Source organism: Streptomyces sp. NPDC047017 (genome assembly GCF_040644175.1).
Lineage (GTDB): Bacteria > Actinomycetota > Actinomycetes > Streptomycetales > Streptomycetaceae > Streptomyces.
Genome location: NZ_JBEYVW010000016.1, coordinates 114,557 through 170,089 on the forward strand (window position 1 = coordinate 114,557; position 55,533 = coordinate 170,089).

Annotated in this window: 53 protein-coding genes and 7 tRNA genes (1 of these 60 running past the window's edge); 16 read left to right on the forward strand and 44 right to left on the reverse strand. The window is 72.3% G+C overall.

The window, feature by feature from the left end; all coding sequences use genetic code 11:
- Window positions 1–502: the 5' portion of an AAA family ATPase gene (locus ABZ858_RS25735; protein ID WP_361383307.1), read on the reverse strand. 317 nt of this gene lie to the left of the window's left edge; 502 of the gene's 819 nt are visible here — the first part of the coding sequence; its start codon is at window positions 500–502; the stop codon falls past the left edge of the window.
- Window positions 503–559: 57 nt separating this feature from the next.
- Between ABZ858_RS25735 and ABZ858_RS25740 the strand changes: the two genes are divergently transcribed.
- Complete coding sequence (locus ABZ858_RS25740; RefSeq protein WP_361383322.1) at window positions 560–1,288, forward strand: hypothetical protein; 729 nt, start codon at window positions 560–562, stop codon at window positions 1,286–1,288.
- 55 nt (window positions 1,289–1,343) lie between these two features.
- Here the strand turns inward: ABZ858_RS25740 and aroB are convergent, their stop codons facing one another.
- From aroB to ABZ858_RS25785, 9 genes are all read right to left on the reverse strand, one after another.
- Complete coding sequence (gene aroB, locus ABZ858_RS25745) at window positions 1,344–2,435, reverse strand: 3-dehydroquinate synthase (RefSeq protein WP_361383073.1); 1,092 nt, start codon at window positions 2,433–2,435, stop codon at window positions 1,344–1,346.
- Window positions 2,432–2,914 carry a shikimate kinase gene (locus tag ABZ858_RS25750; RefSeq protein ID WP_361383309.1) on the reverse strand — a complete coding sequence of 161 codons (483 nt, stop codon included), beginning with the start codon at window positions 2,912–2,914 and terminating at the stop codon, window positions 2,432–2,434. Before ABZ858_RS25750 ends, aroB begins: the two co-directional genes overlap by 4 nt.
- Before the next feature lie 32 nt (window positions 2,915–2,946).
- A complete protein-coding gene (aroC, locus tag ABZ858_RS25755; protein ID WP_361383076.1) occupies window positions 2,947–4,131 on the reverse strand; it encodes a chorismate synthase in 1,185 nt (394 codons plus the stop codon).
- A gap of 225 nt (window positions 4,132–4,356) precedes the next feature.
- Complete coding sequence (locus ABZ858_RS25760) at window positions 4,357–5,196, reverse strand: shikimate dehydrogenase (RefSeq protein ID WP_361383079.1); 840 nt, start codon at window positions 5,194–5,196, stop codon at window positions 4,357–4,359.
- The gene (gene mltG / locus ABZ858_RS25765) at window positions 5,177–6,958 is read right to left on the reverse strand and encodes an endolytic transglycosylase MltG (RefSeq protein ID WP_361383082.1); all 1,782 of its coding nucleotides are present in this window, start codon (window positions 6,956–6,958) and stop codon (window positions 5,177–5,179) included. The genes ABZ858_RS25760 and mltG overlap by 20 nt, the downstream gene beginning before the upstream one ends.
- Before the next feature lie 120 nt (window positions 6,959–7,078).
- The gene (gene ruvX, locus ABZ858_RS25770; RefSeq protein WP_361383085.1) at window positions 7,079–7,543 is read right to left on the reverse strand and encodes a Holliday junction resolvase RuvX; all 465 of its coding nucleotides are present in this window, start codon (window positions 7,541–7,543) and stop codon (window positions 7,079–7,081) included.
- Window positions 7,543–10,215, reverse strand: a complete 2,673-nt coding sequence (gene alaS, locus ABZ858_RS25775; protein ID WP_361383088.1) for an alanine--tRNA ligase — start codon at window positions 10,213–10,215, stop codon at window positions 7,543–7,545. Before alaS ends, ruvX begins: the two co-directional genes overlap by 1 nt.
- Entirely contained in the window at window positions 10,215–10,574 is a 360-nt protein-coding gene (locus tag ABZ858_RS25780; RefSeq protein ID WP_361383091.1) for a hypothetical protein, read from the reverse strand. Before ABZ858_RS25780 ends, alaS begins: the two co-directional genes overlap by 1 nt.
- Before the next feature lie 9 nt (window positions 10,575–10,583).
- Complete coding sequence (locus tag ABZ858_RS25785) at window positions 10,584–11,033, reverse strand: DUF948 domain-containing protein (RefSeq protein WP_361383094.1); 450 nt, start codon at window positions 11,031–11,033, stop codon at window positions 10,584–10,586.
- A 162-nt stretch (window positions 11,034–11,195) separates the two neighbouring features.
- Between ABZ858_RS25785 and ABZ858_RS25790 the strand changes: the two genes are divergently transcribed.
- Window positions 11,196–13,433 carry an AAA family ATPase gene (locus tag ABZ858_RS25790; protein ID WP_361383097.1) on the forward strand — a complete coding sequence of 746 codons (2,238 nt, stop codon included), beginning with the start codon at window positions 11,196–11,198 and terminating at the stop codon, window positions 13,431–13,433.
- Between the two features lie 22 nt (window positions 13,434–13,455).
- Here the strand turns inward: ABZ858_RS25790 and rpsD are convergent, their stop codons facing one another.
- The 5 genes from rpsD to ABZ858_RS25815 form a co-directional block, all read right to left on the reverse strand.
- Complete coding sequence (rpsD, locus tag ABZ858_RS25795; RefSeq protein WP_361383100.1) at window positions 13,456–14,070, reverse strand: 30S ribosomal protein S4; 615 nt, start codon at window positions 14,068–14,070, stop codon at window positions 13,456–13,458.
- 304 nt (window positions 14,071–14,374) lie between these two features.
- Window positions 14,375–15,730, reverse strand: a complete 1,356-nt coding sequence (locus ABZ858_RS25800) for a replication-associated recombination protein A (RefSeq protein WP_361383103.1) — start codon at window positions 15,728–15,730, stop codon at window positions 14,375–14,377.
- A gap of 57 nt (window positions 15,731–15,787) precedes the next feature.
- Window positions 15,788–16,444 carry a vitamin K epoxide reductase family protein gene (locus ABZ858_RS25805; protein ID WP_361383106.1) on the reverse strand — a complete coding sequence of 219 codons (657 nt, stop codon included), beginning with the start codon at window positions 16,442–16,444 and terminating at the stop codon, window positions 15,788–15,790.
- A 253-nt stretch (window positions 16,445–16,697) separates the two neighbouring features.
- On the reverse strand, window positions 16,698–17,960 hold the full coding sequence (gene hisS, locus ABZ858_RS25810; RefSeq protein ID WP_361383109.1) for a histidine--tRNA ligase: 1,263 nt from the start codon (window positions 17,958–17,960) through the stop codon (window positions 16,698–16,700).
- 11 nt (window positions 17,961–17,971) lie between these two features.
- Window positions 17,972–18,679, reverse strand: coding sequence for an MBL fold metallo-hydrolase (locus ABZ858_RS25815; protein WP_361383112.1), 708 nt, complete (start codon window positions 18,677–18,679; stop codon window positions 17,972–17,974).
- Window positions 18,680–18,859: 180 nt separating this feature from the next.
- On the opposite strand from ABZ858_RS25815, the gene ABZ858_RS25820 reads away from it, so the two are divergent.
- Entirely contained in the window at window positions 18,860–19,675 is an 816-nt protein-coding gene (locus ABZ858_RS25820) for a peptidylprolyl isomerase (protein ID WP_361383115.1), read from the forward strand.
- A gap of 138 nt (window positions 19,676–19,813) precedes the next feature.
- Window positions 19,814–21,043, forward strand: a complete 1,230-nt coding sequence (locus tag ABZ858_RS25825; RefSeq protein ID WP_361383118.1) for a DUF349 domain-containing protein — start codon at window positions 19,814–19,816, stop codon at window positions 21,041–21,043.
- A 113-nt stretch (window positions 21,044–21,156) separates the two neighbouring features.
- On the opposite strand, the gene relA is transcribed toward ABZ858_RS25825, so the two are convergent.
- The 15 genes from relA to pgsA all read right to left on the reverse strand — a co-directional run bounded on the left by relA (window position 21,157) and on the right by pgsA (window position 36,644).
- On the reverse strand, window positions 21,157–23,667 hold the full coding sequence (gene relA, locus ABZ858_RS25830; RefSeq protein WP_361383121.1) for a GTP pyrophosphokinase: 2,511 nt from the start codon (window positions 23,665–23,667) through the stop codon (window positions 21,157–21,159).
- 198 nt (window positions 23,668–23,865) lie between these two features.
- Window positions 23,866–24,405 (reverse strand): adenine phosphoribosyltransferase, encoded by a 540-nt coding sequence (locus tag ABZ858_RS25835; RefSeq protein WP_361383124.1) that lies wholly within the window; start codon window positions 24,403–24,405, stop codon window positions 23,866–23,868.
- Window positions 24,402–25,511: a protein translocase subunit SecF gene (secF, locus tag ABZ858_RS25840; protein ID WP_361383127.1), complete on the reverse strand. Its 1,110-nt coding sequence runs from the start codon at window positions 25,509–25,511 to the stop codon at window positions 24,402–24,404. Before secF ends, ABZ858_RS25835 begins: the two co-directional genes overlap by 4 nt.
- Before the next feature lie 3 nt (window positions 25,512–25,514).
- Complete coding sequence (secD, locus tag ABZ858_RS25845; RefSeq protein ID WP_361383130.1) at window positions 25,515–27,290, reverse strand: protein translocase subunit SecD; 1,776 nt, start codon at window positions 27,288–27,290, stop codon at window positions 25,515–25,517.
- Window positions 27,291–27,423: 133 nt separating this feature from the next.
- A complete protein-coding gene (gene yajC / locus ABZ858_RS25850) occupies window positions 27,424–27,909 on the reverse strand; it encodes a preprotein translocase subunit YajC (RefSeq protein WP_361383133.1) in 486 nt (161 codons plus the stop codon).
- A 164-nt stretch (window positions 27,910–28,073) separates the two neighbouring features.
- Window positions 28,074–29,144, reverse strand: coding sequence for a Holliday junction branch migration DNA helicase RuvB (gene ruvB / locus ABZ858_RS25855; protein WP_361383136.1), 1,071 nt, complete (start codon window positions 29,142–29,144; stop codon window positions 28,074–28,076).
- 33 nt (window positions 29,145–29,177) lie between these two features.
- Window positions 29,178–29,783 carry a Holliday junction branch migration protein RuvA gene (ruvA, locus tag ABZ858_RS25860; RefSeq protein ID WP_361383139.1) on the reverse strand — a complete coding sequence of 202 codons (606 nt, stop codon included), beginning with the start codon at window positions 29,781–29,783 and terminating at the stop codon, window positions 29,178–29,180.
- Window positions 29,780–30,349 carry a crossover junction endodeoxyribonuclease RuvC gene (gene ruvC, locus ABZ858_RS25865; RefSeq protein ID WP_361383142.1) on the reverse strand — a complete coding sequence of 190 codons (570 nt, stop codon included), beginning with the start codon at window positions 30,347–30,349 and terminating at the stop codon, window positions 29,780–29,782. The genes ruvA and ruvC overlap by 4 nt, the downstream gene beginning before the upstream one ends.
- Before the next feature lie 112 nt (window positions 30,350–30,461).
- Entirely contained in the window at window positions 30,462–31,214 is a 753-nt protein-coding gene (locus tag ABZ858_RS25870) for a YebC/PmpR family DNA-binding transcriptional regulator (RefSeq protein ID WP_361383145.1), read from the reverse strand.
- A 78-nt stretch (window positions 31,215–31,292) separates the two neighbouring features.
- Window positions 31,293–31,904 (reverse strand): pyridoxal 5'-phosphate synthase glutaminase subunit PdxT, encoded by a 612-nt coding sequence (gene pdxT / locus ABZ858_RS25875; RefSeq protein WP_361383148.1) that lies wholly within the window; start codon window positions 31,902–31,904, stop codon window positions 31,293–31,295.
- 7 nt (window positions 31,905–31,911) lie between these two features.
- Window positions 31,912–32,760 carry a pyridoxal 5'-phosphate synthase lyase subunit PdxS gene (gene pdxS, locus ABZ858_RS25880; protein WP_244204326.1) on the reverse strand — a complete coding sequence of 283 codons (849 nt, stop codon included), beginning with the start codon at window positions 32,758–32,760 and terminating at the stop codon, window positions 31,912–31,914.
- A 260-nt stretch (window positions 32,761–33,020) separates the two neighbouring features.
- A complete protein-coding gene (locus ABZ858_RS25885) occupies window positions 33,021–33,563 on the reverse strand; it encodes a hypothetical protein (protein WP_361383150.1) in 543 nt (180 codons plus the stop codon).
- Between the two features lie 272 nt (window positions 33,564–33,835).
- A complete protein-coding gene (locus tag ABZ858_RS25890) occupies window positions 33,836–34,999 on the reverse strand; it encodes a glycosyltransferase family 4 protein (RefSeq protein ID WP_361383153.1) in 1,164 nt (387 codons plus the stop codon).
- Window positions 34,996–35,916 carry a phosphatidylinositol mannoside acyltransferase gene (locus ABZ858_RS25895; protein WP_361383156.1) on the reverse strand — a complete coding sequence of 307 codons (921 nt, stop codon included), beginning with the start codon at window positions 35,914–35,916 and terminating at the stop codon, window positions 34,996–34,998. Before ABZ858_RS25895 ends, ABZ858_RS25890 begins: the two co-directional genes overlap by 4 nt.
- Window positions 35,913–36,644, reverse strand: coding sequence for a phosphatidylinositol phosphate synthase (gene pgsA, locus ABZ858_RS25900; RefSeq protein WP_361383311.1), 732 nt, complete (start codon window positions 36,642–36,644; stop codon window positions 35,913–35,915). Before pgsA ends, ABZ858_RS25895 begins: the two co-directional genes overlap by 4 nt.
- Before the next feature lie 228 nt (window positions 36,645–36,872).
- Between pgsA and ABZ858_RS25905 the strand changes: the two genes are divergently transcribed.
- Window positions 36,873–39,071, forward strand: coding sequence for an elongation factor G-like protein EF-G2 (locus ABZ858_RS25905; protein ID WP_361383159.1), 2,199 nt, complete (start codon window positions 36,873–36,875; stop codon window positions 39,069–39,071).
- 196 nt (window positions 39,072–39,267) lie between these two features.
- On the forward strand, window positions 39,268–40,926 hold the full coding sequence (locus ABZ858_RS25910) for a hypothetical protein (protein WP_361383162.1): 1,659 nt from the start codon (window positions 39,268–39,270) through the stop codon (window positions 40,924–40,926).
- Window positions 40,927–40,947: 21 nt separating this feature from the next.
- On the opposite strand, the gene ABZ858_RS25915 is transcribed toward ABZ858_RS25910, so the two are convergent.
- Window positions 40,948–41,505 carry an HIT domain-containing protein gene (locus tag ABZ858_RS25915; protein ID WP_361383165.1) on the reverse strand — a complete coding sequence of 186 codons (558 nt, stop codon included), beginning with the start codon at window positions 41,503–41,505 and terminating at the stop codon, window positions 40,948–40,950.
- A 67-nt stretch (window positions 41,506–41,572) separates the two neighbouring features.
- Here ABZ858_RS25915 and ABZ858_RS25920 point away from each other — a divergent pair, with 67 nt between their 5' ends.
- A complete protein-coding gene (locus ABZ858_RS25920; protein ID WP_361383168.1) occupies window positions 41,573–42,232 on the forward strand; it encodes an ion channel in 660 nt (219 codons plus the stop codon).
- Window positions 42,233–42,336: 104 nt separating this feature from the next.
- On the opposite strand, the gene thrS is transcribed toward ABZ858_RS25920, so the two are convergent.
- The 3 genes from thrS to ABZ858_RS25935 all read right to left on the reverse strand — a co-directional run bounded on the left by thrS (window position 42,337) and on the right by ABZ858_RS25935 (window position 46,231).
- Window positions 42,337–44,313: a threonine--tRNA ligase gene (thrS, locus tag ABZ858_RS25925; RefSeq protein WP_361383171.1), complete on the reverse strand. Its 1,977-nt coding sequence runs from the start codon at window positions 44,311–44,313 to the stop codon at window positions 42,337–42,339.
- Between the two features lie 110 nt (window positions 44,314–44,423).
- A complete protein-coding gene (locus ABZ858_RS25930) occupies window positions 44,424–45,668 on the reverse strand; it encodes a hypothetical protein (protein WP_361383174.1) in 1,245 nt (414 codons plus the stop codon).
- Window positions 45,665–46,231 (reverse strand): DUF4365 domain-containing protein, encoded by a 567-nt coding sequence (locus tag ABZ858_RS25935; RefSeq protein ID WP_361383177.1) that lies wholly within the window; start codon window positions 46,229–46,231, stop codon window positions 45,665–45,667. The genes ABZ858_RS25930 and ABZ858_RS25935 overlap by 4 nt, the downstream gene beginning before the upstream one ends.
- Before the next feature lie 202 nt (window positions 46,232–46,433).
- Between ABZ858_RS25935 and ABZ858_RS25940 the strand changes: the two genes are divergently transcribed.
- Window positions 46,434–47,162 (forward strand): 3'-5' exonuclease, encoded by a 729-nt coding sequence (locus ABZ858_RS25940; protein ID WP_361383313.1) that lies wholly within the window; start codon window positions 46,434–46,436, stop codon window positions 47,160–47,162.
- 70 nt (window positions 47,163–47,232) lie between these two features.
- Here the strand turns inward: ABZ858_RS25940 and ABZ858_RS25945 are convergent.
- The 4 genes from ABZ858_RS25945 to ABZ858_RS25960 all read right to left on the reverse strand — a co-directional run bounded on the left by ABZ858_RS25945 (window position 47,233) and on the right by ABZ858_RS25960 (window position 48,712).
- Window positions 47,233–47,304: transfer RNA gene (locus ABZ858_RS25945), tRNA-Val, on the reverse strand.
- Between the two features lie 39 nt (window positions 47,305–47,343).
- Window positions 47,344–47,790, reverse strand: coding sequence for an SRPBCC family protein (locus tag ABZ858_RS25950; RefSeq protein WP_361383180.1), 447 nt, complete (start codon window positions 47,788–47,790; stop codon window positions 47,344–47,346).
- Between the two features lie 291 nt (window positions 47,791–48,081).
- Window positions 48,082–48,153 (reverse strand) — tRNA-Val (locus tag ABZ858_RS25955).
- Between the two features lie 85 nt (window positions 48,154–48,238).
- Window positions 48,239–48,712, reverse strand: coding sequence for a TIGR02611 family protein (locus tag ABZ858_RS25960; protein ID WP_361383183.1), 474 nt, complete (start codon window positions 48,710–48,712; stop codon window positions 48,239–48,241).
- Window positions 48,713–48,903: 191 nt separating this feature from the next.
- Between ABZ858_RS25960 and ABZ858_RS25965 the strand changes: the two genes are divergently transcribed.
- A complete protein-coding gene (locus ABZ858_RS25965) occupies window positions 48,904–49,317 on the forward strand; it encodes an SsgA family sporulation/cell division regulator (RefSeq protein ID WP_004002642.1) in 414 nt (137 codons plus the stop codon).
- A gap of 254 nt (window positions 49,318–49,571) precedes the next feature.
- Window positions 49,572–50,132 carry a CGNR zinc finger domain-containing protein gene (locus ABZ858_RS25970; protein ID WP_361383186.1) on the forward strand — a complete coding sequence of 187 codons (561 nt, stop codon included), beginning with the start codon at window positions 49,572–49,574 and terminating at the stop codon, window positions 50,130–50,132.
- A gap of 70 nt (window positions 50,133–50,202) precedes the next feature.
- Here the strand turns inward: ABZ858_RS25970 and ABZ858_RS25975 are convergent, their stop codons facing one another.
- Both ABZ858_RS25975 and ABZ858_RS25980 read right to left on the reverse strand, forming a co-directional pair.
- Complete coding sequence (locus ABZ858_RS25975; RefSeq protein WP_361383189.1) at window positions 50,203–50,355, reverse strand: hypothetical protein; 153 nt, start codon at window positions 50,353–50,355, stop codon at window positions 50,203–50,205.
- Between the two features lie 163 nt (window positions 50,356–50,518).
- Window positions 50,519–50,974, reverse strand: coding sequence for a hypothetical protein (locus tag ABZ858_RS25980; protein ID WP_361383191.1), 456 nt, complete (start codon window positions 50,972–50,974; stop codon window positions 50,519–50,521).
- Between the two features lie 175 nt (window positions 50,975–51,149).
- Between ABZ858_RS25980 and ABZ858_RS25985 the strand changes: the two genes are divergently transcribed.
- Window positions 51,150–51,671 (forward strand): DsbA family protein, encoded by a 522-nt coding sequence (locus tag ABZ858_RS25985; protein ID WP_361383194.1) that lies wholly within the window; start codon window positions 51,150–51,152, stop codon window positions 51,669–51,671.
- 55 nt (window positions 51,672–51,726) lie between these two features.
- On the opposite strand, the gene ABZ858_RS25990 is transcribed toward ABZ858_RS25985, so the two are convergent.
- From ABZ858_RS25990 to ABZ858_RS26000, 3 genes are read right to left on the reverse strand one after another with little or no spacing between them, the layout of a single operon-like run.
- A complete protein-coding gene (locus ABZ858_RS25990) occupies window positions 51,727–52,551 on the reverse strand; it encodes a GNAT family N-acetyltransferase (protein WP_361383197.1) in 825 nt (274 codons plus the stop codon).
- Window positions 52,552–52,602: 51 nt separating this feature from the next.
- Entirely contained in the window at window positions 52,603–53,424 is an 822-nt protein-coding gene (locus ABZ858_RS25995; RefSeq protein ID WP_361383200.1) for an aminodeoxychorismate lyase, read from the reverse strand.
- The gene (locus tag ABZ858_RS26000; RefSeq protein ID WP_361383203.1) at window positions 53,421–54,476 is read right to left on the reverse strand and encodes a chorismate-binding protein; all 1,056 of its coding nucleotides are present in this window, start codon (window positions 54,474–54,476) and stop codon (window positions 53,421–53,423) included. The genes ABZ858_RS25995 and ABZ858_RS26000 overlap by 4 nt, the downstream gene beginning before the upstream one ends.
- Window positions 54,477–54,653: 177 nt before the next feature.
- On the opposite strand from ABZ858_RS26000, the gene ABZ858_RS26005 reads away from it, so the two are divergent.
- From ABZ858_RS26005 to ABZ858_RS26025, 5 genes are all read left to right on the forward strand, one after another.
- Window positions 54,654–54,726, forward strand: a tRNA-Gly gene (locus ABZ858_RS26005).
- A 36-nt stretch (window positions 54,727–54,762) separates the two neighbouring features.
- A tRNA-Cys gene (locus ABZ858_RS26010) sits at window positions 54,763–54,836 on the forward strand.
- A 1-nt stretch (window position 54,837) separates the two neighbouring features.
- Window positions 54,838–54,909: transfer RNA gene (locus ABZ858_RS26015), tRNA-Val, on the forward strand.
- A gap of 23 nt (window positions 54,910–54,932) precedes the next feature.
- Window positions 54,933–55,004, forward strand: a tRNA-Val gene (locus ABZ858_RS26020).
- Between the two features lie 65 nt (window positions 55,005–55,069).
- Window positions 55,070–55,141: transfer RNA gene (locus ABZ858_RS26025), tRNA-Val, on the forward strand.
- Between the two features lie 88 nt (window positions 55,142–55,229).
- Here the strand turns inward: ABZ858_RS26025 and ABZ858_RS26030 are convergent.
- Entirely contained in the window at window positions 55,230–55,514 is a 285-nt protein-coding gene (locus ABZ858_RS26030) for a zf-TFIIB domain-containing protein (RefSeq protein ID WP_361383206.1), read from the reverse strand.
- Window positions 55,515–55,533 lie beyond the last annotated feature (19 nt).

The following is a 55,533-nucleotide window of genomic DNA, read 5'->3' on the forward strand; positions in this document are numbered from 1 at the left end:
TGCCGTTGGCGAGGAAGTTGCGCGCGGCGAAGCCGCAGGTGCGGCGGGCGAGGCGGTACTGCGCCTCGGAGTTGTCGTTCCACCCCGTCTGCGGGTCGGCGAAGCCGGAGCGGACCCATTCGCGGACGTCGTCCAGGCTGATGTGCGCGGTGGGCACGCGGCGCTGCTCGGCCCAGTACTTGGCGACGCTGGTCTTGCCCGCCCCCGCGGGGCCGATCAGCAGCACCGCCAGGAGGGTCGTGGTCGGGTCGGGCACGGCCTGCGCGGGCGGCGCACTGGGCATGGCGACCGGGCCGCCGGGCGGCAGCTGCACATGCCCGGTGGTGTCCCGGAGAGGCGCCGCGGACACCCCGCCCTGCGGAACGCCCCGCACCGGGGGGTGCGGCGCCCCCGGCGCCCCGGGGAAGCCGGGTGCGGGCGGCGGCGGGGGGACGGGGCCGACGGGGCCCGGGTGGGCGCCGGGGTGCGGGGGACCGCCACCCTGGTGGGGGCCCGGGGGCAGGGCACTCGGGTGCGGCTGCGCGGGGGGCTGTTGGGCCGGAGCCGGGGGGACTGTGGGGTGTGGGCCGGGGTGCTGCGGGCCTCGGGCATGCGGGCCGGGGTGCGACTGGCCGGACGGCTGCGGGCCGGAGTGCGGCTGGCCGGGATGCTGCGCGCCCGCGTGCGGCTGACCGGACGGCTGCGGGCCGGACCCCTGCGGGCCGGGATGCTGCGCGCCCGCGTGCGGCTGACCGGACGGCTGCGGGCCGGACCCCTGCGGGCCGAGGTGCTGCGCGCCCATGTGCTGCTGAGCGGACGGCTGCGGGCCCCCATGCCGGGTGGCCGAGGGCTGCTGACCGGACGGCTGCGGGCCGGAGTGCGGCGGGCCGGACGGCTGCGGGCCGAGGTGCTGCGCGCCCCCCTGCTGCTGGCCGGACCCCTGCGGGCCGGAGTGCTGCGCCCCCATGTGCTGCGGACCGGGGGGCTGCTGGCCCCCCTGCTGAGTGGCCAAGAGCTGGCCGCCCGGAAGCTGTGGTGCCGGGCCCGCGGGGCGGGCCGGAAGCTGTGGTGCCGGGCCCGCGGGGCGGGCCGGGAGCTGGGGTGCCGGGCCGCCGGGGGCCGGGTGGTGTGCGGCCGGTGGCCGGCCGGTGGCCGGTCCGTGCCCCGGCTGGTGGGGCGGCGGCAGCGGAGAACCCATTGCGTGCTGCATCCGGTGCCACTCCGTCTCGTACAAGGCAATGGGTGCTGGCAGCGGTTCCGAATCCCGCTCCCCCACCGAACGGTACCGTCCCCGGCCGTCCTGCGGTGAACGGCCGGGGACGGCCCGAAGTGCCCGCCGCCGCGGGGCAGGCCGGGCGCCGGGGCTACTGGCCCACCTCGCCGTACGCGGCGAGCAGTACGGCCGGGTCCGGGCCCTCCAGGACGGTGGGCTTGGCGAGGCCGTCGAGCACGATGAAGCGCAGCAGGTCACCGCGGGACTTCTTGTCGACCCGCATGTTCTCCAGCAGCTTGGGCCACTGGTCGTGCCGGTAGTACAGCGGCAGCCCGACCGCTTCGAGGACCGTGCGGTGGCGGTCGGCCGTGGCGTCGTCCAACCGGCCCGCCAGGCGGCCCAGTTCGGCGGCGAAGTGCATGCCGACCGAGACGGCCGCGCCGTGCCGCCACTTGTACCGCTCGTTCTTCTCGATGGCGTGCCCGAGCGTGTGGCCGTAGTTGAGGATCTCCCGCAGGCCCGACTCCTTCAGGTCCGCGGAGACGACCTCGGCCTTGACCCGGATGGACCGCTCGATCAGCTCGGCGGTGTGCGGACCGGCCGGGGTGCGGGCGGCCTCGGGGTCGGACTCGACGAGGTCGAGGATGACCGGGTCGGCGATGAAGCCGGCCTTGATGACCTCGGCCAGCCCGGAGACGTAGTCGTTGACCGGCAGCGAGTCCAGTGCGGCCAGGTCGCACAGCACGCCCGCGGGCGGGTGGAAGGCGCCCACGAGGTTCTTGCCCTCGGCGGTGTTGATGCCGGTCTTGCCGCCGACGGCCGCGTCCACCATGGCCAGCACGGTGGTCGGCACGGCCACCCAGCGCACCCCGCGCAGCCAGGTGGCGGCCACGAAACCGGCGAGGTCGGTGGTGGCGCCGCCGCCCACGCCGACGATGACGTCGGTGCGGGTGAACCCGGACTGGCCCAGCGCCTTCCAGCAGTAGGCGGCGACCTCGGCGGTCTTGGCCTCCTCCGCGTTCGGCACCTGGATGGCGACGGCCTCGTAGCCCTGTCCGGCCAGGTCGGCCCGGAGGGCGTCCCCGGTCTCGGCCAGCGCCTCGGGGTGGATCACCGCGACCCGCTTGGCCTTCGGGCCGATCAACCCGGCGAGTTCGCCGAGGAGTCGGCGGCCGACGAGCACGTCGTAGGGATCGGTGCCCGCGGTGCCGCCCACGGAGATCCGCGTCACTGCCTCGCTCATGCTTCCTTCAACTCCACAGCGTCCAGGACGGACCGGACGACCTCTTCGGGTGTCCGGCCGTCGGTGGCCACCACCGCCGTGGCGACCTCCTCGTACAAATGGCGGCGGGCCTCCATCAGCTCGCGCCACTGCTTGCGCGGGTTGACGGCGAGCAGCGGGCGGGCCACGTTCAGGCCGGTGCGCCGCACGGCCTCCTCGACGTCCATCGAGAGGTAGACCACGCGCGCGCCGGCGAGCAGCGCGCGGGTGTCCTCGTCGAGGATCGCGCCGCCGCCCAGCGCCAGCACGCCCTCGTGCTCGGTGAGCGCCCGGCGCACCGCCTGCTTCTCGACGGCGCGGAAGGCGCTCTCGCCGTCGTCGACGAAGATCTCCGCGATGGTGCGGCCCTGCCCGGCCACGATGTCGTCGTCGGTGTCCCGGTAGGTCACCTGGAGGCGCTCGGCCAGCAGTTGCCCGACGGTGGACTTGCCCACGCCCATCGGTCCGACCAGTACGACGGCCGGCACGCCGGTCACCGGATCGCCAGGTTGTCGAGGTAGGAGCGGACGTTGCGGCGGGTCTCGGGCACGCTGTCGCCGCCGAACTTCTCCGCGACGGCGTCCGCGAGGACGAGGGCGACCATGGCCTCCGCCACGATCCCGGCCGCGGGCACCGCGCACACGTCGGAGCGCTGGTGGTGGGCCTGCGCCGCCTCGCCGGTGACGACGTCGACCGTCCGCAGGGCCCGCGGCACGGTCGCGATCGGCTTCATCGCGGCCCGCACCCGCAGCAGCTCGCCGGTGGTCAGGCCGCCCTCGGTGCCGCCGGAGCGCGCGGTGGCCCGCCGGATGCCCTCGGGTGTGGTGAGGATCTCGTCGTGGGCCTGGGAGCCCGGCACCCGGGCGAGGTCGAAGCCGTCACCGACCTCGACGCCCTTGATCGCCTGGATGCCCATGAGGGCGGCGGCCAGCCGGGCGTCCAGGCGGCGGTCCCAGTGCACGTGCGAGCCGAGGCCCACCGGCACGTCGTAGGCGAGCACCTCGACCACACCGCCGAGGGTGTCGCCGTCCTTGTGGGCCTGGTCGATCTCCTCGACCATCGCCTTGGACGCGTCGGCGTCCAGGCAGCGCACCGGGTCCGCGTCCAGCCGCTCCACGTCGGCCGGGGTCGGGTAGAGGCCGTAGGGTGCCCTGGCCGCGGCCAGCTCGACCACGTGCGAGACGATCTCGATGCCGGCGGTCTCCTTCAGGTACGACCGCGCCACCGCGCCGAGCGCCACACGGGCCGCCGTCTCCCGGGCGGAGGCCCGCTCCAGGATCGGCCGGGCCTCGTCGAAGCCGTACTTCTGCATGCCGGCCAGGTCGGCGTGGCCGGGGCGGGGCCGGGTCAGCGGGGCGTTGCGCGCCATCGTGGCCAGTTCGTCCGGGTCGACCGGGTCGGCGGCCATGACCTGCTCCCACTTGGGCCACTCGGTGTTGCCCACCATGACGGCCACCGGGGAGCCCAGGGTCAGGCCGTGCCGGACGCCGCCGAGGAAGGTGACCTCGTCCCGCTCGAACTTCATCCGGGCGCCGCGGCCGTAGCCCAGGCGCCGCCGCGCGAGGTGGTCGGCCACCATCTCCGTGGTGATGGGCACGCCGGCGGGAAGGCCCTCCAGCGTCGCGACAAGTGCGGGTCCGTGGGACTCCCCCGCGGTCAGCCAACGCAACCTGCTCAACGATGCTCCTCATGCTCGCGCCTCGAACTGCGGCGGCGCGACCGGGTGCGCGGCCCTGGCCCGCCACCTCCGATCCTCCCACGTCCGGGGCCCTGAACCGGCCGCCGGTCCAGCAGGCGGACGTACGCGGACCCCTCGCGGGGGGTGCGGAACCCCCGGTGAGAGGGCCGCGCACCTCTCGCACCGCCCGGGAGGCTGGAGCGCGTACGCCCCGTGGCCCGGCCGTCAGCGGTCGGCCAGGGCCTTCTCGCCGGCCCGGCGCATGGCGCCCAGCGGCGCCGGGGCGCGGCCGGTCATCTGCTCGACCTGGAGGACCGCCTGGTGCACGAGCAGGTCCAGGCCGCTGACGACGGCGCCGCCGGCCATGGACCAGCGGGCGGCGAGCGCGGTGGGCCAGGGGTCGTAGAGCACGTCGAAGAGGGTGGCGGGCCGCTCGGGCACGGCCGTGGCGAGCGCGTCCGTGGTGCCGGCCGGGGTGGTGGCGATCACGAGGGGGGCGGCCAGCGCCCGCGCGGCGTCCGACCAGGGCGCCGTACGGACCTCGACGCCCAGCCGCTCGCCCCAGCCGCGCATCTCGGCCGCGCGGGTCTCGCCGCGTACGTAGGCGACGACCTCACCGGTGCAGACACGGGCCAGCGCGGCCAGCGCGGAGGAGGCGGTCGCGCCGGCGCCGAGGATCGCCGCCGAGCCGACCTGCTCGATCCCGTGCTCCCGCAGGGCGGCGACGATGCCGGGGATGTCGGTGTTGTCGCCGGTGCGGCGGCCGTCCTCGGTGAGGACGACGGTGTTGACCGCCTCCACGGCGGCCGCCGTGTCGCTGATGGTGTCGAGCAGTGGGATGACGGCCCGCTTGAGCGGCATGGTCAGCGACAGCCCCGCCCACTCGGGCCCGAGTCCGTCCAGGAAGCCGGGCAGGCCGGACTCGTCGACCTCGAACCGGTCGTAGGACCAGTCGGTGAGCCCCAGTTCCGCGTAGGCCGCGCGGTGCAGCACCGGGGAGAGCGAGTGGGCGATGGGCGAACCGAGCACGGCGGCCCGGCGGGCGTCAGTGGCCCGAGCTGGCATTGAACTTTTCCTTGAGCTTGTTGAATTCGGCCAAGGTCTTGGCGAACTCGGTCTTGTTCATACCGTCGGTCGCCACGAAGTACATCCAGCCGTCGTCGGTCGGGTTCAGTGCCGCTTTCAGGGCGTCGTCGCCGGGGTTTCCGATCGGTCCGGGCGGCAGTCCCTGGTGGGTGTAGGTGTTGTACGGGTTCTGGTTGCTGTTGATTTCCTTCTCGCTGATGTCGATCTTGCTCTCGCCCTTCAGGTAGTTGAAGGTCGAGTCGAACTGGAGCTTCTGGTTGGTCTCGCTGTTCGTCGGCTTGAGGCGGTTGTAGATCACCTCGGCCATCATGCGGAAGTCGTCGTGCGTCTTGCCCTCGGCCTGCACGAGGCTGGCGACCGTGACCATCTGCAACGGGTTCGCCAGGCCGAAGTCCTTGGCCTTCGCGTCGAGCCCGTAGCGGGAATAGGCCTGGTTGGCCTGGCGGACCATGTCCTTGAGGATCGCCTCGGGTTTCATGCCCTTGGCCGCGGGATAGGTGCCCGGGTAGAGGAAGCCCTCCAGCGGGTCCATGATCTCGCTGTTGCTGTTGGCCCAGCCGGGCAGCCCGAGGGTCCTGTAGTCCTTCTCGGCGGCTTTCTGCGTGGTGCCGGAGGCCAGTTCCAGCTGCTTGTCGATCGCCTGGTAGACGCCGTTGTTGCCCTTGTTGCGCTCGCCCGGTTTGACGATCACATTGCTCTGGCTCTTGGGGTCGAGCATCAAGGTGACGGCGCTCGCCGCGGACATTTCCTTCTTCAGCAGATAGGCGCCCGCCTGGATCTGCTTTCCCTGGGGATTCTGGGACTGCGCGGCGACGAAAGCGTCGACGCTCTTGACGACCCCCGCCTTTTTCAGGGCGCGGCCGATGTCGTAGCCGCCGGCGCCCTGCGGGATCTCGACCGTGACGGCCTCGCTGGTGCCGTTGCCCGCGTAGTCCGGGGCGGCGCCGAAACGATTTTGGTAGAACTGGTAGCCGTAATAGCCGACTCCGGCGATACCGCCGCCGAAGACCACGGCCACGACCAGGCAGGCGCAGCCGTTGCGGCGTTTGCGGCCGCTCCTGCCCTTGCCGCCCCGCCCTTTGCGGTCGGCGCGGCCCCGGCCCGCGCCCGGGTCGGCGGCGTCGGGCGCGTCGTCCTTGTCCTCGCCGTCACCGGCGAAGAACGCGTGGTCCTCCTGGCCGTCCTCGGGGTCCGGGTCCCAGTCGGGCCGCGCCTCCGGTTCGGTGTTCCGCCGGCCCGGGGGCTCCGGGGGCGGATAGGCGTCGGGGGTGCCGTAGAGGTCGGGCTGCTCCGTGCCGTAGGCCATGGCGTGGGTCTGCTGGCCGTAGGGATCCACCGGGTCGGCGGCGGTGTACGGCACCTGGGGCTGGGGCTGTCCCTGGCCGCCGTCCCAGCCGCCGCCCTGCTGGTAGCCGTCCTGGAGATGGGCCGCGTACTGCTGGTCGTACTGGTGACCGCCCTGCTGCGGGCCGCCGTGGTGCGGCTGCCCGCCGTAGTGCGGGGACTGCGTCAGGTCCTGGCCGTCGTAGTGCTGCGGGTACTGGTCGCCGTGGCCGGGCTGCTGTTCGTGACTCCAGTCGCCGTACTGCTGCTGCGGCTCCTGCGGGTGGTGCTGCGGCAGGCCGCCGTAGGGGGACTGCGGGCCCGCGGGGGCCTGCTGTCCTCCCCATCCGCGGTCCCCGTACAACGGGTCCTCCGGATGCCACGGTTCGGGGCCTGGGCCCCGGCCATACTCAGTCATCGATCCCCTAGCGCCGCGAGGCGGGTGGTCACGCAGCGTGTCGCCCGGCTCCTGTTCCGCCTCTTCCGTGCGGCGGCTGTTCGAGGACGCCGCATCGCGCGGAACGTTACCGTATCGCGATCAGATGACCACTTCGACGCCCTCTCCGGGTGCTGTACCTGACACCCGTTCGGATTCCAGGGCCTGCTGGAGAATGATGACGGCGGCTGCCTGGTCGATCACGGAGCGTCCCTTCTTGGACTTCACCCCGGAGGCCCGCAGCCCCTGGCTCGCCGTGACCGTGGTCATCCGCTCGTCCACCAGCCGGACCGGCACCGGGGCGATGCCCCGGGCCAGTTCCCCGGCGAAGGCGCGGACCTTGACCGCGGCCGGGCCCTCGCTCCCCTTGAGGGAGCGGGGCAGCCCGACGACGACCTCGATCGGCTCGTATTCCTCGACGAGCTGCCGCAGCCGGCGGTGGGCCGCCGGGACGTCCCGGCCGGGGACGGTCTCCACCGGTGTGGCGAGGATCCCGTCGGGGTCGCACGAGGCGACCCCGATCCGGGCGTCCCCGACGTCGACGGCGAGCCGGCGGCCTCTTCGCATCACTTGGCCGTTTCCGCCACGAGGCGCTCGACGGCGTCCACCGCGTCGGCGACCGCGGCCGGGTTCTGGCCGCCGCCCTGGGCGACGTCCGGCTTGCCGCCACCGCCGCCGCCGAGCGTCTTGGCGGCGGCGCGGACCAGCTCACCGGCCTTCAGGCCGCGCTCGCGGGCGGCCTCGTTGGTGGCGATGACCGTGAGCGGCTTGCCGTTGTTCACGGTGAACAGGGCGACCACGGCGGCCCGGCCGCCCTGGATGCGGCCGCGCACGTCCAGCACCAGCTTGCGCAGGTCGTCGGGGGTGGTGCCGTCTGGGACCCGGCCGGTGACCACGGCCACGCCGCGGACGTCCCTGGCGGACTCGGCCAGCCCCGCGGCGGCCTGGAGCACCTTCTCCGCGCGGAACTTCTCGATCTCCTTCTCGGCGTCCTTGAGCTTGCCGAGCATGGCGGAGACCTTCTCCGGAAGCTCCTCCGGGCGGCCCTTGACCAGCTCCTGGAGCTGGGCGACGACAGTGTGCTCACGGGCGAGGAAGTGGTAGGCGTCCACACCGACCAGGGCCTCGATACGGCGCACGCCCGAGCCGATGGAGGACTCGCCGAGCAGCTTCACCAGGCCGAGTTGGGCGGTGTTGTGCACATGTGTGCCGCCGCACAGCTCCTTGGAGAAGTCCCCGATGGTGACGACCCGGACCCGCTCGCCGTACTTCTCGCCGAACTCGGCGATGGCGCCCTGCTTCTTGGCGTCGTCGATGCCCATGACCTCGGCGTGCACGTCGAGGTCGCGGGCGAGCACCTCGTTGATCTTCTGCTCGACGTCGGTCATCACGGCCGTCGGGACGGCGGACGGGGAGCCGAAGTCGAAGCGGAAGCGGCCGGGCTGGTTCTCGGAACCGGCCTGGGCGGCCGTCGGGCCGAGCGCGTCACGCAGCGCCTGGTGGGTGAGGTGGGTGGCCGAGTGGGCGCGGGCGACGGCCTTGCGGCGCAGATTGTCGATGGAGGCGTGGGCCCTGGCGCCGACGGTGACCTCACCGACCTGGACGACACCCTTGTGCACGTAGACGCCCGGGACCGGCTTCTGGCAGTCGCGGATCTCGATCACGGCACCGGTGTCGACCTTGATGCGGCCGGTGTCACCGATCTGGCCACCGCCCTCGGCGTAGAACGGGGTGCGGTCCAGGACGACCTCGACCTCGTCGCCCTCGGTGGCGGCCGGGGAGGAGACGCCGTCGACGAGGAGGCCGACGATCGTGGACTCGCCCTCGGTGTCGGTGTAGCCGATGAAGTCGGTCTCGCCGGCGCCGTCCGCGATCTCGCGGTAGGCACCGAGGTCGGCGTGGCCGGTCTTCTTGGCCTGGGCGTCGGCCTTGGCGCGCTCGCGCTGCTCCTTCATCAGGCGCCGGAAGCCGTCCTCGTCCACCGAGAGGCCCTGCTCGGCGGCCATCTCCAGGGTGAGGTCGATCGGGAAGCCCCAGGTGTCGTGGAGCAGGAACGCCTTGTCGCCGGGGAGGACGCGGCCGCCGGACTGCTTGGTCTCGGTGACGGCGGTGTCGAGGATGTTGGTGCCGGCCTTGAGCGTCTTGAGGAAGGCGTTCTCCTCGGCGACGGCGACCTTCTCGATGCGCTCGCGGTCGGTGACCAGCTCCGGGTACTGCTGCCCCATCATGCCGATGACGACGTCGATGAGGTCCTTGACGACCGGGCCGGTGGCGCCGAGCAGCCGCATGTTGCGGATGGCGCGGCGCATGATGCGGCGCAGCACGTAACCGCGGCCCTCGTTGCCGGGGGTGACGCCGTCGCCGATGAGCATCACGGAGGTACGCATGTGGTCGGTGACCACGCGCAGCGAGACGTCCGAGGCGTGGGCGTCGCCGTAGGCCACGCCGGTCAGCTCGGTGGCCTTCTTGATCACGGCCATGGAGGTGTCGATCTCGTACATGTTCTGCACGCCCTGCAGAATCATGGCGAGCCGCTCCAGGCCGAGGCCGGTGTCGATGTTCTTGCTCGGCAGGTCCCCGAGGATCTCGAAGTTGTCCTTGCCGATGCCCTCGCCGCGCTCGGACTGCATGAAGACGAGGTTCCAGATCTCCACGTACCGCTCGTCGTTGACGGCGGGGCCCCCCTCGGCGCCGAACTCGGGGCCGCGGTCGTAGTTGATCTCGGAGCAGGGGCCGCAGGGTCCGGGCACGCCCATGGACCAGAAGTTGTCCTTCATGCCCAGGCGCTGGATGCGCTCCTTGGGCACGCCGACGACCTCGTGCCAGATCTGCTCGGCCTCGTCGTCGTCCTGGTAGACGGTGATCCACAGACGCTCGGGGTCGAGGCCGTAACCGCCCTTGTCCTGGGGGCTGGTGAGCAGCTCCCAGGCGTACTTGATGGCGCCTTCCTTGAAGTAGTCGCCGAAGGAGAAGTTGCCGCACATCTGGAAGAACGTGCCGTGCCGGGTGGTCTTGCCGACCTCTTCGATGTCGGGGGTGCGCACGCACTTCTGCACGCTGGTGGCGCGCGGGTAGGGCGGCTTGACCTCGCCCAGGAAGTAGGGCTTGAAGGGCACCATGCCGGCCGGGACGAGGAGCAGAGTCGGGTCGTCCGCGATGAGCGACGCCGAAGGGACGACGGTGTGCCCGCGCTCCTCGAAGAAGCTCAGCCAGCGGCGGCGGATCTCGGCCGACTCCATCAGTGGTCCTCATTCCGGTTGTACGAGTACGTCGGGTACGTCGAGCCGTCGACGTACTTCGGGTGGTTGTGGTTCTCGATGGCGGCGAGCCGCCGGGGCGGGGGCAGTTCCCGGTCGGCGCCGGCGTCGATGCCGAGCGCCTCGCCGAGTTCGGCCTCGCGCCGGGCCATGTTGTCGCGCACGTCGAGCGCGAAGCCGACCGCGCGGTCCTTGAGCCGGTGACCGGTCTCCAGGGCCTTGTTCGCCGCGCTCACGGCGAGGGACTCGGGCGTCAACTGGCGCAGCTTGCGGTTGACCTTGGTGGTGGCCCACACACCGGCGGCGACGCCGGTGCTGAACCAGAACGTACGGCGGAACATCGCTAGTCCTTACTTCTCCCGGTTGTTCCGCTTCCCCCGCCGCGCGGCCGGGACGGTGCGGCCCACGATCACCGTACGCCTCGACGTCCTGGCGGGCACGTCCTCCTTGCGGCCGCCCAGGGCCCGGCGCACGCCGTAGCCGAAGGCGGCGACCTTGACCAGGGGGCCGCCGAAGGTGGAGGCGACGGTGGTGGACAGCGCGGACGCGTTGGACGTGACCTCCTGGACGTCGGAGGCGATGGCGTCGACGCGGTCGATCTGGGTCTGCGCCGAGCGCACCGCCTGCGACGCGTCGGCCAGCAGCGGAACGGCCTGGTCGGTCACGTCCGACACGAGCTTGGTGGTCGCCCTGAGCGTCTGGGCCAGCCTCGCCAGCGCGACGGCGAGGAAGGAGACCAGGATCGCCCAGAACACGGCCACCAGGATCCCGGCCACCTCTCCACCGGACACTGTGCGCACCCGCTCCCTGAAACGTGCCTGAACATCGAGAACATCGAGAAAGTCGTGCACCGAGCCTATCGCGACGCGGGCGCGGCTCCGTACCGGATCCCCCCGCGCCGCGCACGCGGTCGCGACCTGCGGTTGTACGGACCGATTACGTTTCAGTACCCTCCGTGTTCCATGCGAGACGCCATGGATGATGCCACGCCGGACTCTCCGCCTCCGGGGTGCGGCGCGGTGGGCTCCACCCCCGCCGAACTCGACGCGTTCGTGGGGCGCTCGGCCGAACTGGACGCCCTGGTACGGGCCCTCGACACCGCCCGGCTGGTGACCGTGACCGGGATGGGCGGGGTCGGCAAGTCGCGCCTGGCGGCGCGCGCGGCGGCGCGGTGGACGGCCATGGCCGCTCGGGCGGTGCCCCGGACCTGGGGGCGGGTGGAGCTGGCGGCGGTGCGGGACGCGGAGTTCGTCGACCACGCCGTCGTGGAGGCGCTCGGTCTGACCGACCACACGACGCGCCCGCCGCGCGAGACGCTGCTCGACCTGCCGCAGGCGCTCGGTTTCGCGCCGGCCGCGGGGGCCGCCGGGTGCCGGCTGCTGCTGGTGCTGGACGGCTTCGAGCATCTGGCTCCGGCGTGCGCGTCACTGGTGGCCGAGCTGCTGCGGCGGGCGCCGGAGCTGTCGGTGCTGGCCGTGGGGCGCCGGCCGCTGGGCGTGGCGGGCGAGCGGCTGTTCCCGCTGGCGCCGCTGGCCGAGCCGGAGGCGGCCCGGCTGCTGGGCGAGCGGGCCGCGCAGCTGGGGGTGGCGGTCGGCGAGGACGATCCGGCGGTGCGGGAGGTGTGCCGGCGCCTGGACGGGATCCCGCTGGCGATCGAGCTGGCGGCGGGGCGGCTGCGGGCGCTGTCGCCCGAGCGGCTCCTCGAACGGCTCGACGACCGGTTCCGGCTGCTGACCGGGGGGCTGCGCGACGCCCTCCCCCGGCACCGGGCGCTGCGCACGACCATCGGCTGGAGCCATGAGCTGTGCACGCCGCGGGAGCGGCTGCTGTGGGCGCGGCTGTCGGTGTTCACCGGGCCGTTCGACCTGGAGGCCGCCGAGTACGTGTGCAGCGGCGGCGGGCTGCCCGCCGACGACGTCCTGGACGTGCTCGGCGAGTTGCTCGCGCAGTCGGTGGTGGCCCGCGAGGAGACGGCGGCGGGGACCCGCTACCGGATGCTGGACACGGTCCGCGCCTACGGCGCCGGCTGGCTGTCGGCGGCCGGGGACGCGGACCGGCTGCGGCGCCGGCACCGCGACTGGTACGTCGGCCTGGCCACCTGGTGCGAGCTGGAGTGGTTCTCGCCCCGGCAGACGGAGGTGGCCGCGCGCATCGAGGTGGAGCTGCCGAATCTGCGCAGCGCCCTGGAGTACTGCATGAGCGGCCCGCGGGAGGCGCATCTGGGCCAGTACCTCGCGGGCTGCCTGTGGTTCTGCTGGGCGGGGTGCGGGCGTCTCTCGGAGGGCCGGCACTGGCTGCGGCGCGCCGTCGAGCTGGACGGCGGCCACGAGCAGTCCCGGCTGAAGGCGCTGTGGGTGCTGGCCCATGTGGCGATCCTGCAGGGCGACACCGTGGCGGCGCCGGCCGCGCTCCAGGAGTGCCGCACGGTCGCGGAGCGGTCCGCGAGCGCGACGGCGCTGGCGTACGCGGAGCACCGGTCGGGCTGTCTGGCGCTGGTCACCGACGACATGGAGGGCGCGGAGAGGCTGCTGCGCTCGGCCCTGGCTCGCTACCGGGCGATCGGCGAGCTGAACAGCAACGTGCTGATGGGCCAGGTCGAGCTGGCGATGGCGCGGGCCTTCCGGGGCGATCTGCCGGAGGCGGTGCGGCTGTGCGAGGACGTCCGCCGGATCTGCGACGACCACGGGGAGCGCTGGGCGCGGGCGTACGCGCTGTACGTCCTGGCGTACGCGGCCCGGCAGGAGGAGGACCTGGGGCGTGCCCGGGATCTGCTCGTCGACTGCCTGAGCAGCGCGCACGGCTTCCGCGACCTGCTGGGGTCGGTGCTGGCGGTGGAGCTGCTGGCGCTGGTGACGGTGGGCGAGGGGGACGCGGCGGAGGCGGCGGTGCTGCAGGGCGCGGCGGGCGCCATGTGGCCCTCGGTGGGGCTGCGGCTGTTCGGTTCGGCGCACTACAACGCCCCGCACGAGCTGTGCGCGTCGACGGCCCGGGAGCGGCTGGGCGAGGCGCGGTACGAGGAGTGTGTGCGCGAGGGTGCCCGGCTCGGCCGGGAGGCGGCTGTGGCGCGGGCGCTCGGCCGGGCGCGGGCCCGGCCGCTGCCGGGGCTGCCGGCGCCGCGCGGGCGGGCCCGCCGGGGCGGCCCGGAACAGCGCGAACCCGCCGCCTCGCCCACCCGGAAGGGCGGGGAGACGGCGGGCTGAGGCGTGGTACGGCCTGCTGGGATCAGCGAGCGTAGTACTCGACGACGAGCTGCTCGTCGCAGATCACCGGGATCTCCTTGCGGTTCGGCTCACGGTCCAGGCGGAACGCCAGGGCCTTGAGGTTCACCTGGAGGTAGCGCGGGGTCTCGCCCTCGGGGGCGAAGCCACCCTCACGGGCGACCGTGAAGAGCGTCTTCTCCTTGGAGCGGTCGCGGACCTGCACGACGTCGTCCGGGCGGACGCGGAAGGACGGCTTGTCGACCTTCTGGCCGTTGACCTGGATGTGGCCGTGGACGACCATCTGGCGGGCCTGGTAGATCGTGCGGGCGATGCCCGAACGCAGGACCAGCGCGTCGAGGCGGCGCTCCAGCTCGATGATCAGGGCCTCACCGGTCTTGCCCTGGACCTTGGAGGCACGCTCGTAGGCGCGGACGAGCTGGCGCTCGGACACGTCGTACTGCGCGCGCAGACGCTGCTTCTCCAGCAGACGGACCTTGTAGTCCGAGTTCTGCTTGCGGCCGCGGCCGTGCTCGCCCGGCGGGTAGGGGCGGGCCTCGAAGTACTTGACGGCCTTCGGGGTCAGCGCGATGCCGAGGGCACGCGACTTCTTGACCTTGGGGCGGGACTGGTTCGCCACTGTCTCAATCTCGTTTCGTAGTGTTCGGCTCGTCAGGGTTACGGAGGTCGCATCCGCAGCCGGGAAAACCCGCCGGGTCCGCGAGGGACCCGCTGGGCAGCCGCTTCCCTGGTCTGGGCACATACGTGCAGCACGCGAGTGGCCCACCGACCGTCCCGGGGGCTCCCGGTGGGTGGTGGGCTGCCCGCGACACCGTTCGACGGTGCGCGACGCTCCTGGAGCCGGTCCGCGAGGACCGGGGCTCCGGCCGGCTGTCCCGCTCTGACGGCACGGGACTCGGCACTGTGCAGCAGTCTACAGGCTGCTACGAGCGCTTCCGGCCGAGGTGCTTGCGGGTCCACTCCACCGCGTCCGCGTACCGGGCCTCGGCGCCGTGCCGGCCCGGGGTGTAGTACTCGCGGTCCTTGAGGGCGTCCGGCGCGTACTGCTGGGCGGCGATGCCCTCGGGCAGGTCGTGCGGGTAGACGTACCCCTGGGCGTGGCCGAGCTTGGCCGCGCCCTGGTAGTGCCCGTCGCGCAGGTGCGCAGGAACCGAGCCGGCCAGGCCCTTGCGCACGTCCTCCAGGGCGGCGCCGATCGCCGTGGTCGCGGAGTTGGACTTGGGGGCGAGGGCGAGCGCGATGGTGGCGTGGCTGAGGGTGAGGGCGGCCTCGGGGAAGCCGATCATGGCGACGGCCTGGGCGGCGGCGACGGCCGTGGGCAGCGCGTGGGGGTCGGCGAGGCCGATGTCCTCGCTGGCCGAGATCATCAGCCGGCGGGCGATGAACCGGGGGTCCTCGCCGGCCTCGATCATCCGGGCCAGGTAGTGCAGGGCGGCGTCCACGTCGGAGCCGCGGATGGACTTGATCAGGGCGCTGGCCACGTCGTAGTGCTGGTCGCCGTCGCGGTCGTAGGTGACCGCGGCCCGGTCGACGGTCTCCTCCAGCGTGGTCAGGGAGATCTCGTCCTCGCCCTTGTCGAGGGCGGCCCCGGCGGCGGCCTCCAGGGCGGTCAGCGCGCGCCGGGCGTCACCGCCGGCGATGCGCAGCAGGTGGTCCTCGGTGTCCTCGGGGAGGGTGACAGCGGCTCTCAGGCCGCGCTCGTCGGTGAGTGCGCGGCGCAGCAGGCCGCGCACGTCGTCGTCGGTCAGCGGTTCGAGGGTGAGCAGCAGGGAGCGGGAGAGCAGCGGGGAGATCACCGAGAAGTACGGGTTCTCGGTGGTGGCGGCGATCAGGGTGACCCAGCGGTTCTCCACGGCGGGCAGCAGGGAGTCCTGCTGGGCCTTGCTGAAGCGGTGGATCTCGTCGAGGAAGAGGACGGTCTCCTGGCCGTACCCGCCGGAGGCGCGGCGGGCGCCGTCGATGACCGCGCGGACCTCCTTGACGCCCGCGGTGATCGCCGACAGCTCGACGAAGCGCTTGTTGGTGGCCTTGGAGACGACGTACGCCAGGGTGGTCTTGCCGGTGCCGGGCGGGCCCCACAGGATCACCGAGGAGGGCCCCGCCGGGCCGCCGGCGCCCTCGCCGACGAGCCGGCGCAGCGGCGATCCCGGCTTGAGCAGGTGCTGCTGGCCCACCACCTCGTCGAGGGTGCGCGGGCGCATCCGGACCGCCAGGGGGCTGGCGGCCGGGTCCTTCTCCTGGCGTTCTTCTGCTGCGGCGGTGAACAGGTCGGGCTCCACGCTGAAACCCTATGGCACACCACTGACAACGCCGCCAGGACCGGACCCGGGGGCGGCTCAGGCCCAGAGGCTGCTGCCCCAGCGGGTCAGGATCAGCATGGCGATGACACCGCAGTGCGTGACCGGGAGCACCCAGGTGAACTCGGCCAGGAAGTTCTTCACCGGGCGTGGGGCGGGCAGGAAGTCGTTGCGGACGTTGACCGAGGTGACGTACCAGAACGCGGTGATCGTGGCGACCCAGGCCAGCGAGCACCACAGGCACAGCGCGTTGATCCGGTACAGCGACTGGAACTGCAGCCAGGTGACGAAGCAGACGCCGAAGAGAGTGCCGGCGTTGAAGGTCAGCCAGTACCAGCGCGGGAAGCGGGCGCGGGCGAGCAGGCTCATGCCGACGCAGATGACGATGCCGTAGGCGACCAGGCCGAGCATGGGGTTGGGGAACCCGAAGACGGCGGCCTGCTTGCTCTCCATGACGTTGCCGCAGGACACGATCGGGTTGAGGCTGCAGTTCGGCGTGTAGGTCTTGCCGGCCAGCTTGGCTTCGAGGATCTTCTGCTTGTCGATCGTGATGACCCAGGCGGCGAGCAGCCCGGCCGCACCGGTGATCACCAGCAGCAGGGCGAGGGCGCGGCTGCCGCCCACCGTGCGCGGCCCGCCGGCCGTGCGGTCCGGACCGTGCTCCGTGGAGACGTCCTTGACTGTCGTCTTGCTCATCACGCCGATTCCGTCACTTGAGAGTTGGACCTTCTTCGGGCAGGGCCATTGTGCCGCACGCGCGCGTGTGTCCACCGTTCGATGCGCATAAGGAGGCCGCCCGGCCGGTGGGATCGCGTGCGATCGCGCGTGAAGATCGTCCGGCAGGGGGAATCCGCGCCCGCGGAGTTGACGCCCCGCCCTCGCCGCGACCCCTCGGGCATGAGAAAGGCGCCGGGCACCCGTCGGGCATCCGGCGCCTTCCGTCGCGGGCTCAGCCGAGCCGCGACTCCAGTTCCGCCACGATCTCGTTCACGCCGATCGCCGTCTGCTCGCCGGACTCCATGTCCTTGAGCTGGACGACGCCCTCGGCCAGGTCGCGCTCGCCGAGGACGAGCGCGTAGGCGGCGCCCGAGCGGTTGGCCGCCTTCATCGCCGCCTTGAGGCCCTTGTCGCCGTAGGAGAAGTCCGCCGCGATGCCCACCTTGCGCAGTTCGGTGACCTTGGCGAACAGCACCCGGCGCGCCTCGCCGCCGAGCGGGACGGCGAACACGCTGGTGGCGGCGGGCAGTCGCAGTTCGACGCCCTCCGCCTCCAGGGCCAGGACCGTGCGGTCCACGCCGAGGGCCCAGCCCACCGAGGGCAGCGCGGGGCCGCCGATCATCTCCGACAGGCCGTCGTAGCGGCCGCCGCCGCCCACCGCGGACTGCGAGCCGAGGCCGTCGTGGACGAACTCGAAGGTGGTGCGCGTGTAGTAGTCCAGGCCGCGCACCAGCCTGGGGTCGTCCTCGAAGCGGACGCCCTGCGCCTCCAGCAGGGAGCGGACCTCCTCGTGGTACGCCTTGCACGCGTCGCACAGGTAGTCGCGCAGCAGCGGGGCGCCGGTCAGCTGCTTCTGCACGTCGGGGCGCTTGTCGTCGAGCACGCGCAGCGGGTTGATCTCCGCCCGGCGCAGGGTGTCCTCGTCCAGGTCGAGGCCGCGCAGGAAATCCTGCAGGGCGGCCCGGTAGACGGGACGGCACTCCTTGTCGCCGAGGCTGTTGAGCAGGATGCGGAAGTCGCTCAGGCCCAGCGAGCGGTACGCCTGGTCGGCGAGGATGACCAGCTCGGCGTCCAGGGCCGGGTCCTCGGCGCCGATGGCCTCCGCGCCGACCTGGGAGAAGTGGCGGTAACGGCCCTTCTGCGGGCGCTCGTAGCGGTAGTAGGAGCCGGAGTACCAGAGCTTGACCGGGAGGTTGCCCGCCTTGTGCAGGCCGGCCTCCAGGGCGGCGCGCAGCACGGAGGCGGTGCCCTCGGGGCGCAGGGCGAGCCGGTCGCCGCCCTTGGTCTCGAAGGCGTACATCTCCTTGGTCACGATGTCGGTGGACTCGCCGACACCGCGGGCGAACAGCTCGACGTTCTCGAAGCCGGGGGTCTCCACGTAGCCGTAACCGGAGTTGCGCAGCGGGGCGGCGATGGCCTCGCGGACCGCCAGGAACTTCGCGGAGTCCGGCGGGATCAGGTCGTACGTGCCCTTGGGGGCCTTGAAGGTGCTCACGGAGTCTCTCGTCACATTCCTCGTCGGGGAGCCGGCGAGGCTCCCTGGCCGGCGGCCACCTGCCGCAGATAGGGGTTGGTGGCGCGCTCCTGGCCGATGGTCGTCTGGGGGCCGTGGCCGGACAGCACCACGGTCGAGTCGTCGAGCGGCAGGCACACGCGGGCCAGCGAGTCGAGCATGTCGGCCATGTCGCCGCCGGGCAGGTCGGTGCGTCCGATGGAGCCGGCGAACAGCAGATCCCCGGAGAAGAAGACCTGCGGGATGTCCGCGGCCGCGGGCATCCGGAACGTCACCGACCCCTTGGTATGGCCGGGCGCGTGCGCGACGGAGAACTCCAGGCCGGCCAGTTCCAGGCGCGCGCCGTCGGTCAGTTCCCTGACGTCGTCGGGCTCCCCCACGGTCAGCTCGCCCAGCAGCGGCATCCCGACGGACCGGCCGAGGGCCTTCTCGGGGTCGCTCATCATGTACCGGTCGGCGGGGTGGATCCAGGCGGGCACGTCGTGCGCGCCGCACACCGGGACCACGGAGGCCACATGGTCGATGTGGCCGTGGGTGAGGACGACGGCGACGGGCTTGAGCCGATGCTTCCTGAGCGCTTCCTCGACACCCGCGGCTGCCTGGTGGCCGGGGTCGATGATCACGCACTCCTCACCGGCGGCGGGGGCGACGAGGTAGCAGTTCGTCCCCCAGGCCCCGGCGGGGAACCCGGCAATGAGCACGATCGTCCTTCGTTTGTGTCGGTACGGGAGGGCATCGGGCGACTGCGCCCACGGTCAGAGCCTACCGGCGCTGCCGGATCCTCAGCGAACCCATATACGGTACGGGTCACACGCGGGCGGCCGGTTCATCGGGCACGCGCGTGCCGGACGGCATTTCCAGACGCATGAGGAGAGAACCCGGTGGTCAGCCAGGAGCAGCGGCGGCGTCAGCTCGCCCGGGAGAAGTTCTTGCGGCAGCAGCAGCGGCGCACCGCAGCACGGCGCAAGGCGCGCACGCGCAACTCCGTGATCGCGTCGGTGCTCGGCGTGGTGGTCATCGGCGGAGCGGCGCTGTGGACCACCGGGGCGCTCAAGAGCGACAGCGGCAAGAAGGACGACAAGGCCGCCGCGAGCCCGTCGGCCAAGAGCAAGGCGCCGGACCCGTGCGCGAAGCCGGCGGCGGGCTCGGTGAAGAAGCTGAGCTGGAAGAAGGAGCCGGCGATGACGATCGCCACGTCGGCGCAGTACACGATGAAGCTCGCCACGACGTGCGGTGACATAGACGTGGCGCTGAAGGCGGCGGCCGCGCCGCACACCGTGAACTCCTTCGACTTCCTGGCCGGTCAGGGCTTCTTCGACCACAGCAAGTGCCACCGGCTCACCACCAACGGCATCTACGTGCTGCAGTGCGGCGACCCGACGGGCACCGGCACCGGCGGGCCCGGCTACACGATCCCGGACGAGAACCTCAAGGACAAGAGCCTCAAGGGCAACGTGTATCCGGCGGGCACGGTGGCGATGGCCAACACCGGCCAGGCGCACACCGGCGGCAGCCAGTTCTTCCTGGTCTACCAGGACAGTCAGCTGCCGCCCAGCTACACCCCGTTCGGTACGATTTCCGCATCCGGGATGCAGGTGCTCAAGAAGATCGCGGCGGCGGGTGAGAACACGGGCGCCGGCGACGGGGCCCCCAACGCGACGGTCGTGATCAACAAGGCCGCGGTCACCAAGTCCTGAGTGTCCACTGCGCGATTTCGGTCGTGCTGGATGCGGACAGGGAACCCGCTGGTCGCCTATGTTGGCCGTGACGAAACTGTGGACGATGCCCGGGGGAGCTTCGAAGCCCCTTCGCAGGCATCATGTGGAGGAGGCGCTGTGAGCAGCGACCCGTGGGGCCGCGTCGACGAGACGGGGACCGTGTACGTGCGAACGGCCGACGGCGAGCAGGTCGTCGGTTCCTGGCAGGCCGGCTCCCCCGAGGAGGCGTTGGCCTACTTCGAACGCAAGTACGAGGGCCTGGTGGTCGAGATCGGCCTCCTCGAAAAGCGCGTGCGGACCACCGACCTGTCGGCGAAGGACGCCCAGGCCGCCATCGACCACCTTCGCGAACAGCTCGACGCGCACCACGCGGTCGGAGACCTGGCGGCGCTGCGCGCGAGGCTGGACAAGCTGGTCGAGTCCGTCGAGTCGCGGCGCGAGGAGCGCAAGGCCCAGCGCGCCCGGCAGGCCGACGAGGCCCGGCACTCCAAGGAGGCGCTGGTCACCGAGGCGGAGGAGCTGGCCCGCTCCGACCAGTGGCGGGCGGCCGGTGAGCGGCTGCGCGCGCTGGTGGACACCTGGAAGGGGCTGCCCCGCCTCGACCGCAAGTCCGACGACGAGCTGTGGCACCGCTTCTCGCACGCCCGGTCGGCGTTCTCCAAGCGGCGCAAGGCGCACTTCGCGCAGCTGGACGCGCAGCGCGAGGAGGCCCGCAGGACCAAGGAGCGGCTGGTCGGCGAGGCCGAGGCGCTGTCGGGCTCGACGGACTGGGGGGTCACGGCGGCCCGCTACCGCGAGCTGATGGCGGAGTGGAAGGCCGCGGGCCGCGCCCAGCGCGAGCACGAGGACGACCTGTGGAACCGCTTCCGCGGCGCCCAGGACGTGTTCTTCGCCGCCCGCGGCTCGGTCTTCGCCGAGCGGGACGCCGAGCAGTCGGAGAACCTGAAGCTCAAGGAGGAGCTGGCCGAGGAGGCCGAGAAGCTGCTGCCGGTCTCGGACCTGAAGGCCGCCCGGGCCGCCTTCCGCTCGATCAACGAGCGCTGGGAGGCCATCGGCCATGTGCCGCGCGACGCCCGCCCCCGGGTGGAGGGCCGCATGCACACGGTCGAGCGGGCCCTGCAGGAGGCCGAGGAGAGCGAGTGGCGCCGGACGAACCCGGAGGCACGCGCGCGTGCCGAGGGTCTGACCGGTCAGCTCCAGGCGGCCGTGGACAAGCTCCAGGGCCAGATCGAGCAGGCCCGCGCCCAGGGCAACACCGCCAGGGCCGACAAGCTCGCCCGCGAACTGGAGGGCCGCCAGGCACTCCTGGACCAGGCGCTCAAGGGCCTGCAGGAGTTCGGCGGCTAGGCGCAGGGCAAGAGCACCGCAGCCGGACGCCGGGAGGGCCCCGTACACGCCGTACGGGGCCCTCCCGGCGTTCTCTCGTGCGCCGCTAGGCCATGGTGCGCGCCGAGGCGCCGCTACGTCCGGTTGCGCGCCGAGGTGACCCGGTAGACGTCGTAGACGCCCTCCACGCCGCGCACCGCGCGCAGGACGTGGCCCAGGTGCTTGGGGTCGCCCATCTCGAAGGTGAAGCGAGAGGTGGCGACGCGGTCGCGGGAGGTCTGGACGGCCGCGGAGAGGATGTTGACATGCTGGTCGGACAGGACGCGGGTGACGTCCGAGAGCAGCCGGGAGCGGTCCAGGGCCTCGACCTGTATGGCGACCAGGAAGACCGAGGACTGGGTGGGCGCCCACTCGACGTCCAGGATGCGTTCGGGTTCGCGGGAGAGCGAGTCCACGTTGACGCAGTCGCTGCGGTGCACCGATACGCCGCTGCCGCGGGTGACGAACCCGATGATCGGGTCGCCGGGCACCGGCGTGCAGCAGCGGGCCAGCTTGACCCACACGTCGTCGACGCCCTTGACGACGACGCCCGGGTCCGCGCTGGAGCGGCGCTTGCGGCCGCGCCCGCGCGCGGGCGGCATGCTCTCGTCGATCTCCTCGGTGGCGGCCTCCTCGCCGCCGAGGGCCTGGACGAGCTTCTGCACGATGTTCTGCGCCGAGACATGCCCCTCGCCGATCGCCGCGTACAGCGCGGAGATGTCCGAGTAGCGCATCTCGTGGGCGAGGGTGACCAGGGAGTCGCCGGTCAGGATGCGCTGGATCGGCAGGTTCTGCTTGCGCATCGCGCGGACGATGGCGTCCTTGCCCTGCTCGATCGCCTCGTCGCGGCGCTCCTTGGAGAACCAGGCCCGGATCTTGTTGCGGGCACGCGGCGACTTGACGAAGCCGAGCCAGTCGCGTGAGGGCCCGGCGCCGGCCGCCTTGGAGGTGAAGACCTCCACCAGGTCGCCGTTGTCCAGGGTGGACTCCAGCGGCACCAGACGGCCGTTGACGCGGGCTCCTATGGTGCGGTGGCCGACCTCCGTGTGCACGGCGTACGCGAAGTCGACGGGGGTGGCGCCGGCCGGGAGCGCTATCACGTCGCCCTTGGGCGTGAAGACGAAGACCTCGTTGCGGGAGAGGTCGAAGCGCAGCGACTCCAGGAACTCGCCGGGGTCCTCGGTCTCCTTCTGCCAGTCCAGGAGCTGCCGCAGCCACGCCATGTCGTTGATGGCGTCCTTGTCCTTCGCGGACGACTTGGGCGCGTCGGTGCGGACCTTGGAGGCACCGGCGACGGCCTCCTGCTTGTACTTCCAGTGCGCGGCGATGCCGTACTCGGCGCGGCGGTGCATGTCGAAGGTGCGGATCTGGAGTTCGACCGGCTTGCCGTTGGGGCCGATGACCGTCGTGTGCAGCGACTGGTACATGTTGAACTTGGGCATCGCGATGTAGTCCTTGAACCGGCCGGGGACCGGGTTCCATCGCGCGTGCACGGTGCCGAGGGCGGCGTAGCAGTCGCGGACCGTGTCGACCAGGACGCGGATGCCCACCAGGTCGTAGATCTCCGCGAAGTCGCGGCCGCGGACGATCATCTTCTGGTAGACGCTGTAGTAGTGCTTGGGGCGGCCGGTGACGGTGGCCTTGATGCGGGCGGCGCGCAGGTCGGACTGGACCTCGTCGGTGACGACCGCCAGGTACTCGTCGCGCTTGGGGGCGCGCTCGGCGACCAGGCGGACGATCTCGTCGTACATCTTGGGGTAGAGGATCGCGAAGGCGAGGTCCTCCAGCTCCCACTTGATGGTGTTCATGCCCAGGCGGTGGGCGAGCGGCGCGTAGATCTCCAGGGTCTCGCGCGCCTTCTTCTCCTGCTTCTCGCGCTTGAGATAGCGCATGGTGCGCATGTTGTGCAGGCGGTCGGCGAGCTTGATGACCAGGACGCGCGGGTCCTTGGCCATGGCGACGACCATCTTGCGCACGGTCTCCGCCTGCGCGGCCTCACCGAACTTGACCTTGTCCAGCTTGGTGACGCCGTCCACGAGCAGCGCGACGACGTCGCCGAAGTCCCGGCGCAGGTCGTCCAGGCCGTACTCGGTGTCCTCGACGGTGTCGTGCAGCAGGCCCGCCATGAGCGTGGCCGGGTCCATGCCCAGCTCGGCGAGGATGGTGGTGACGGCGAGCGGATGCGTGATGTACGGGTCGCCGCTCTTGCGCTTCTGGCCGCGGTGCCAGCGCTCGGCGACCTGATAGGCGCGCTCGATCTGGCGCAGCGTGGCCGTCTCGATCTTCGGGTCGTTGCTGCGCACTATCCGCAGCAGCGGCTCGAGGACCGGGTTGTACGGGTTGGCGCGCTGCACGCCGAGGCGGGCGAGCCGGGCGCGGACGCGGTTGGAGGAGCCGGAGCGCGCGCCCTGGCCGGCGGCGGCGCGCACGGGTGCGGGTTTGGGACGCGAGGCCGCCGCGGGCTTCTCCACGGGCGCGGACGGGGCGTGCTCGACCGCCCCGCGGGTGTCGTTCTTCTCGTTCGACACGTTCGGCGCGGGTTTCGCCGCGGCTGCCGAGGCGGACTCGGGCTTGGCGGCGGTCAGTGGCTGGGCCTCGTCTGGCAAGAGGGCTCCTCGTGCGCGATCCGGGTCCCCGGTCAGGCTCCGGAGGTCCCATGGTAGCGATCCCGGGCCCCGGGATCGCCTCCAGCCCGATGAGCGGGCCGTACTCCGGAGAAAACACACAAGACGGGCACCGGATTCCTCCGGGCCCGTCCGTGCGGTGTACGGCGTGCGGTGCGGTGTGCGGTGTGCGGCCTGGGGTCAGACCTGGAGCAGCGCCTCCAGCGGGGCGCCGGCCAGGGCCGGTTCCAGCCGGGCGCGGCCGCCCAGGAAGCCCAGCTCCATCAGCACGGCCAGGCCCGCGACCTGGGCGCCCGCCCGGCGGATGAGCTGGAGGGACGCCTCGGCGGTGCCGCCGGTGGCCAGCACGTCGTCGACGACCAGGACCCGGTCGCCGGCGCTCAGGTCCTCCGCGTGGACCTCGATCTCCGCCGAGCCGTACTCCAGGTCGTACGCCTGGCTCAGGGTCGCTCCGGGGAGCTTGCCCGCCTTGCGGACGGGGATGAAGCCGAGGCCCGCGCGGACGGCGACCGGGGCACCGAGGATGAACCCGCGGGCCTCCAGGCCGACGATCTTCGTCGCGCCCTCGCGGGTGGCGATCTCCGCCAGCGTGCCGGTGAGGGCGGTGAAGGCCGCCGGGTCCGCCAGGAGCGGGGTGATGTCCTTGAACACCACGCCCGGCTCCGGGTGGTCGGCCACGTCGCGGATGCGGCTGAGCAGCAGCTCCTGGAGGCCGGTCATCGGCGCTTCCCGGAGGGGCGGCCCCGGCCGCGGCCGCGGGAGGCGGGCTGGTTGCGCGGGCCGACCACGGCGGGCGCGGCGTCCTCGGACTCGTCCTCGAACGGCCCGTCGTCCGCCGCGTCCACCGGCTCGCCCTGGGTCTGGGCCCGCTTGGCCAGGACGCGCTTCCTGAGCGCCTTCATCTGCGGCTCGCGTTCCTTGAGGTCGGCGACGAGCGGCGTGGCGATGAAGATCGAGGAGTACGCGCCGGCCGCGAGGCCGACGAACAGCGACAGCGAGATGTCGTTGAGCATGCCCGCGCCGAGCACGCCGCCGCCGATGAACAGCAGGCCCGCCACCGGCAGCAGCGCGACCACCGTGGTGTTGATGGACCGCATCAGCGTGCCGTTGATGGAGCGGTTGGCCAGGTCGCTGTAGGTCCAGCGGGTCTGCCGGGTGATGTCCCTCGTCTGCTCCTTGAGGCTGTCGAAGACGACGACCGTGTCGTAGAGCGAGTAACCGAGGATGGTCAGCAGGCCGATCACCGTGCCGGGCGTGACCTCGAAGCCGACGAGGGCGTAGATGCCGGTGGTGATCGTGATGTCGTGGATCAGGGCGACCAGCGCGGCCACGGCCATGCGCCACTCGAAGGCGATGGCCAGGTAGATCACGACCAGCACCATGAAGATCGCCAGGCCCTCCCAGGCCTTGTCGGCGATCTGCTCGCCCCAGCTGGGGCCGACCAGGTCGGCGTTGATCTGCTCCGCGTTGACCTTGAGGTCCTTGGCGAGCGTGGTCTTGATCTCATCGGACTTGTCGGTGTCGATGCCGGCGATCTGGATGCGCAGGCTGCCGTCACCGAGCTTCTGCACCACCGCGTCGTGGCCCGAGGCGTCCTTGGCGTACGTCTCGGCCTGGGCGACCGAGGCGCTCATGTGCTTGGGCGAGGTGAAGACCGCTCCGCCCTGGAACTCGATGCCCATGTTCAGGCCGCGCACCGCCAGGCCGAGGATGGCCGTGATGGTGATCAGGATCGAGATGCCGTACCAGATCTTGCGGTTCTTGACGAAGTCGTAGCCGACCTCGCCACGGTGCAGTCGGGCGCCGATGCTGCCGATCTTCGACATCGCTCACGCCTCCTTCGTGTCGACGGGGCGGGCGGGGCGGCGGGTACGGCGCAGCGGCGCCTTGGCACCCAGGGCCTTCGGGTCCAGGCCGGACCACTTGTGGCCGTTCGCGAAGAACTTCCTACGGGCCAGGATCGTCATCACCGGCTTGGTGAACAGGAAGACGACGACCACGTCGAGCAGGGTGGTCAGACCGAGGGTGAAGGCGAAGCCCTGAACCTTGCCGACGGTGACGATGAAGAGCACCGCGGCGGCCAGGAACGACACGAAGTCGGAGACCAGGATGGTGCGCCGGGCCCGGGGCCAGGCGCGCTCCACGGCCGGGCGCAGCGTGCGGCCCTCGCGGATCTCGTCCCTGATGCGTTCGAAGAACACGATGAACGAGTCCGCGGTGATGCCGATGGCCACGATCGCGCCGCACACGGCCGGCAGGTTCAGCGCGAAGCCGATGGCCGGGCCGAGCAGCGCCATGATCACGTAGGTGAGGACCGCGGAGACCAGCAGCGAGGGGATCGCGATGATCGACAGACCGCGGTAGAAGATCAGCAGGTAGACGACGACCAGGGCGAGGCCGATGGCGCCCGCGATCAGGCCGGCGTGCAGCTGGTCGCCGCCGAGCGCGGCGGTGACCGTGGTGACGCTGTCCTCCTTGAAGGTCAGCGGCAGGGCGCCGTAGGACAGCATGTTGGCGAGGTCCTGCGCCTCCTGCTGGCCGAAGTGACCGGTGATCTCCGCGTTGCCGCCGGTCAGCGCCTCGTTGACGTACGGGTCGGAGACGACGTTGCCGTCCAGGACGATGGCGAACTGGTTCTGCGGCTGCTGGTTCTTGGCCAGCGTGCCGGTGATGTCCGCGAACTTCTTGGCGCCCTTGGAGGTGAACTCCATGGTAACGGTCCAGCCCGAGCCGTTCTGGGTGTTGAAGACGGCCTGGGACTTCTTGACGTCGGTGCCGTCCACGGCGGCGGGGCCGAGGATGTACTTCTGCCACTGGTTCTGCGAGTTCTTGCCGCAGGCCAGGACCGGGTCGGTCGCCAGGGTGTTCTGGCCGATCGCGGTGCGGGTCTTCTCGTCGGTGCAGTCCAGCTTGGCGTACTGCGCCTGGAGCTTGGCGGTCGCGTCGCCGCCGCTCGCCGGCGGGGACGCGCTGGAGGACGCCTTCGGGCTGCCCGACGCCTTCGGGGTGGACGAGGCGCTCCCGGAGGGGGTGGCGTCGGCCTTGAGGCCGTCGGTGACGGCGCGGCCCTGCTTGGACGCGGTCGCCGTCGGGCTCGGGGAGCCGGAGGCGGCCTTGTCGCCGGTCTTGTCCGTGGCCTTGTCGCCGGGCTTGCCGGAGGCGCTGGAGGACGGTGTCGGCGACGGGCTGGCGGCGCCGGAGACGTCGGTGGCGAGGACCGGGCGGAAGTACAGCTTGGCGGTGGTGCCGACCTGCTTGCGGGCCTGCTCGGAGTTGGTGCCCTTGGGGATGTTGACGATGATGTTGCGATCGCCCTGGGTCTGGACCTCGGCCTCCGAGACACCCATGCCGTTGACACGGCGGTTCATGATGTCGACCGCGGTGTCCATGTTGGCCTTGTTGACCGCGGACTCGTGACCGCGCTCGGGGACCGCCCGCAGGGTGATGCTCGTACCGCCGGCCAGGTCGATGCCGAGGCGCGGGGTGGTGTGTCCGGAGGCGAACATGCCCCCGGTGAGCGCCACGATGGCGATCAGGATGAGGGCCAGCGAGCGCCATGGCTTGCTCTGAGCGCTGGCGCTCCGGCCCTTCTTGGGTGCTGCCACCTTCTCGTACTCCCTCTCGGGCCGCTCCGCGCCGGGTGGGCCCGGTGAGCGGCCATGACATGGTGTCGGGAATCCCCCGCGAAGTCGACACGTCCCAGGGCGCACGGATGGTGCCGCACGCCCTGGGTGATGGCTACTTCGACTCGGAGTCGCCTTCGGTCTTCTTCGGCGCGTCGTCCGGCTTCGCCTCGGCGGGGGCGTCGGCCGGCTCCTCGGCCGCGTCCTTCTTGCCGAGGTCGACCTTGTCGGCGGAGGCGTCGGCGGCGGGCTCGTCGGTCCCGGTGAGGGAGGAGGCGTCGTCGGGGACGAGGTCGGCGTCGGACTTCAGGTCGTGCTCGATGCCGTGGACGATGCGGTTGTACTCGTCGTCGGACAGCACGGTCGCGATCGAGTTCTTGGCGAAGAGCAGCTCCACGCCCGGCCCGGCGTCAAGGAGGACCGTGTCGTCGTTGACCTCCTTGACCGTCGCGTACATGCCGCCGATGGTGCGGATTCCGCTGCCGGGCTGCATCTGGTTCCGCATGGTGGCGGCCTGCTGCTGCTTGCGCTTGGCCGACCGGGTCATCAGGAACATGGCCCCGATGAGCACGATGAACGGGAGGATGGTCACGAGACTCACGGGTCGGAACTTCCTTCACACGACCGCGATGGGGAGCGGCCTGATGGTTGGGGGATTGCGTGCCGTCGGCAAGGGCGGCATCGGCGGAGTCTAAGGGAGTCCGCGCGCAGGGAACAACGCTCAGCATGGCACCTGGGTTCCTGCCCGGGTCAATGCCGGCCTCCTCACGCCCCGAACAGGCCCTGTTGTCCGTTTCCCCCGGTTGACGAGCGGGGCGGGGTGAGGCCGAGATGTTCCCAGGCCGCCGGTGTGGCCACCCGTCCGCGCGGGGTGCGGGCGAGCAGTCCCTCGCGCACGAGGAAGGGCTCGGCGACCTCCTCCACTGTCTCACGCTCCTCCCCCACCGCCACGGCGAGCGTGGACAGGCCGACGGGGCCGCCGCCGAACAGCTTCAGCAGGGCCTGCAGCACCGCCCGGTCCAGCCGGTCGAGGCCGCGGGCGTCGACCTCGTACACCGCGAGGGCCGCCGCGGCGATCTCGCGGGTGACGACGCCGTCCGCCTTGACCTGCGCGTAGTCGCGCACCCGGCGCAGCAGGCGGTTGGCGATGCGGGGCGTGCCGCGGGAGCGGCCGGCGATCTCGGCGGCGCCCTCGGTCTCGATCCCGACGTCGAGCAGGGCGGCCGAGCGGTGCACGACGCGCTCCAGCTCGGCCGGGCCGTAGAACTCCATGTGCGCGGTGAAGCCGAAGCGGTCGCGCAGCGGGGGCGGCAGCAGGCCCGCGCGGGTGGTGGCGCCGACCAGGGTGAAGGGGGGCAGCTCCAGCGGGATGGCGGTGGCGCCGGGGCCCTTGCCGACGATCACGTCGACGCGGAAGTCCTCCATCGCCATGTAGAGCATCTCCTCGGCGGGCCGCGACATGCGGTGGATCTCGTCGAGGAAGAGGACCTCGCCCTCCTGGAGCGAGGACAGGATGGCGGCGAGGTCGCCGGCGTGCTGGATGGCGGGGCCGGAGGTGATGCGGATGGGGGCGCCCATCTCGGCCGCGATGATCATCGAGAGGGTGGTCTTGCCGAGGCCGGGGGCGCCGGAGAGCAGGACGTGGTCGGCGGTGGCGCCGCGCGCGCGGGCGGCGCGCAGCACCAGGTCGAGCTGCTCGCGGACCTTCTCCTGGCCGATGAACTCGCCCAGGTCCTTGGGGCGCAGGGCGGCCTCGACGGCCTGGTCCTCACGGTCGGCGACAGAGCCCACCAGCCGCTCTGCGGCGGCGGGGTCGGTCGTCTCGTCCCAGTTCACTGCGGGTCTCCTCGCGGGGGTGGCGCCGGTGCGTCAGCGGGCTCGGTTCAGGGTCTGCAGGGCGGCCTTGAGCAGCTGCCCGACCTGGGGCGCGCCGCCGGCGGCCTCGGCCTGCGGCGTCACCGCGGTGACGGCCTCGTCGGCCTCGCGGGTGGCGTAGCCCAGGCCGATGAGCGCGGCGTGCAGCTGGTCGCGCCAGCCCTGGGTGACCGGTGCGCCGACGGCGGGCGCGCCGAGCGGTTCGCCGAGCCGGTCCTTCAGTTCGATGAGCAGCTTCTGGGCGCCCTTCTTGCCGATGCCGGGGACGGCGGTGAGCGCCTTCTCGTCGCCGGTGGCGACCGCGCGGCGCAGTGCGTCGGGGCTGTGCACGGCGAGCATGGCCTGGGCCAGGCGCGGTCCGACGCCGCTGGCGGTCTGCAGCAGCTCGAAGGTCTGGCGTTCGTCGTCGTCCGCGAAGCCGTACAGGGTCAGGGAGTCCTCGCGGACGACCAGGGAGGTGTGCACCTTGGCGGCCTGGCCGACGCGCAGCGTCGACAGTGTGTTCGGAGCGCACTGGAGGGCCATGCCGACGCCGCCGACCTCGATCACCGCGGTGTCGGGGGCGAGGGCGGCGACCGTGCCGCTGACGAAGGCGATCATGCCGTACGGCCTTTCGGTGTCGTCGGGGCTCCGGCCGGTGTCACCGGGGCCTTGGCCGTGTGCCGGGCGACGGCCTGCTGGAGCCGGTTCTGCGCGGGGGCGCGCCAGATGTGGCAGATGGCGAGGGCGAGGGCGTCGGCCGCGTCGGCGGGCCTGGGGGGCGCGGCGAGCCGCAGCAGGCGGGTGACCATGGCGCCCACCTGGGCCTTGTCGGCGCGGCCGCTGCCGGTGACGGCGGCCTTGACCTCGCTGGGGGTGTGCAGGGCGACGGGGATGCCGCGGCGGGAGGCGCACAGGATGGCGACGGCGCTGGCCTGGGCGGTGCCCATGACCGTGCGCACATTGTGCTGGCTGAAGACGCGCTCCACCGCGACGAACTCCGGGCGGTGCTCGTCCAGCCACTGCTCGATGCCCTGTTCGACGGCGACCAGGCGGTGCCCGAGGTCGGCGTCGGCGGGGGTGCGCACGACACCGACGCCGATCATGGTCAGCGGCCGGCCCGCGACGCCCTCCACGACGCCGACCCCGCAGCGGGTCAGCCCCGGGTCCACCCCCAGTACGCGCACGCGCCTTCCCTTCGATCGCCTGTCCGTGCAGGCTATCGGGTGCCACTGACAACGGCGGCGGGCCGGGGGACGTGTCCCTCCGGCCCGCCGCGGTCGCCGTGCGTGCGCGATGTCAGGCGTCGACCTTCTCCATGACCTCGTCGCTGACGTCGAAGTTGGCGAAGACGTTCTGCACGTCGTCGCTGTCCTCCAGGGCGTCGATCAGCTTGAAGATCTTCTTGGCGCCCTCCTCGTCCAGCTCGACCTGCATGGTCGGGACGAAGTTGGCGTCGGCGGAGTCGTAGTCGATGCCGGCGTCCTGGAGGGCGGTGCGGACCGCGACCAGGTCGGTGGCCTCGCTGATGACCTCGAAGGTCTCACCGAGGTCGTTGACCTCCTCGGCACCGGCGTCCAGGACGGCGCCCAGGACGTCGTCCTCGGTCAGCTCGCCCTTGGGGACGATCACCACGCCCTTGCGGTTGAACAGGTACGACACCGAGCCGGGGTCGGCCATGGAGCCGCCGTTGCGGGTCATGGCGACGCGGACGTCGGAGGCGGCGCGGTTGCGGTTGTCGGTGAGGCACTCGATGAGCACCGCGACGCCGTTCGGCCCGTAGCCCTCGTACATGATCGTCTCGTAGTCGGCGCCGCCGGCTTCGAGACCGCCGCCGCGCTTGACGGCCGAGTCGATGTTCTTGTTGGGCACCGACTGCTTCTTCGCCTTCTGCACGGCGTCGTACAGCGTCGGGTTGCCCTCCAGGTCGACGCCGCCCATACGCGCCGCGACCTCGATGTTCTTGATCAGCTTCGCGAAGAGCTTGCCACGCTTGGCGTCGATGACGGCCTTCTTGTGCTTCGTCGTAGCCCATTTAGAGTGGCCGGACATCTGCCTGTCTCCTTCGCGTAAACCATCCTGTACGAACGCTCCCGGGCCTGGGGCAGCCGGGAGGTACCCCCGCAGATCCTACAAGGACTCCGCCGCCCGTATCGCGCGCACCATGTCGACGAACAGGGCGTGCACACGGTGGTCGCCCGTCAGTTCCGGGTGGAACGACGTGGCCAGCGCGTTGCCCTGGCGGACCGCGACGATGTGGCCGTCGTGCTCGGCGAGCACCTCGGCCCCGGCGCCGACGGACTCGACCCAGGGGGCGCGGATGAACACACCCTCCACAGGGTCGCCCTCGACGCCGCGGACGTCCACGGAAGCCTCGAAGGACTCGTTCTGCCGGCCGAAGGCGTTGCGGCGCACGATCATGTCGATGCCGCCGACGGTCTCCTGGCCCGAGCGCGGGTCGAGGATCTTGTCGGCGAGCATGATCATGCCGGCGCAGGTGCCGTAGACGGGCATGCCGTCGCGCACCCGCGCGCGCAGGGGGTCCATCACGCCGAAGAGGACGGCGAGCTTGGAGATGGTGGTGGACTCGCCGCCGGGCAGGACCAGGCCGTCCACCTCGGCGAGTTCTTCGGGGCGCCGGACCGGCCTGGCCACGGCGTCGGCCGCGGCCAGGGCGATGAGGTGCTCCCGTACGTCGCCCTGGAGGGCCAGGACGCCGATGACAGGTGCTTCGCTGCTCATGGAGTGGTTACCAGCCGCGGTTGGCGTAGCGCTCGGTCTCGGGGAGGGTGTCGCAGTTGATGCCGACCATGGCCTCACCGAGGTTGCGGGACGCGTCCGCGATGATCTTCGGGTCGTCGTAGAAGGTGGTGGCCTTGACGATGGCGGCGGCGCGCTTGGCCGGGTCGCCGGACTTGAAGATGCCGGAGCCGACGAAGACGCCCTCGGCGCCGAGCTGGCGCATCAGCGCGGCGTCGGCCGGGGTGGCCACCCCGCCGGCGGAGAACAGCACGACCGGGAGCTTGCCCAGCTCGGCGACCTCGCGGACCAGCTCGTAGGGGGCGCGCAGCTCCTTGGCGGCGGCGTACAGCTCGTTGTTGTCGAAGCCGCGCAGCCTGGCGATCTCGTTCTTGATCTGGCGCAGGTGGCGGACGGCCTCGACGACGTTGCCGGTGCCGGCCTCGCCCTTGGAGCGGATCATCGCGGCGCCCTCGGCGATGCGGCGCAGGGCCTCACCGAGGTTGGTGGCGCCGCACACGAAGGGGGTGGTGAAGGCCCACTTGTCGGAGTGGTTGACCTCGTCGGCCGGGGTGAGGACCTCGGACTCGTCGATGTAGTCCACGCCGAGCGACTGCAGGACCTGGGCCTCGACGAAGTGGCCGATGCGGGACTTGGCCATGACGGGGATCGAGACGGCGTCGATGATGCCCTCGATCATGTCCGGGTCGGACATGCGGGCCACGCCGCCGTCCTTGCGGATGTCGGCCGGGACCCGCTCCAGGGCCATGACGGCGACGGCGCCCGCGTCCTCGGCGATCTTCGCCTGCTCCGGCGTGACGACGTCCATGATCACGCCGCCCTTGAGCTGCTCGGCCATGCCGCGCTTCACGCGGGCGGTGCCGGTCTCGGGGGTCTGGGCGGAGTCGGGAAGCGTGGTGGACACGGGTGACCTCACTCGGGGTGAAAAGAGGGGGTTGGTGCATCCCCGAGGAAACGCGAGTGGACCAGTCCACGGCAAGGGCCAATGGAAAGCGGGTGGATCCTTTTCGGCCCGGTCCGGTTCCGCGCGTGGGGGTTCGACGGCCGCGCACCTGCCGCGCGTCGGGTCCCGACGCCCGACCACCTGCCGCGCGGCGGCTACGCCACCCGTTCGACCAGGGCCGCCGGCGGCTCGTCGTCCATCTCGAAGGCCAGCGGGAACGGGGCGTGCCCGGCCAGCCGGAACCAGCGGACCTTGCGGTGTTCGCGCAGCCTGCGGGCCGCGCCCACGGCGTCGTTGTGGAAGCGGCGGGCCATGGGCACTCTGCGCACGGCCTCCGCCAGCTCGTGCGCCGCCTCCTCCCCGCCGGGGGCCTCGCGGACCGCCTCCACCTGCTGCGCCTCGGCGAACACGGCCCGCAGCGCCTGGCTCAGTTCGCTCTCGGCGACCTCGCGCTGGTCCTCCTCGGACTGCCGGGCGGCGTGCGCGGCCTCGTAGAGCACGATCGAGGCGGCCGGGTCGAGCACCCCGGAGGTGGCCAGTTCCTGGGCCACGGAGGCGCGGCGCAGCAACTGCGCGTCGAGCGCGGCACGGGCGGCGTCGATCCGGGCGTGCAGCCGGTCGAGGCGTCCCGCCGTCCAGCTCAGGTACAGCCCGATGACGACGAGCGCGACGAGGATCCAGATGAGCGTTGCGGTCACGGGCGGCAAGGCTACCGGGGCGGGGCGGGGGTCCTGGAGGACAGCCGGGTCGGACCGCTGCCGGCGGTGCCCCGGGGGACGGTGGGGTTGGGTGATCGGTACTGGTGGAAGGTGCCGGCGCCTGGTCCCGGCGGCCGGTGCCGCCACAGGTGGCGGCGGTCGCCCGGACGGGAGCCGCCGGTGTCCGGGCGACCCACACCGCCCGAGCCCCGGGCCCCCAGCCTGCCCCGCTAGGAACTTGCGGCTGGCCCCCGCCCGCCCCCCGCCCCCCGTCAGTCCCGGGCCAGCCCCAGCCGGGCCCGCAGGCCCGTCGCGCGGTCGTCCGCCGCCACCGCCGCGGCGCCCGCGGTGACCGTCTCGTAGACGGAGAGGATGTCCGCGCCGACGGTGGACCAGTCGAAGCGGCGGACGTGGGCGCTGCCGCGCTCGCGCAGTTCGGCGCGGCGTTCGGGGTCGGCTAGCAGGCGTACGGCGGCGTCGGCGAGGGCGTCGGCGTCCTCGTTGGCGAAGAGTTCGCCGGCCTTGCCCTGGTCGAGGACCTGGGCGAAGGCGTCCAGGTCGGAGGCGAGGACCGGGGCGCCCGCGGACATCGCCTCGACCAGGATGATGCCGAAGCTCTCGCCGCCGGTGTTGGGCGCGACGTAGAGGTCGACGCTGCGCAGGAAGCGGGCCTTGTCCTCGTCGCTGACCATGCCGAGGAACTCCACGCGCGGGCGCAGTTCCCTCGGCAGCGAGCGCACGGCCTCCTCCTCGTCGCCGCGGCCGGCCACCAGGAGCCGGGTCCGCGGGCGGGCGGCGAGGATCTTCGGCAGGGCCCGCATCAGCACGGGCAGGCCCTTGCGGGGCTCGTCGATGCGCCCTATGAAGCCGATCGTGTCGCCCTGCCACTCGGGGCGCGGCTCGGCCCGGGCGAAGAAGTCGACGTCGACGCCGTTGGGGATGACCACCGCGTCGCCGCCCAGGTGCTCGACGAGGGTGCGCCGGGCGTACTCGCTCACCGCGATCCGGGCGCTGATCTTCTCCAGGGCCGCCTGGAGGATGGCGTACGCGGCGACCATCGCGCGCGAGCGCGGGTTGGAGGTGTGGAAGGTGGCGACGATCGGACCCTGCGCCGCCCAGCAGGTGAGCAGGCCCAGCGACGGCGAGGTCGGCTCGTGGATGTGGATCACGTCGAAGCGGCCCTCGTGCAGCCAGCGCCGCACCCGGGCCGCGGACAGGAAGCCGAAGTTCAGCCGGGCCACCGAGCCGTTGTAGGGCACCGGGACCGCGCGGCCGGCCGAGACGACGTACGGCGGCAGCGGGGTGTCGTCGTCGGCGGGGGCGAGGACCGACACCTCGTGGCCGAGGCGGATGAAGTACTCCGCCAGGTCGCGGATGTGGAACTGGACGCCGCCGGGGACGTCCCAGGAGTACGGGCAGACGATGCCGATCCTCACGCGCGCTCCCCGTCGCCCGCCGGGCGGGGTTCCAGGTCGGCGAGCCACAGCCGCTGGAGCATGTGCCAGTCCTCCGGGTGGTCGGCGATCCCCGAGGCGAAGGCGTCGGCCAGCGCCTGGGTCATGACGGACGTCTTCTCCGCCCGCGTACCCGACTCGGGTACGTCCACCGGGGGGTGGACGCGGCCCTGCATGACGGGCGAGTCGTCGTACCAGAGGGTGACGGGCAGCAGCAGGGCCCCGGTCTGCTGGGCCAGGAGGGCGGGGCCGGCCGGCATGCGGGCGCTCTCGCCGAAGAAGGCCACCTCCACGCCGGAGGCGGACAGGTCCCGGTCGGCGACCAGGCAGACCAGGCCGCCGGCGCGCAGCCGCCGGGCCAGCGCGCCGAACGCGGAGCCGCCGCTGTGCGGCAGCACCTCCATGCCCAGGCCCTCGCGGTAGGCGACGAAGCGGTCGTAGAGCGTCTCGGGCTTGAGGCGTTCGGCGACCGTGGTGAACGGGGTGTTCAGCTCGGTGGTGACCCAGGCGCCCGCCAGGTCCCAGTTGGCCAGGTGCGGCAGGGCCAGGATGACGCCCCGGCCGGAGGCCAGGCCGTCGGTGAGGTGGTGCACGTCCTTGGGGGCGAAGCCGGTACGGACCCGCTCGGGGCTCCAGGCGGGCAGCCGGAAGGACTCCATCCAGTAGCGCAGGTAGGACCGCATGCCCGCGCGGGAGAGTTCCGCCAGCCGCTCGGGGGTCGCGTCGGGCACCACGCGCGCGTAGTTGCCCTCCAGCCGCAGCACGCCCTTGCCGCGCCGTTTCCAGGCGAGGTCGGCGACGGTGCGGCCGAGCCGTACGGCGGCCGGCTCGGGGAGCTTCTTGACGGTGCTCCAGCCCAGGCCGTAGAGGGTGTCGGTGAGACGCTCCGCGGCGCTCATGCCGACGCCCCGCTCCCCTGGTTCTCCTGGCGGGCCGCCTCGGCGTCCGCCTCGGCCGACTCGCGGCGGACGGTGACGACCCGCTGGACCAGCGTGACCAGGCTGCCGGCGGCGACGATCCACAGCGCGACGGGCAGCAGGTACTGGATGCCGGGCACACCGAACTTGTGCAGGCCCGCGAAACCGGCCGCGACCAGCGAGATCACCAGCCGCTCGGCCCGCTCGACCAGCCCGTTGACGGCGACCGGCAGCCCGATCGCCTCGCCGCGCGCCTTGGTGTACGACACCACCTGGCCGCTGGCCAGGCAGAAGATCGACACCGCGCACAGCATGTTGTCGTCGCCGCTGCCCGCGTACCAGAGCGCGAAGCCGCCGAAGATCGCGCCGTCGGCGACCCGGTCCAGGGTGGAGTCCAGGAAGGCGCCCCAGCGGCTGGAGCGGCCCAGCTGGCGGGCCATGTTGCCGTCGACGAGGTCGGAGAACACGAACAGCGTGATCACGACCGTGCCCCAGAAGAACTCGCCCCGGGGGTAGAAGACCAGCGCGCCCGCCACCACTCCGGCGGTGCCCAGGAGCGTGACCGTGTCGGGGCTCACGCCCCGGCGGATGAGAAACGCGGCGAACGGTGTGAGGACACGCGTGAAGAATGCACGCGCGTACTTGTTCAGCATGGCCTTCCCGAGGGTCGGTGTCGCCGGGCGGCCCCTGCTGGCCACCGGCTGGCCCATCGTAGTCACGCGCGCGCGTGCGTGACGTCCGGGCACCCGAGGGGCCCGTCCGGGACCGGCTCCCCGGGGTGCGGGCAGCGGCGGCGGACCGGGATCGGGTCGTTCGTATGGACGCGGCATGGAGGGAGTGCAAAGCTCGAATGACCGCGGGCGTCGCAGGAGCCGCCAGTGACGCGGCGCCGCGTGTCCGCGCCCACAGTGACCTCACCGTCAACGGGAGGCAGGATCATGGGCGACAAGGCGCACACACATCCCGGAGCCGCCGGCAGGGCAGTGGCGGCCGACCGTCCCGCGTCCATACGGAACGTGGTGCTGGTCGGCCACTCCGGATCGGGAAAGACGACCTTGGTGGAGGCTCTCGCGCAGACGGCGGGGGCGGTGAACCGGGCGGGCCGCGTCGAGGACGGCGGCTGTGTCTCGGACTACGACGAGATCGAACGCCGCCAGCAGCGCTCGGTCCAGCTCTCCCTGGTGCCCGTCGACTGGGACGGCATCAAGATCAACCTGCTGGACACCCCCGGCTACGCGGACTTCGTCGGGGAGCTGCGGGCCGGCCTGCGGGCCGCCGACGCGGCCCTGTTCGTGGTCTCGGCCGCCGACGGCGTGGACGGCTCGACCCGCATGGTGTGGGAGGAGTGCGCGGCCGTCGGCATGCCCCGGGCCATCGTGATCACGCATCTGGAGTCGGCCCGCTCCGACTTCGAGGAGATGACCCGGGTGTGCGCCGAGGCGTTCGGCGCCGACGACCCCGACGCCGTGCTGCCCCTGTACCTGCCGCTGCACGGCCCCGCGGGCCCCGACGGGCACGCGCCCGTGACCGGCCTGGTCGGCCTGCTGACGCAGAAGCTGTTCGACTACGCGTCCGGGGAGCGCAAGGAGTCCGAGCCGGGCGGGGACGAGCTGCCGCGGATGGACGAGGCGCGCGGCCGGCTCATCGAGGGGATCATCTCCGAGAGCGAGGACGAGACCCTCATGGACCGCTATCTCGGCGGTGAACCGGTCGACGTGGACACCCTGATCAAGGATCTGGAACGGGCCGTGGCCCGCGGGGTGTTCTTCCCGGTGCTGGCCGCCGCCCCCGCCGTCGAGGGCGCCCGGCAGGGCATCGGCACGGTGGAGCTGCTCGAACTGGTCACCCGCGGCTTCCCGACCCCGCTGGAGCGCGCGGCGCCCGCCGTCACCACGGTGGACGGCAGGCCGCGCGAGCTGGCCCCGTGCGACCCGGCCGGGCCGCTGGCCGCCGAGGTCGTCAAGACCGCCTCCGACCCCTACGTCGGCCGGGTCTCCCTGGTCCGCGTCTTCTCCGGCACCCTGCGCCCCGAGCAGACGGTGCACGTCTCCGGGCACGGTCTCGCCGACCGGGGCCACGAGGACCACGACGTCGACGAGCGGATCGGCGCGCTGGCCACACCCTTCGGCAAGCAGCAGCGCCCGGTGACGCACGCGGTCGCCGGCGATCTGGTGTGCGTGGCGAAGCTGGGCCGGGCCGAGACCGGCGACACCCTCTCCGCCAAGGACGACCCGCTGCTGATGGCGCCGTGGGAGATGCCCGACCCGCTGCTGCCGCTCGCCATCCAGGCACACAGCAAGGCCGACGAGGACAAGCTCTCCCAGGGGCTGGCCCGGCTGGTCGCCGAGGACCCGACGATGCGCCTGGAGCAGAACCAGGACACCCATCAGGTGGTGCTGTGGTGCCTGGGCGAGGCCCACGCCGACGTGGCCCTGGAGCGGCTGCGCAGCCGCTACGGCGTCCAGGTCGACGTCGTAGCGCACCGGGTGGCCCTGCGGGAGACGTTCGCGAACAAGGCGGCGGGCCGGGGCCGGCACGTCAAGCAGTCCGGCGGGCACGGGCAGTACGCCATCTGCGAGATCGAGGTGGAACCGCTGCCGGGCGGCTCGGGCATCGAGTTCGTCGACAAGGTGGTGGGCGGGGCCGTGCCCCGGCAGTTCATCCCGTCGGTGGAGAAGGGCGTACGGGCCCAGGCCGCCAGGGGGGTCGCCTCCGGCCACCCGCTGATCGACGTCCGCGTCACGCTCCTGGACGGCAAGGCGCACTCGGTGGACTCCTCCGACGCCGCCTTCCAGACCGCGGGCGCGCTGGCGCTGCGGGAGGCGGCCGCCGAGGCGCGGATCCATCTCCTGGAACCGGTGGCCGAGGTGAGCGTCCTGGTCGGCGACGACTACGTGGGCGCCGTGATGAGCGACCTGTCCGGGCGGCGCGGCCGGGTGCTGGGCACCGAGCAGGTGGGCGAGGGGCGCACGCTCGTACGGGCCGAGGTGCCCGAGATCGAGATCGGCCGCTACGCCATCGACCTGCGGTCCCTGTCGCACGGCACGGCCCGCTTCGACCGCCGCTACGTGCGGCACGAACCGATGCCGCCGCAGGTCGCCGACCGGCTCCGGCAGCAGGAGCGCGAAGCGTCCTGACCGGCGCGCCGGGCGCACGACGGGGCGCGGGGCGCGCTCGGTGGCAGGGCTCCGCGCCCCGAAGAGGCGGGCGGCTTCGGCCGTCCGCCTCCGCGCGCCGGTGGGTGCGGATACGCTGATGACCTGATCAACAGGTGTGCGGGGCAGGGAAGTCGGGAAGGCCGCAGGTGCACGGACGGCGGCAGTGGGGGCGGCGGTGACGGACGGATTCGATTTCAGTCCAGGGGCTCAGGTGCCCCTGTCGGGCACGGCGGGCCAGACGGCGGCGACCTACGCGCTGGCCGCGGCCGCGTACCGGGACGACGAAGTGGTCAAGATCAAGGAAGCCGACAACGAGTGGCACCAGTCCACCGTGACGGCCCCGCGGCCGTGGGCGAGGATCCTCCGCCCGGTCCTCGGCGAGGCGTTCTCCCGCGCGGTGATCGACCGCATGCTCGGCGCCGGGCGCAAACCGCTCATCCAGTCCTTCGGCATCGAGCCCCAGGTCGTCGTGGAGCACTGCCTGGCGGCCCACCGCATCCGCCGGGAGCGCGACAACTGGCTCAGCGCGGTGACGGTGCTGTGCGGCGTGCTCTTCCTGCCCGGCTTCGTGGTGTGGCTGATGGTGTTCACCCTGCGCACCACCATGTCCCGGCGCGAGGACCGGCGGGCCGGCGCCCTGGCCACCACCCTGCTCGTCGCCATGGGCGCGCTCGCCGTGCTGTTCCTCGTCAAGATGCCCTTCCACGGCTTCTGGGCGTGGTACGCGCGCGCCGCGGTCGTGATGCCGGTGGTCGGCTGGTTCTGGGCCAAGCAGATCTGCGAGCGCACCGCCCGTGATCTCAGGGAGCGCTGGGCGGGCCTGCTCTCCGGCGGCGGACTGGTCGGCGCGAAGATCCCCGAGGCGGTGCCCGGCAACCCCGGCGACGCCGCCGAGCAGGTCCGCAAGGAACTCGCCCGGCTGGGCGCCGAGCAGCGGTCCAACTCCGTCTTCTACGCCGGCCCCAAGGGCATACTCGGCATGGGCACCCGCTGGGGCAGCTGGCAGCTGGCCGAGAACCTCGCATCGGCCGAGCCCGGAAAGGACTTCCACCCGTTCCGCAGCTGGGACGTGATCACCGCCATCCAGGGCGGCCTGGCCATGCTGGAGCGCACCCCCATCAACACCGGCGGCTTCCCCAAGCCGTCCATCACGCACTGGATCGTCACGCCCATCGGGGAGAACGCCAAGGAGGTCTCCCGGCCGGGCGGCTCGGACGTGGAGGCGTACACCGTGCGCACCCACGCCGTCCAGGACATCTGCAACAAGCAGCAGTTCGGCGGCGGCGACCGGCACTACCTCGGGGTGCAGTGGACCCTGTGGGACGGCCATCTGGTGATCACCATGCTCATCACCGTCACCGTGCTGCACGACACCCTGCGCATCGAGGTCACCGGCCACGCCCTCGGCCCGGTCAACCCGCTGTTCAACCAGAAGCCCGCCGCCAAGGAGAAGGAAGTGGCGAAGGCGGTCCGGTTCTGGGAGACCCGCAAGGTGAAGCTGCCCCTGATCGACGCCGACGAGGTGGTGCGGCTCGCCGCCCGCGCCCCCCTGACCTCCTACCCGCCGGTGCTGAACTGGCTCGGCGGCAAGCTGATCCTGCCCGAGCCGTTCGGCCTGCGGCACGCCTGGGCCGACCAGCCCTGGCGGCACCGCTTCATGGCCGACGACGCGCTGCGCGCCGCCACGCCGGTGCTGCGGGTGGTGCACGCGGCGGCGCTCAAGACGCTCAAGGAGAACGGCGTGGACGTCGAGAAGTTCGGCACCCGCTCCTCGATCCTCAGCGGCATGGTCCAGGACGCGTCGCCCAGGAAGGCCGACCTGTACGACGCGTAACCGGCACCGGGCGGGCCCGCGCTACGCGGGCCACGCCTCCGCCAGCATCTTCCTGGTGTCCGCGAGCAGCTGCGGCAGAACCCGGGTGTGGCCGACCACCGGCATGAAGTTCGTGTCGCCGCCCCAGCGGGGCACGATGTGCTGGTGCAGGTGGGCGGCGATGCCCGCGCCCGCCACCGAGCCCTGGTTCATGCCGATGTTGAAGCCCTGCGCGCCGGAGGCGGCGCGCAGCGCCCGCATCGCCTGCTTGGTCAGCTCCCCCAGCTCGGCGGTCTCCGCCACGGTGAGGTCCGTGTAGTCGGCCACGTGCCGGTAGGGCACGGTCATCAGGTGGCCGCCGTTGTACGGGTACAGGTTGAGCACCGCGTACACCTGCTCGCCCCGTTTGACGATCAGGCCGTCCTCGTCGGACTTGGCCGGAATGGCACAGAAGGGGCAGCCGTCGCCGGCCCCCGGACCGGTCGGCTTGTTCTCGCCCTGGATGTAGGCCATCCGGTGGGGCGTCCACAGGCGCTGGAACGCGTCCTGCGTCCCCACTCCGATCTGCTGCTCCGGCTCACTCGTCATGCAAGGCAGCATATGGCTTCGGCCGTTCGCGGCGTGTCGGCGGGGCACCGCGAGCGGGGGAACCGGCCAAGCTGGGCCGGTGGACGACGACAGCCCCGTGACCCGCTGGGAGCGGCGGGTGGACACCCCGCTCGCGGTGGCGTCCCTGCTCTACCTCGCCTCCTACGCGATGCTGGTCCTCGGCGAGGACCTGCCCCGGCCCACCCCCGACGCGTGCCGGGCGGTGCTGGTCGGCAGCTGGGCGGTGTTCGTCGTCGACTACGCGGTGCGCCGGCGCCTGAGCGGCCTGGGCGCGGACTTCCCGCGCCGGCACTGGCTGGACACGGTGGTGATGCTGCTGCCGCTGCTGCGGCCGGTGCGGATCGTCCGGGTCTACGACGCCGTCCAGCGCCGCCACGGGGAGCCCCGCTGGCCGCTCCAGGCCCGGGTGATGGTGTACGCGGGCCTGTCGGCGGCCCTGCTCGGTTTCGCCGCGTCGCTGTCCGTGTACCGCTTCGAGCACCGGGCCCCGCACGCCACGATCCGCACCTTCGGCGACTCGGTGTGGTGGGCGTGCTCCACGCTGGCCACGGTGGGCTACGGCGACGTGGCGCCGGTGACGGTACCGGGCCGGGTGATCGCGGTCGCCCTGATGGGCTGCGGCCTGGCGCTGCTCGGCGCGGTGACGGGGTCGTTCTCGTCCTGGCTGATGCAGCGGTTCGCACAGTCCGGACATGCGGGCGGGCCCCCGGAGAGCTGAGCTTTCCGGGGGCCCGAAACCCCCCGCAGCGGCGGGGAGCGTGGCGCCTTGTGCCTCTGGGCCTTCCTGATCCTGGGGCCATCCCCGCGTCAGCGGGGAAACGACTACACCTGAACGCGACGCTCCACCACATCAACGAGCTTGGCGAGCGCCTCGTCACGGGGGATGCCGTTCTCCTGCGAACCGTCCCGGTAGCGGAAGGACACCGTGCCCGCACTCATGTCGTCGTCCCCGACGATGATCATGAAAGGTACCTTCTGCTTCTGCGCCGTTCTGATCTTCTTCTGCATCCGGTCCGACGAGGAGTCGACCTCGACCCGCAGGCCCTTCTTCCTGGCCTCCGCCGCGAAGCCCTCCAGGTACTCCACATGTGCGTCACCCACCGGAATACCGACCGCCTGCACCGGCGCCAGCCACGCCGGGAACGCGCCCGCGTAGTGCTCCAGGAGGACGGCGAAGAAGCGCTCGATGGAGCCGAACAGCGCGCGGTGGATCATGACCGGGCGCTGCTTGGAGCCGTCGGCCGCCGTGTACTCCAGGTTGAAGCGCTCCGGCAGGTTGAAGTCCAGCTGGACCGTGGACATCTGCCAGGTGCGGCCGATCGCGTCCTTGACCTGGACGGAGATCTTCGGCCCGTAGAACGCGGCGCCGCCCGGGTCCGGGACCAGCTCCAGGCCCTGCTTCTCACCGACCTGGCGCAGGGTCTCGGTGGCCTCCTCCCACACCTCGTCGGAGCCGACGAACTTGGTCTCGTCCTTGGTGGACAGCTCCAGGTAGAAGTCGGTCAGACCGTAGTCGCGCAGCAGGTTCAGCACGAAGGTGAGCGTCTTGTCGAGCTCCTCGGCCATCTGCTCGCGGGTGCAGTAGATGTGCGCGTCGTCCTGGGTGAAGCCGCGCGAGCGGGTCAGGCCGTGCACCACGCCCGACTTCTCGTACCGGTACACGGTTCCGAACTCGAACAGGCGCAGCGGCAGTTCACGGTAGGACCGGCCGCGCGCGTCGAAGATCAGGTTGTGCATCGGGCAGTTCATGGGCTTGAGGTAGTAGTCCACGCCCTCGTCGAGTTGCATGGGCGGGTACATGCCGTCGGCGTACCAGTCCAGGTGGCCCGAGGTCTCGAAGAGCTTCCCCTTGGTCGCGTGCGGGGTGTAGACGAACTCGTAGCCCTCCTCCTCGTGGCGGCGGCGCGAGTAGTCCTCCATGACCCGGCGGACGGTGCCGCCCTTGGGGTGGAAGACGGCCAGGCCGGAGCCGATCTGGTCGGAGATCGAGAACAGGTCCAGCTCGTTGCCCAGCTTGCGGTGGTCGCGCTTCTCGGCCTCGGCGAGGAAGTCGAGGTGCTGCTTCAGCTCGTCCTTGGACGGCCAGGCGGTGCCGTAGATGCGCTGGAGCATCGGGTTCTTCTCGCTGCCGCGCCAGTAGGCGGCCGCGTTGCGCATCAGCTTGAACGCCGGGATGAGGCGGGTGGAGGGCAGGTGCGGACCGCGGCAGAGGTCCTTCCAGCACAGCTCGCCGGTCTTGGCGTCCAGGTTGTCGTAGATGGTCAGCTCGCCGGCGCCGACCTCGACGTCCGCGCCGTCGTCGGCGGAGGCCGCGCCCTTGAGGCCGATCAGCTCCAGCTTGTACGGCTCCTCGGCCAGCTCCGCGCGGGCCTCCTCGTCGGTGACCACACGGCGGGCGAACTTCTGCCCGCGCTTCTGGATCTCCTGCATCTTCTTCTCGATGGCCTTGAGGTCATCGGGGTGGAAGGGCCGCTCGACGTCGAAGTCGTAGTAGAAGCCGTCCCGGACCGGCGGGCCGATGCCCAGCTTGGCCTCGGGGAACAGCTCCTGCACGGCCTGGGCCATGACGTGCGCGGTGGAGTGGCGCAGGATGTCCAGGCCGTCCGCGGAGGAGATCTCGACGCCCTCGACGGTCTCGCCGTCCCGGACCTCGTAGGCCAGGTCCTTCAGCTCGCCGCCCACGCGCGCGGCGACGATCGAGCGCTCGCCGGCGAAGAGGTCGGCGGCCGTGGTGCCCGTCGTCACCGTGCGCTCTTCCCGCTCGGAATCGCGTTGGATGATCACACGGACGTCTGACACCGGTCTCTCCTGACTGAAGGTGGGTGCGGCGCCATACCGGGAGCGCGCGCATGCTGGGATCGTACCGACCCGGGGGCGCCCACCGCGAAACGGTTCCGGCGGCCCCCCGCTCAGTCGCTCCCGGCGCCCGTCTCCCGCGGACCGAAGAAGTCCGTGTCCCCGGGCTCCTCCCGCAGCCATTTCATCAGCCGGTCGCGTTCCTCGTCGTCCACCTGCACGGGGGCGACCTGGCAGGCGCCGGTGAGCCGGCGGAAGCCGCCCCGGCTCTCCAGCCGGCCCAGCACGCGCACCGGCAGGCCGACGAGATGGGCGTGCCCCGCGGTGCGGTAGTCCTCCTCGTCCAGGGCGACGCGGACGTAGGGCACGTCGGCGCCGGAGAGCACCCGCAGCCGCACGGTGCCCTCGCCGTGCGGCTGCGGCCTGCGCATCCGGACCACCGCGCCGGTGATCCGCACGGGCACGGAGGGCTCGGCGCGCAGATAGCGGGCGCCGGCCTCGCGCAGCACGGGCAGGTCGCCGGGCGAGAACTCGACGGCCTCGGCGGCGGCGCAGTGGTCGGGGACCCCGGCGGCCGGTGCCCACTCGACGGCGATCCGCGCGCCCTCGGTCCCGCGCACCAGCGCGACCAGCGCCTCGGTCAGCTCGCGGCTGGCGCCGGCCCGTACCGCGCCGTCGAAGGCGTCCAGGGTGCCGGTGGCCCGCCGGTAGTCGACGGCCTCGCGGACGGCCCAGACGGCCTGGTGGAGCCGGACGGCCAGCGGCCGGACCGGGTCGACCGGGACGAGGGCGGTCAGGCTGCGCCCGCCACAGGCGGAGCCGACCAGGACGTGGTCCAGGGAGGCGGTGGCCGGGCGGCGGTGCCGGGCGCCGTGGTAGCCGGCCCGCGCGCGGGTGGCGAGCGCGGCGGCGAGCAGGGTCTGCCGGGCGGCGGAGCGCAGCCGTTCCTCGACGCTCCATGCCGCGGTGCCGGCCGGGCCGCCGGGCACGTCCCGCCACCAGTGGATCTCGTCGCTGGGCACGGCGAGCGCGACCAGCACCGCGCGCGCGGAGGGCGTGCCGCTGCGGGCGAGCGCGTCGAGCGCCTCGTCGAGCAGGTCGTCGCTGTCGGGGAAGGCGCGGCTGACCGGCACCAGGAGGCTGGTCGCGGCGGAGCAGGGGCCGGGCGGGGTCCAGCGGCCGTAGCGTCCGGCGGCTCCGCCGCGCCGCTGCCAGCCGTGCCGGTGCAGCAGGGCGCCGAGCACGGCCGGGTCGACGGCGGCGGGCCGGGGAGGGCTGTCCGGCGCGCCGGACCAGGGGGTGCCGGCGGGGTGCGGCCGCACCGGCCGCGGGGGCTCGCCGAGGGGGCGGTGCGTCATGGGGTGCCTCCCGTCCCGACCCGCGTCATGATCTCGCACAGGGCCCGGTCGTCGAAGATGCGCGAGGTCGGTATCCGCACGGTGGTGCGGTGCCGGCCGGTGAGGGGGTGGCCGGCGAGGTTGACCCAGTAGCAGCAGTGCCGGAGGTCGAGCCGGTCGTGTCCGGCCCGCAGCCACTGGTCCTGGGTGCGCGGCACGATCATCACGACCAGGATCTTGTGCACCGAGACCGGGGTGCGGGCGAGCTTCGCCAGGTGGGCGTTGTCGAGGGTGAAGGAGAAGGACGGGCCCGGCGGGTGCGGCGGGAGCTGGTACGTGCACTTCAGCTGCACCTTGATGGTCACCTCGTCGTCGACGGTGTGCCCGGGGGCGCTGTGGCTGACGTGCCAGTCGATGCCGTTGTCGGGGAAGGGCTGGGACAGCGAGCAGCCGGCCGCCGCGGCGACCGCGTGCAGATATCCCACCTGCAGGGTCTCCATGCAGGCGGTGGTGGCGAGCGTGCCGCGCAGGGGGCCCGCACGGTCGGGCAGCAGCCCGCCCCGCTCGGGCTGCGCCATCACCATGACCGACAGCCTTTCACGCCAGGGGGTTTGCCGGGTGGACCGCCCGGGTGTGCCCCCGGTCCCCCGTCGTGGGTCTGTGAACTGCAAAGACCCGTACTCCTGTTGTCTCCTTCCGGCGTACGGCGCAAACAGCCCGGGTATCACCGAACCGGCAGAAGACGGCGCGTCAGCCGCCGTGGGTGAGCGAGGAGTTGTGGTCGACATGACGTGCTGCTGGTACGAGGGGCCGCTGGCCGCCTTCGACACGGAGACCACGGGCGTCGACGTCGAGACCGACCGGATCGTGTCGGCCGCCGTCGTCGTCCAGGACGCCCCGGGCTCGCGGCCGCGGACGCTGCGCTGGCTGGTGAACCCGGGGGTGCCGGTGCCCGAGGAGGCGACGGCGGTGCACGGGCTGACGGAGGAGCATCTGCAGCGCACCGGGCGCTGGCCGGCCCCGGTGATGTACGAGATAGCCGAGGAGCTGGCGGAACAGGCCGCACTGGGCCGCCCGCTCGTGGTGATGAACGCGCCTTTCGATCTGACGCTGCTCGACCGGGAGTTGCGCCGGCACCGGGCCTCGTCGCTGGACCGCTGGTTCGAGGCGGCGCCGCTGCGGGTGCTCGACCCTCGGGTGCTGGACAAGCACCTCGACCGTTACCGCAAGGGCCGGCGCACCCTCACCGATCTGTGCGCGCAGTACGAGGTCGTGCTCGCGGACGCGCATGACGCGGCGGCGGACGCGCTGGCCGCGATGGAGGTCGTCCGCGCCCTCGGCCGCCGCTTCGCGGCCCGTCTGGACCGGCTCTCCCCCGGCGAGCTGCACACCCTGCAGACCGGCTGGCACGCGGCCCAGGCCCGCGGGCTGCAGGCGTGGTTCGCGCGCAGCGGCACGGAGGAGACGGTAGACCCGTCCTGGCCGCTGCGGCCGGAGCTGCCCGCGGCGGCGTGACGCAGGCCGGGCCGGACGAAGACCCGGCATGACAAAGGCCGGTCCGCTGCTGCGGACCGGCCTTTCCCGGTGGGCGATACTGGGTTCGAACCAGTGACCTCTTCGGTGTGAACGAAGCGCTCTCCCACTGAGCTAATCGCCCGGGAACGCACTGAACCATACAGGCCCCCGGGCCCTTGGTTCAAACCGCTCGCAGGCGGGCCGCCAGTGCGCGCCGTCCGGAGCGCATCATCAGCCGGTGGTTCAGCCGGAACACCGGCCGGCCGGGCACCGCGAACCGTCTGAGCAGGGGTTTGCGTACGTCGACGACCTGGTCGTAACGGGCCAGGGTGCCGGTGCCGCGCGCGGTGAGGGTCCAGCGCGCCCAGCCCTCGATGTCGCCGGTCATCGCCACCTCCAGGACGCCGGCGGCCCGGTCCCGGCGGACCTCGCGCGCGGTGAAGGTGAGGTCGTAGGGCAGCAGGGAGCGGATGCGGACGACGCCGGTGGTGTCGTCGTCGCGGCGCACCTCGCGCACCTGGCGCCACCACCGCGGGTAGTCCTCGACCCGCTCCAGCGCGGCGAAGACGGCGGCGGGCGGCGCGGGCAGCGGCCACAGGCTGCGGAAGCGGTAGTGGGTCCAGTCCATGGTCGGCCAGTCTGCCCGGACCCGTGCCGCACCGGCCGCGAGCGCCGCCGCCCGTGCGGCGGCGCTTCTCCGGGGTGAAAAGTGACGGCCTTTTGGAAAATGGCCGGGAGATTACCGCCGGGTCCCGCGGCCCGGACTTCTCACGGAATGGCCGCCGCCCCGAAAGTCCTTCTCCGCCGGGGCCTTCGGATACTTCTGCGACCGCGTCGCAAGTAACGGACCGTCACCGGCCGAGCGACGGAACACGACGACGGCCCGTCCGCGTGGTCGCGGACGGGCCGTCGTGCCGGGTGGGCGATACTGGGTTCGAACCAGTGACCTCTTCGGTGTGAACGAAGCGCTCTCCCACTGAGCTAATCGCCCGGGCACAGGAAGAACATTACCGCATGTCAGGCAGTGCCCGAGACCACGGTTCCGCACCGCGCTCCGGCGACGGCGGCGCGGTACGTCAGCGCTTCGTGATGTGCCAGGGCAGGACGAGCCCGAACCGGTGCAGATAGATCCCGGCCAGCACCCCGACGATCACGAGTCCCGTCACGGTCAGGGCGATGTTGCGGCGGCGCACCTTGGGGTCGAGGGCGCGCTGGGCGGCCTCGGTGACCTTGCGCTTGGTCCAGCGGAGCACGAGCTGGGCCCAGACGAACTCGGTGGCCCAGATGGCCAGGCCGGCGAAGATCACCACCCAGCCGGGACCGGGCAGCGGCAGCAGCACGACGCCGGTGCCGACGACCGCCAGGCCGACCACGAAGACGCCGACCTGCCAGCTGATGTGGAGCACGCGCCGTGACCGGACGAACTCCGGCGCCCGTGATCCGAGACCGCGGCGGCCGTGCCCCTCCTCCGCACGTCCCGCCTTCGTCTCCATCTTCGCTCCGTCCGACGCGGCGGCAACCTCACCCGGATCGTCACTCCCCGTATTCATACAGCGCGACCCTACCGGAGAGAATCCGGTCACTGGAATGGACGTACCGCGCGAACGGGTTCTCGGCCGGAAGAGTTACGTAAAGCCAGGCAAAACACTCAGAGGGGTTTACAACGCCACCGTAGGTGGCATGTCGATTTCGCCGACGTGCGAATCCCCGAGCGCACACTGAGCGAAAGGCCCTGGCGCTTATGAACACCACGGTCAGCTGCGAGCTGCACCTGCGCCTCGTTGTGTCGAGCGAGTCCTCCCTGCCTGTCCCCGCAGGCCTGCGGTACGACACGGCCGACCCCTACGCCGTGCACGCCACCTTCCACACCGGAGCCGAGGAAACCGTCGAGTGGGTGTTCGCCCGCGACCTCCTCGCCGAGGGTCTTCACCGTCCCACCGGAACCGGCGACGTCCGTGTCTGGCCGTCGCGCAGTCATGGCCAGGGCGTCGTGTGCATCGCCCTCAGCTCTCCGGAGGGCGAGGCCCTGCTCGAGGCCCCGGCGCGGGCCCTGGAGTCCTTCCTGAAGCGAACGGACGCGGCCGTGCCCCCCGGCACGGAACACCGGCACTTCGATCTCGATCAGGAGCTGTCGCACATCCTCGCGGAGAGTTGACGGCCGCCCCGGCGGACCCCTTCGAGCTGCCCGTTGCCGTCCACTCGGGGAGACGGCTCGGGCCAGGACAACCGCATACGCGACGCACCGGCAGCGGCTCACCGCGAGGCGCCGGGTCCGGTGCGCCCGCGCACGGCTCCCCCCACGGCGGCACGCCGTGGGGGGAGCCGTGCGCTGCTCGGGTGACGGCCAAGCCATTACCATCGGCCTGCATCGGCGGGCGTCTGCCCGATCCCCAGGCCAGGGAGCGAAACGTGCTGATCACCCACGACACCCGGTGCGCGCTCGACACCGTGGTGGATCTGGTGAACACCGCCCCGGAGGACGACGCGGCGCCGGACGGGCTGGCGGACGTCGCCGCGCTCGCGGACTTCGTGCGACGCCACGACATGAGCGATGTCGGCGTCCTGTCGGAGTTCGACCTCTCCTCGGTGTGCCGCATCCGCGGCCGGTTCGGCGCGATCTTCGCGGCCCCGGACTCCCGTACCGCCGCCGGGCTGATCAACGAGCTGGTGGCCGCCGCCGGCACCACGCCCCGGCTGACGGACCACGACGGGTACGACTGGCATGTGCACTACTTCGCCCCCGGTGCCTCGGTCGCCGATCACCTGGCGGCGGACTGCGGCATGGCGCTGGCGTTCTTCGTGGTGGCCGGGGAGCAGGAGCGGCTGCGCCGCTGCGAGGCGCCCGACTGCCGGCGGGCCTTCGTCGACCTCTCCCGCAATCGCTCGCGGCGCTACTGCGACAGCCGGACGTGCGGCAACCGGCTGCATGTGGCCGCGTACCGGGCGCGGCGCAAGGAGGCGGCGGGCTGACGGCCCGGCCGTCGGGCGTCCGTCTTGTCGTGGTCCCCGGCGGGTGACGCCGAGGACCCACGGGTACGGCTCACAGCAACAGCAGATCGTGCAACGCAGCCATGAGCAGCAGACCCCCGATCACCGCAAGGAAGATCATCAGCGGCGGCTGGGATAGGGCGAAGAGGCACCCGCGCGGTTCGTTCTTCCGCGGCGCGGCCTCGCTCTGTGTCGTGTCCACCATCTCGCGGCGATGATGACCCAGCCGGCACCGGCGGCGCGATCAACACGCACTGAATGTCCGGTACGTCGCGAGAACCCATGATCTTCGCTTCGGATGGGCACGGAACCTGATCGTTTCCAGGACCACTTCCTGCACCGTGCCTCTTCAGGGCCTCACAAGGGCCTCATATGCCGTGCTTCTTCAGGATGGCCTCGATGTCGCTGAAGTCGTCCTCGCGGCGGGGTGCGGCGGCCGGGCGGGCGGCGGGGGTGCTGCCGGACGGCCGGGCCGGGGTGCCGCCGAGGGACGGGGCCGAGGCCGCCGGGGCCACCGCGTCGTGGCGGGCCGCCCGGGCCGCCGCCCTGCGCTCCTTGCGGGTGCCGCCGCGCCGCCGCTCCACCGAGCGGGTCGCCGCGAAGAGCACCCAGGCGCAGCCGAGCAGGCCGAAGCCGGCCCAGGCGGTCGGGCTGAAGGCGGTGCGGGCCAGCCAGCCGACGGCCCCGGTCATCACCAGGGCGACCGGGACCAGGGCGTAGGCGGCGACGCGGGCCGCCGCGAGGAAGCGCTTGCGGTACGCCGTGACCGCGGCGACGCCCAGGCCGGCGGCGGAGACGGCGGAACAGACGGTCTCGGCAATCATCCGGTCCTCCAGGCAGCGCTCACCGGTCGGGGGCAGTCCATCCCTTCCATCCTGCACCTCCCACCCGCCTCCGGGCCATGCTCCGACCCGGACATCAGGGACATCTCCGGGTCGCCTCCTCCGCAGGTGCCGGTCGGGATTGGGCGGGGTGCGGCGGGCCTGGGAGACTGGGCCCATGAGCGACTCCCCCTCCGCGCGCCCGGTGCCCGTCCTGGACATCTGGTGCGAACTGCAGTGCCCGGACTGCCGCGCCGCGCTGGACGACGTGCGTGCCCTGCGCGCCCGCTACGGCGACCGGCTGGAGCTGCGGCTGCGGCACTTCCCGCTGGACAAGCACAAGCACGCCTTCGCCGCCGCGCAGGCCGCCGAGGAGGCCGCCGAGCAGGGGCGGCTGTGGCCGTACGTGGAGGCGGTGCTCGCCCGGGTCGAGGAGCTGGACCGCGCCGGCGAGCCGCTGCTGGTCGAGGTGGCCGGCGAACTGGGCCTGGACGCCGAGGAGTTCGACACGGCGCTCGTCGACGGCCGGCACATCCTGATCGTCGACGCCGACCAGGCCGAGGGCAAGGCGATCGGGGTGACCGGCACGCCCACGTACGTCGTCGGCGGCGAGCGCCTGGACGGCGGCAAGAGCCAGGAGGGCCTGCGCGAGCGTATCGAGGAGATCGTGGACCGGCTGCTGGCCGGCGAGGACGTCTGAGCCTGGCCGCGTGACCGGGCGGTGTCCGGCCGGGCGGTGTCCGGCCGGGTCGCCGCTACAGCAGGGGCTTGTGCAGGGCGTACCGCCGGGTCTCGTAGCCGAGGGACGCGTAGAGCCGCTCGGCGGGAGTGTTGCCGGCGAACACGTTGAGGCCGAGGACGCGGCGGCCGGCGGCGATCGCCTGGGCCTCCGCCAGCAGCATGAGCGTACGGCCGTGGCCCCGGCCGCGGTGGGCGGCGTCGGCCTCGACGTCGAAGACGAAGGCGTCGTCCGCGCGCAGCGCCAGCCACAGGTGGCCCACCCGGGTGCCCTCGTGTTCGACCACGCTGAACAGGGTGTTCTCGGTGTCCGGGCCCTGGGGCAGGAGCTGTTCGTGGTCGCGGCGCGCCTTGGCGTGCGCCGCCTCCCCGGACATGCCCTGCTCGGTCCAGGTCCGGGCGTAGCGCTCGGTCTCGGTCACCCGCCAGGCGGCGAACTCGGCCCGCGTCATGGGGCGCGCCCGGCTGCCCGCCGGCAGCGCGGGCGGCATGTCGCCGAGCTGTTTGTCCATGCCGCGGTTGCGGTGGACGTAGCCGAGGGCCTCGGCGAGCCGCAGGGCGCCCGGCGCGTCCGCGGGGACGACGGTCTCGATCCGTTCGCAGCCCCAGCCGCGGGCCACCTCCTCCGCGGCGAGCGCGGCGACGGTGCCCCGGCCGCGCCGCCGGTCGGGTTCTTCGATGCGCAGGCCGGCGACGCGTGCCACCGTGTCGCCGAGGGAGGGCGAGGTGGTGAGGTGGACCGCGCCGACCGGGCGGCTGTTCACGCACACCTGATAGCGGCGCGAGCGGGTCCCGTCGGCATGGCGCTGGAGCGGCTCGATGGGCCGCAGGGTCGTGGTCATCGCAGCTGTTCTACCCCGCGCGGGCCCCGGGTCAGCCGGATACGCGGGCCGTCACGGGTCCAGGTCGTCGCCCGCGCGCTCGTCGAAGATCCGCATGGCCTTGGCGGTCACCGGGCCCGCCGCGTCCGGCAGTTCGCGGTCGTCGACGCGGTGCACGGCCTGGATGTCGCGCAGGGTGGAGGTGAGGAAGATTTCATCGGCGCGCTCCAGGACGTCCAGCGGCAGGTCCGTCTCCCGGGCGCCCGTCCACTCGACGGCGAGCGCGCGGGTGATGCCGGCGAGGCAGCCGGAGGCGAGCGGCGGGGTGTGGATCTCGCCGTCGAGGACGACGAAGACGTTCGATCCGGTGCCCTCGCAGAGCTGTCCGACCGTGTTGGCGAACAGGGCCTCGGAGGCGCCGTGCCGGTGGGCGTGTGCGAGGGCGACCACGTTCTCGGCGTAGGAGGTGGTCTTCAGGCCGGTGACCGCGCCGCGTTCGTTGCGGGTCCAGGGGACGGTGAGGACGGCGGTGGTGTCGGGGCGGCGGCCGGCCTCGCCGAGGGCGACGACGAGGGTGGTGCCGCTGTCGCCGCGGTCGGAGCCGAGCGGGCCGTGGCCGCCGGTGTAGGTGATGCGCAGCCGGGCCAGCGGCACGGGGTTGGCGTCGAGGACGGCGGCGCAGGCGCGGCGGACCTCGTCGTGGTCGGGGTCGGGCAGGCCGAGGCCGCGTGCCGAGCGGGTCAGCCGGTCCAGGTGGCGGGTGAGCGCGAACGGTTTCCCGGCGGTCGCCTTCACCGTCTCGAAGATGCCGTCGCCCACGGTCAGGCCGTGGTCGAACACGGAGACGCGGGCGGAGTCGAGGTCCCGCAGCCCGCCGTCGAGCCAGATTTTCACCGTTGCCGTCCTTCTGCGCTGTTCTGGTGCGTTCCCGACGCTATCGCGAGCAGCCGGGCCGCCTTGAGTTCGGTCTCCCGCCACTCCCCCTCGGGGTCGGAGTCCCAGGTGATGCCCGCTCCGGCGCCGAACCGCAGCAGGGCCGCGCCGCCGGGTGCCCGTTCGATCCAGAAGGTGCGGATGCCGACGGCCAGCTCGCCGGTGCCCCGGTCGGCGTCGACCCAGCCGATGCCGCCGCAGTAGGGGCCGCGGGGCGCGGTCTCCAGGGCGTCGATGATCCGCAGGGCGCTCGACTTGGGGGCGCCGGTGATCGAGCCGGCCGGGAAGGCGGCGGCCATCAGCTCCGGCCAGCCGGCGCCGGGGAGCAGTTCGCCGCGGACGGTGGAGACGAGGTGGACCAGGCCGGGGTGCTTCTCCACGGCGCACAGGTCGGGGACGGTGACGCTGCCGGTGGTGCAGACGCGGCCGAGGTCGTTGCGGACCAGATCGACGATCATCACGTTCTCGGCGTGGTCCTTGGCCAGCAGTTCCGCCTCCGTGCGGGCGGTGCCCTTGATCGGCCCGGACTCGACGGTCCGCCCGGTGCGGCGCAGGAACAGTTCCGGGGAGGCGGTGGCGATCTCCACGCCGTGGCCGGGCAGGCGGATCGTTCCCGCGTACGGCGCCGGGTTGCCGCGGGCCAGGACGGCGGTGAGCGCGTCGGCGTCGGCGCCGGGGCCGACCGGCGCGGACAGCACCCGGCAGAGGTTGACCTGGTAGACCTCGCCGGCCGCGATGTGCGCGCGGATGCGGCGCACGGCCGCCGTGTACGCGGCGCGGTCCAGGGAGGACGTCCAGTCCCCGGCGGCCGGGCCGCGCCATCCGCCGGGCGCCGGGGCGGGCACGGGCGCGTGGCGTACGTCGCGGAAGCGGGCGCAGGTCAGCCGGCCCTCGTAGTCGGCGGCGACGGCCCAGAAGCCGGTGGAGTCCAGGGCCGCGGGGTCGGCGGTGACGTCGGTCAGGCCGGTGGCGAGGCGCTCGCCGAAGCGGGCGAGAGGGGGCAGGTCGTGCACGTGGCCGAGTCTATGGCGGGTGTCCGGCGGGCGGCCGGGGCGCGACCTCCCGGGGGCCCGGCCGGGTCCTCGCCGGGACGCACCGCAGCACGCTGCACAAACGCGTTTTTGTGCTGGCCCGGGAATCCGCTAGAGTTCAACACGTCGCCGGGACGCGGAAGCGGTCCGAAACGACAGGCGGACGTAGCTCAGTTGGTAGAGCGCAACCTTGCCAAGGTTGAGGTCGCGAGTTCGAGCCTCGTCGTCCGCTCGCAGGAAGAGGGGACTCCCGGTCCCCTGCACTCCTGGTGGAGTGGCCGAGAGGCGAGGCAACGGCCTGCAAAGCCGTCTACACGGGTTCAAATCCCGTCTCCACCTCCAAGGACGATTAGCTCAGCGGGAGAGCGCTTCCCTGACACGGAAGAGGTCACTGGTTCAATCCCAGTATCGTCCACTGAAGCCCGAGGGCTTCCACCCGCGCGATTAGCTCAGCGGGAGAGCGCTTCCCTGACACGGAAGAGGTCACTGGTTCAATCCCAGTATCGCGCACGCAGTGCCCATGATCCGCTCCGGTGAGCGACTTGACCGGTGTTCTCCGCGTGGTCATGGTCCCAGGACGATTAGCTCAGCGGGAGAGCGCTTCCCTGACACGGAAGAGGTCACTGGTTCAATCCCAGTATCGTCCACACTCCACGAAGCCCCCGGCCGTTCCGTACGGCCGGGGGCTTCGTCGTGCCCGCTCCCCCGGATCGGAAGATCAGAGGGAGCAGGGCATCAGGAGGAGAAGAGCATGCGGCCGAAGCTCTTGTGGTGGTGGCCGTGTCCGTGGTGCCCGTGGTGACCGCCGTGCGGGGCGCCCCAGACGGGAGCGGGCGGGGCCGGGTACGCCTGCGGGGCGGGCGGCGGCGGCATGGGCTGCGACCACTGCGCCTCCAGCCGGGTCAGCGCCTCCAGCTCGCCGTAGTCGAGGAAGATGCCGCGGCAGCCGCTGCACTGCTCGATCTGGACGCCGTTGCGGTTGTAGGTGTGCATCGGCGCATGACACTTGGGACACTGCATGATCGGCTCGACTCCTCGC

Excerpts from the sequence above, each read along its gene's own strand:
- aroB (WP_361383073.1), bottom strand. The coding sequence starts at position 2,435 with ATGAGCGAGGCAGTGACGCGGATCTCCGTGGGCGGCACCGCGGGCACC.
- ABZ858_RS25750 (WP_361383309.1), bottom strand. The coding sequence starts at position 2,914 with ATGGGCGTGGGCAAGTCCACCGTCGGGCAACTGCTGGCCGAGCGCCTC.
- ABZ858_RS25760 (WP_361383079.1), bottom strand. The coding sequence starts at position 5,196 with ATGCCAGCTCGGGCCACTGACGCCCGCCGGGCCGCCGTGCTCGGTTCG.
- mltG (WP_361383082.1), bottom strand. The coding sequence starts at position 6,958 with ATGACTGAGTATGGCCGGGGCCCAGGCCCCGAACCGTGGCATCCGGAG.
- ruvX (WP_361383085.1), bottom strand. The coding sequence starts at position 7,543 with ATGCGAAGAGGCCGCCGGCTCGCCGTCGACGTCGGGGACGCCCGGATC.
- alaS (WP_361383088.1), bottom strand. The coding sequence starts at position 10,215 with ATGGAGTCGGCCGAGATCCGCCGCCGCTGGCTGAGCTTCTTCGAGGAG.
- ABZ858_RS25780 (WP_361383091.1), bottom strand. The coding sequence starts at position 10,574 with ATGTTCCGCCGTACGTTCTGGTTCAGCACCGGCGTCGCCGCCGGTGTG.
- ABZ858_RS25790 (WP_361383097.1), top strand. The coding sequence starts at position 11,196 with ATGCGAGACGCCATGGATGATGCCACGCCGGACTCTCCGCCTCCGGGG.
- ABZ858_RS25805 (WP_361383106.1), bottom strand. The coding sequence starts at position 16,444 with ATGAGCAAGACGACAGTCAAGGACGTCTCCACGGAGCACGGTCCGGAC.
- ABZ858_RS25835 (WP_361383124.1), bottom strand. The coding sequence starts at position 24,405 with ATGACCGGCCTCCAGGAGCTGCTGCTCAGCCGCATCCGCGACGTGGCC.
- secF (WP_361383127.1), bottom strand. The coding sequence starts at position 25,511 with ATGTCGAAGATCGGCAGCATCGGCGCCCGACTGCACCGTGGCGAGGTC.
- ruvA (WP_361383139.1), bottom strand. The coding sequence starts at position 29,783 with ATGATCGCCTTCGTCAGCGGCACGGTCGCCGCCCTCGCCCCCGACACC.
- ABZ858_RS25870 (WP_361383145.1), bottom strand. The coding sequence starts at position 31,214 with ATGTCCGGCCACTCTAAATGGGCTACGACGAAGCACAAGAAGGCCGTC.
- pdxT (WP_361383148.1), bottom strand. The coding sequence starts at position 31,904 with ATGAGCAGCGAAGCACCTGTCATCGGCGTCCTGGCCCTCCAGGGCGAC.
- pdxS (WP_244204326.1), bottom strand. The coding sequence starts at position 32,760 with ATGGCCGAGCAGCTCAAGGGCGGCGTGATCATGGACGTCGTCACGCCG.
- ABZ858_RS25895 (WP_361383156.1), bottom strand. The coding sequence starts at position 35,916 with ATGAGCGCCGCGGAGCGTCTCACCGACACCCTCTACGGCCTGGGCTGG.
- pgsA (WP_361383311.1), bottom strand. The coding sequence starts at position 36,644 with ATGGGCCAGCCGGTGGCCAGCAGGGGCCGCCCGGCGACACCGACCCTC.
- ABZ858_RS25905 (WP_361383159.1), top strand. The coding sequence starts at position 36,873 with ATGGGCGACAAGGCGCACACACATCCCGGAGCCGCCGGCAGGGCAGTG.
- ABZ858_RS25915 (WP_361383165.1), bottom strand. The coding sequence starts at position 41,505 with ATGCTGCCTTGCATGACGAGTGAGCCGGAGCAGCAGATCGGAGTGGGG.
- ABZ858_RS25930 (WP_361383174.1), bottom strand. The coding sequence starts at position 45,668 with ATGACGCACCGCCCCCTCGGCGAGCCCCCGCGGCCGGTGCGGCCGCAC.
- ABZ858_RS25935 (WP_361383177.1), bottom strand. The coding sequence starts at position 46,231 with ATGGTGATGGCGCAGCCCGAGCGGGGCGGGCTGCTGCCCGACCGTGCG.
- ABZ858_RS25940 (WP_361383313.1), top strand. The coding sequence starts at position 46,434 with ATGACGTGCTGCTGGTACGAGGGGCCGCTGGCCGCCTTCGACACGGAG.
- ABZ858_RS25950 (WP_361383180.1), bottom strand. The coding sequence starts at position 47,790 with ATGGACTGGACCCACTACCGCTTCCGCAGCCTGTGGCCGCTGCCCGCG.
- ABZ858_RS25960 (WP_361383183.1), bottom strand. The coding sequence starts at position 48,712 with ATGAATACGGGGAGTGACGATCCGGGTGAGGTTGCCGCCGCGTCGGAC.
- ABZ858_RS25965 (WP_004002642.1), top strand. The coding sequence starts at position 48,904 with ATGAACACCACGGTCAGCTGCGAGCTGCACCTGCGCCTCGTTGTGTCG.
- ABZ858_RS25975 (WP_361383189.1), bottom strand. The coding sequence starts at position 50,355 with ATGGTGGACACGACACAGAGCGAGGCCGCGCCGCGGAAGAACGAACCG.
- ABZ858_RS25980 (WP_361383191.1), bottom strand. The coding sequence starts at position 50,974 with ATGATTGCCGAGACCGTCTGTTCCGCCGTCTCCGCCGCCGGCCTGGGC.
- ABZ858_RS25985 (WP_361383194.1), top strand. The coding sequence starts at position 51,150 with ATGAGCGACTCCCCCTCCGCGCGCCCGGTGCCCGTCCTGGACATCTGG.
- ABZ858_RS25990 (WP_361383197.1), bottom strand. The coding sequence starts at position 52,551 with ATGACCACGACCCTGCGGCCCATCGAGCCGCTCCAGCGCCATGCCGAC.
- ABZ858_RS26030 (WP_361383206.1), bottom strand. The coding sequence starts at position 55,514 with ATGCAGTGTCCCAAGTGTCATGCGCCGATGCACACCTACAACCGCAAC.